Here is a 57671-nt window from a genome sequence, read left to right on the forward strand (position 1 = left end):
AGTGGCCACATCCGGCCACGGCCTCCTCCTCTTTCGCCGGCCGGGGCGGGAGGTGGGCCGGGCCGGACAGGAAGGTGGGCCGGGCCGGGATGGACCGGGAGACGGGACAGGACGGACCGGGAGAGGGAGCAGGGCGAACCGGACCTGGACGGACCGGGCGACGGAAGAGACCGGACCGCACAACGGAACGGGGCCGGCGCCGGCCCCGGGGCGAGGGGAACTTCGCCGCACCGGTCCTGGGGCGTACGGGGCTTTGACACGATCGCGGCATGAACCAGTACCCGGCCCCGGGCCCGGGCGAACCGTGGCACCAGCCCAGCGCAGGGACCCCGGCTGGGGCCTTCCCCCCGAGCCGCACCAGGGCGGTGCGATGAAGCCCTACGGCGCCGCCACCGGCGGCTACCAGCCCGCGGTGCCCCAGCCACCGGCCGACGGTGACGTCCCCTTCGGCACCATCGGTGAGACCGCGTTCTCCCAGCACACCGTGATCACTCCCGTCGGGCGCTTCCCCGTCAGGGGGACGGTGTGGACGGTGAACGACATGAGCCGCACCGACCGGTCCACCCCCACCTGGGCCGCCATCGTGGCGATCCTGGTCTTCTGGTGGACCTGCCTGCTGGGACTGCTCTTCCTGCTCGTCAAGGAGGAGAAGACCACCGGGCACGTGCAGGTCACCGTCCAGGGGCACGACAGGCACTACGCCACGTCGATCATGGTGACCCACCCGGCCATGGTGGGCCAGATCCACCAGCAGGTGAACTACGTGCGCAACCTGGCCTGAGCCGCGCCCCGCCGCGGAGTTCGTGTCCGCGGTCGGCGCCCTGTCCGCGTCCGGGTGGTTCCGGCCACCGAGAGGCGCTACCGGGCCGCCGCCGCGGCCACGGCCAGGGCTCCCAGGTGGACCGCCCGCGCGAGGCGCACGGCACGGCGGATGTCGGACGTTCGCACCCCGGGCCCGCTCCCCATCGTGGGTCGTCGGTCCTCGTGCCCCCGGTAGACGTTGGCGCCGCCCAGGGTCCTGCCGAGCGCGCCCGCGAACGCGGCCTCGCACTGCCCGGCGTTCGGACTGGGGTGCCTGTCGCCGTCGCGCCGCCACACCCTCCACGCCTCGCGGACGTCGCCGCCCACCACCGGCGCGGCCAGCACGGTCAGGAGCGCGGTCAGCCGCGCCGGCCCCCATCCGGCGACGTCGTCCAACCGCGCCGAGGCCGCGCCGAACCGCTCATAGCGCTCGTCGCGGTGGCCGACCATGGCGTCGAGGGTGTTGACCGCGCGGAAACCCGCCATCCCGGACACCCCGCCCAGGGCCCCCCAGACCAGGGGGCCGACCACCGCGTCGGAGGTGTTCTCGGCGACCGACTCGACCACCGCGCGGGCGATCCCTGACTCGTCGAGCCGCGAGGGGTCCCTGCCGCACAGGTTCGGCAGGAGCTCGCGCGCCCGCTCCAGGTCCGCCTCCTCCAGCGCCGCGGCGATCCGCTCGGCCTCACGGCACAGCATGTCGCCGCCGAGCACGGCCCAGGCCGTGACCGCCGTCGCCGCGCCGCTCCGGAACAGGGAGCCGGCGCCCGCCACGGGAAGCACGGCGCCGGCCGCGAACAGGGCTCCGCGCGCCCTGGAGTCCCCGTAGACGAGGCTCTCCCACCACCCCACGGCGCGTCCGTACAGGGCCACGGGGTGCCCCCTACGCGGGTCGGGCACCGCCCTGTCGAGCAGGAAACCCGCCACCAGTCCCAGAGATCGCACGCGCCCACGTTAGCCGCACGGGCGAACTCCCACCTCAACGCATCATGCTTGTTACTGTGCGTATCTATCTTGATGCAAAAAGTAACAGACAGTAACCATCGGGAGGTGCCGAATGCTGTCCGCGGCGGTCGCCCTAATGGTCTTCACAGGTCAGTGGTGGATGTTCTAACCTCCGTGGCCGCCCGAGCCGCCGGGACTTCGCGAAACGCCAGCGGCACAGCACCGCACCAGGAGTTAATCACCGGTAACGTGGTGCGGGAGGACCATAGCGACCGATTTGGTGGAGCGCGCGTGGTAACGAGAAGCAACTACGAATCACCGTAGTTGATGAGGCTTTGCCCTCCTGTGGGCGACATCGGGCCAATACTCTAGAATGTCTGCCCGGGACGCCACATGCGCCACGACACGGGGCTTCCCGACCGCAGGCGCAGCCCCCGGCACCACGCCCCACCCCGGCACGCAGCACCCCCAGGACCAGGGGTAACGGCGCGGTCACGCCTCGCCATGGCGGGCGACAATTGAATCGAGCACCCGTAGCTCAGTGGATAGAGCACCGGACTTCTAATCCGATGGCCGCAGGTTCGAATCCTGCCGGGTGCGCCACAAAACCCCAGTTCAGACGGGGTGCGCGAGTCGAACAGACGAGGCGCCGGGTCTGGATCGGGGCCTGAAATGCTCCATGTGTGCTCCCCAGTGCAAGGTCCAGTACAGGTGGAGAGCCAGCTCGCGGAGCATTTCGCCGTTCCGTGACCCTGGCGACGGCACCCGGGGCGCCCCCATGGCCGCCCATCAGCGCCCCACAGCCGCCCCGACACCCCCGTATGGGGCCCACACCGGGGCCAGGCATGCCCCGTCGCCCCATCGGCCGTATACGACTGATTTAGCCAAAATCCCCTACGTCACAGAGCATGACGCGCCACAATCGGTGACATGATCAAGACAAGGTGGATTTGGACAGGAGAGCGATACCGATTCCCCATCACCTCCGCAAATGCGCCACCTACAGCTCTTCTCCCGCTGCCAGCTCCACCACCTCCTCGAAACCCAGTCCTCGACCCTGCTCCATCAGCTCCTCCGACCGTTCCTGCCCCAGCGCTTCCCGGATTCGCCCGTGTGTCCCCCGATGCAGTGTCACGAGCCCCTCGAACCGGAACAAGCGCGGAGCGGTGGTCCCCCACAGCGCTTCCGCCCCGCTCAGCAGGAGAGCGGCACGCTCGTCCTCGCCCCGCTCCTGCGCATACCAGGCCAGCGTCTCCACCACGGCGGGGATCCCCAGACGGTCACCAATCGACGCCTTGAGTCTGAGCGCCTGCCGCAGGTGTTCGCTGGCCGACAGGTCGCCACGCAGCAGCAGGTTCAGCCCCATGGCCCACAGGTTGTAGGAGTGGTGCCAGACCTCCCCGTGCCGCTCGGCCATCTCGCGCGCTCTGGCCAGCCACGTCATCCCCTCTTCCGACCGCCCCTGCAGGGTGTAGGCCAGTCCCGTGACGGACGCGCAGAGCTGACTCATGAATCCCGATCGGTCGGTCATACTCCACGCGCCCCGGGCCAACTCCAGCGACCGGGACAGGCCACCCCGACCGAGAGTGGTCAGGGCCAGGAGGACGCGGGCGCCGTACTCAGACTCGGTATGACCCACGCTCAGGGCGATCTTCAGAGCTTGCTCGGCGTGGTTACGCGCCACACTGTGATCACCGTGAACGAAGGCGAGGTACCCGCAGGCCCACAGCGCCCGGCACAGCGCGTAGGTGGGCTTCGACGACAGCGACAGTGCGCGCTCCAGTCTGCTCCGCCCTTCGGCCAGACGTCCGGTGACCATCCAGTACTGCCACAGGTCGGCGGTGGTGACCTGGACCTGTTGGGGGTCGGTCCCGTCGTGGCAGGCGTTGTCGAGTGCGAGGCGGATGTTGTTGATGCAGGTGCGCAACCGGGCCAGCCAGAATGCCTGATCGGGTCCGTAGCTGTGCGCGTAGGCGCGGTGTGCCAGCGCCATGAACCAGTCCTGGTGCCGCTCGCGCAGCAGGGGTTCCTCCCCCGCTTCGACCAGCCTGCGCCGCCCGTAGCCGCGCACGGTCTCCAACAGCGTGTATCCGCGCCCTGTGGGGGTGTCGACCGGGACGACGACGGACTGGTCGATCAGAGCGTCCAGGGCGGTCAGCACGGAATCGCCCTCCAGCGGGTCGAACCCGGCGACCTCGCACACGTCCTCGGCAGTGACCGGACCGGAGAACACGGACATGCGCGACCACAGGATCCGCTGCTGAGCGGAGCACAGGTCGTGGCTGTGGTCCAGGACGGTGTCCAGACTCCGGTGACGGACGCGCCCGGCGGGGCCCGAGGCACGCAGGCGGTGTCGATCGACGAAGTGTTCCCGTATCTGGCGGGGGGAGAGGGTGCGCGTCCAGCGGGCGGCCAGCTCGATGGACAGCGGTAGACCCTCCAGATGGCGGCACAACTCGGCGACGTCACCGATATTGGCCCCGGTCAGAGAGAAGCCCGGCCAGGCCGCCGCGGCCCGGTCCGCAAAGAGCCGGACCGCCGGGTTGGTCGCGGCCTGGCCGTTGGTTCCGCCGTCCGGCACGGTCAGCGGAACCACGGGCCACACGTGCTCCCCCGCGGTGCCCAGGGAGCGGCGGCTGGTGGCCAGCACCGTCAGACCGGGAGCGGTGCCCAGCAGCGCGTCGACCAGCCGGGCGCAGGCGGCCAGGACGTGCTCGCAGTTGTCCAGGACCAGCAACATGCGCCGGTCGCGCAGCTGGCGCGCCAGCTGCGCGACCGCATCAGAGGGATCATCCTCCTGGACCCCGAGCGCGGTGGCGACCGTCCAGGCCACCGCCCCGGGGTCGGGCACCGGGGCGAGCTCCACCAGCCAAGCCCCGTCACGATGGGCCGCAGCGCGTTGTGCGGCCACCCGGCGAGCCAGCCGCGACTTGCCCACACCGCCTATACCGGTCAGCGTCACCAGGCGCGCGCGTTCCAGCCGATGAGCGAGCGCCGTGAGCTCACCGTCGCGGCCGACGAAGCTGTCCGTCTCGGCGGGCAGGTTCCCCTTCCGCCACCGTGCCAGCGGTGCCCGCTCCACGCCATCAGCTCGCTTCTCGCCGTCGTTGCCGCTCTCCCCGGTCAGGCGCTCCCAGCGTCGCCGCCAGTCGGCGAGGGCCTCCTCCCCGGTGCCGGGGGTGAACGACAGGCACACCCGGACGAAGGCGGTGACGGTCGCCAGCGTGGGGGGCTTCTCCCCCGAGGCAGCGTTGCGCAGCGAGGTGGCCGACACACGCAACCCCAGGGTTCTCGCCTGTTCGGCCATCCGCTGGAAACTGGGCGAGCCCGCCCCCTCCCTCAACTCACGTAGTCCGAGGGCGAAGACCCCAAGAGGGCTGTCCGGGGCCGGTACCGGGTAGGAGGGGCGTCCGGGGCGAGGGGTGTTGGTCACGCGTCCGTCCATGGCATGCGTCGTTACAGGGGGTGATTAATCATCCCCAACATAGCGAGAACTACACGTCAACCGGCAGATCAGCACCATCCACCTCACTTTACGAAGCCATCGACGGGGAATTAATTAATCAAGCCCCGTCCACCACAGAACTCCGATGGCGACTCGGAAAGATCATCTCTTAAATAGGGCGCTATCATGTAGGAACCACCTCGCTGAACCACCCCTGAGAGGAAAACAGCGAGCCCCGACATGCGGGTAAGGGATGCCGATCAGATAGAGGTTGTAAACACGACACCGATCTACCCCAGCAAGAACCCACCCCAGGGCCCAGCTAGGCGTATCCGCCGCCCGCTACAAGCGCTATTCTCCGCAGGCACCATGCGCACGAAATGCCCGGGCCAGCCGATGATCCCGCCCAACGGCCTGCTGCCAATCCTTAGAATTATCCCCCTCTTCCAGCCAAATTGAACAAACCCCTGCCATACAAGGTTTTCGCGTGCTTGCATAGAAACTCTACCCGCTCAAATACCCCTTGACAGCACCTGCTTCCGACGATGAAAGAGCGCTTCCGTTGATTGATCTCGCTTCATCTGCTGCAGCCGGAGCCACCGCCCTTGCGACCGCCATTGGGACCAGCCTGTGGGAAGGCATCCGCCCCACCCTTCAGCAATGGCTGACCCGCTTCGGTGAGCGACGAGCTCAGATCGCCTTGGAACGCCTAGACAAGACACACACCAAAATCATCCAGTCCCCCGACGCCACCTCAGCCACCGACCAAGAGGAAGTCCGATCCTCCTGGCAAACCCAGTTCGAAGACTGCCTCAAAGAACTCGACGACACCGAACGCGACCACTTCGCCCAACAACTCCTGGATCTGGCCTCCAAAGTCGACACCCAACAAAAGAACAACGGCGCCTCGGCTGGCGACCACGGAATCGCCGCCGAGGGAAACGTCAACATCAAATCCGAACAAGGATCACTCGCCGCAGGCAACATCACCGGCGGGGTAAACTTCAACTCCCTTCCCAGCCAGGACAAGGGAAATAGAACTCAGAGCTAGCCGATCTCGGAGCCGCACCCCAGCAGACTGTGAGCATTGCAGCCGAAGGCAGCCGCTGCTGTCTACGGCGGTCTAACATTGGGCTTCACGAAGTGCGCGGCTATCCGTCGCACCGTCACGTAACATTCCTTCTAATCTTGGATGTTGCTACCGGCGTCATGACATCGGCACACCCCCAGGTAATGCCTCTGCCGATATTGAAAGGTCGGCGCCTTGATTGATCTCGCTTCGTCTGCTGCAGCCGGAGCCACCGCCCTTGCGACCGCCATTGGGACCAGCCTGTGGGAAGGCATCCGCCCCACCCTTCAGCAATGGCTGACCCGCTTCGGTGAGCGACGAGCTCAGATCGCCTTGGAACGCCTAGACAAGACACACACCAAAATCATCCAGTCCCCCGACGCCACCTCAGCCACCGACCAAGAGGAAGTCCGATCCTCCTGGCAAACCCAGTTCGAAGACTGCCTCAAAGAACTCGACGACACCGAACGCGACCACTTCGCCCAACAACTCCTGGATCTGGCCTCCAAAGTCGACACCCAACAAAAGAACAACGGCGCCTCGGCTGGCGACCACGGAATCGCCGCCGAGGGAAACGTCAACATCAAATCCGAACAAGGATCACTCGCCGCAGGCAACATCACCGGCAATGTCGACATAAACAAAAAATATACTTATAACATCCAGAACATATTTCCACCCCTCCTACAGAACATACCAAACCCCCCCAGCGCCCCTGACCACTCCGATCTCTCTCTGCCAAACCAACTCGCCCCCTACCCATACTTCACCGGAAGAGAAAAGGAAATAGAATTCCTGGATAGCCTACTGGACACCCCTTTCCGAACCGTTCTTATACACGGAGAGGCAGGCGTCGGAAAAACCGTATTCGCGCAAACCTGGGGTGACCAAACAGAAGAAAATTTCCCAGACGGACAACTATATATAAACCTCCAAGGTTTCTCCCCAGATCGACACCCACTTCAACCCGGGGAAGCTCTTCGTCAATTTCTGGACGATTTTGAAATTCCAAGCAAGAAAATCCCCCCAGACCTCAGGGCACAGCAAAAACTATATCAAGACACCATACGGAAGGGTAAGGTTCTCGTCGTTCTGGACAACGCTTTCAGTCGAGAGCAGATCGCCCCTCTTCTGCCAGAGGGAAAAGATTGCTTCACCATCGTGACTAGCCGCAAGAGGCTCCCAAGCCTAGTCGCTCGCCATGGAGCCGAGTCTCTGGAACTCCACCGAATGAGCGACGAAGAGGCAATCAATCTCGTCAGAAATTTCATCGAAGGCAGCGATGCCATGGATAGAAAGCTGGCGGCAGAACCAGAGGCAACCAGGGAACTTGTTGACCTCTGCTCAGGGCTTCCCCTAGCACTAAGCTTGATATCAGCCCAGATCGCCGTGCGCGACACGGCGTCCATCTCCCAGTTCGTGGAGGAACTGAAGTCCATCGGGATATTGGGCGCCGCGCAGGACGAGGAAGGCCATGGACCGAGAGCGCTCTTCTCATGGACTAGGGATTCCCTTTCCGATCAAGCCAAGGACGTCTTTGACCACCTCAGCGTCTTGCCTGGACCAGATGCCGGTCTGGATGCAGTTGCTGCTCTGACGGGACTCCCCTCAAACGAAGTGGGAGAATCCCTGGAACAACTGGTAAGCTTCCACTTCACAGAGAAGAATGTGAAGGGTCGATACTTCCTACACGACTTGCTGCGTGAGTACGCGATGGAATGTCTTGCAGACAGGGCAGATGAACATGGAAATATCGGAATCAGACGCCTTCTCGACTTCTACCTCCGCACCTCACTAAACGCCCAGTTCCGAACCAGTCCCCATTGGGGAAAAATTCCACTTCCCGATCCGGTTCCCGATTCGATTCCTTTGGATTTTGACTCGGTCACTGCGGCTAAGGGGTGGTTCCGAGAGGAGCGCCCTAGCCTGATAGCATCAGTGGATTATGCCGTCGAGCATGATCTTCCAGAGTATGCCTGTTACCTTCCTTGGACTATGTCCGATTACCTGTACACGGAGGGGCACTGGAATAACTGGAAAGCAAGTCAAGACATCTCCTTGGAGATGGCTCAGCGGGTGGGGGACCGTCAAGCGGAAGCCAGAGCCCTTCGGATACGCGGACTTTGTCTGCACCGGGTGAAGAGGTACGACGAGGCACGGACCTCACTCCACGCCGCTTTGCCCATCTGGGCCGGGGAAGAAGACGCCCAGGACCGGGGAAGAGTCCTCCTCGCGCTGAGTTGGGTGGAAGAGGACGAGGAACGCTATGAGGCCTCACTCAGCTACGCAGAGGAGTCGCTTCAGAGGTTCCTGGACTGCGGTTCGTCACCTTGGGAAGGGCGAGCACGCAAGCAGGTTGCGCTCTGCAGCACCTATTTGGGGGATAGTGAACAGGCAGAGCAGCAGGTGAGCAAGGCTTTGCAGATCCATGAGCGGAACGGAGACCAAGACGGGATCGCTCACGCCCTCAACACCTGGGGAACAGTACACAAGCACCTCAGGAACTATCCCCTGTCCTCTGGATACCTTGAAGATGCTGCTCAGAAGTTCCATGATCTCAGGGACTACTACTACGAGGCTAGGACCTTGATGCTTCTGGGGGATGTGGAAAAAGCCCAGAATGACCCTTTCGCTGCTCGCGCCGCATGGCGCAAGTGCCTTGAGGTGATCGGTCAGATCTGGGAACTCTCACCAGATCCAGTGCACGAGAGGTTGAGGAGCCTCGATGAGGGTCAAACCAGGTGACATAAACGTGACGAGACGCTGCCCCAGTGGCTACGGAGTGTGAGGTGTTTCGTGTTCAAGAGGACAGGGATCCTTGTTCTCAGCGCTCTACTTGTCCTGGCCGGGGCAGGAGGAACGGAAGACTCCATGCACCCCCCGAGACAACAGGTATCCGTATTAGTAATCACTATGTTCGAACGTGAGGCAGAGCCCTGGTTCGACAGCGAGAGCTTCACCCGGCAGGTGGACATTCCAGGGCTAGGTTCACCTGTGCACTGCGCCGATAATGGCCTTTGCCTGGTCACCGTGGGAACAGGAAAGGTCAACGCGGCCATCAGCATGGCAGCGATTCTGGCTAGCGACCGCTTGGACCTCAGGAACGCCTACTTCCTCTCCGCGGGGATCGGAGGGACACCACCAGGCGGAGGCACACTCGGCTTCGCCGGATGGGCCGACTGGGTCGTTGACTGGGACCTCGGGCACCACTTGTTGCCCGATACCGCCCCAGACGTGCCACACGGCTATCTGCCCGGCATCGAGACTGAGACCACTGCCTTCCACCTCGACGACGACCTGGTGTCCTGGGCCTACGAGTCCACACGGCATCTAGAACTCCAAGACAGCGCAGAGGCGGAGGAGGCGAGGCAGAACTACCCGGAGCAAGAGGGGAAAGTTCCCTACGTCACCCGATGCGACACCATCACAGGCGACAACTACTGGGCAGGAGAAGAGTTGTCCGCACGGGCAAGCTACATCATGGATCTACGTACTGGCAGGCAAGGAAACTACTGCACGACCCAGATGGAGGACACGGCGATCGCTGCGGCGCTGGAGCGCTACGGTCTCCTGCACCGCTATCTCAGTCTGAGGACCGCGAGCAACTTCGACCAGCCCCACAAAGAGCAGAGCGTTGAGGAGCTACTGGGAACCTATCCCGGATTCGTCCCAGCGATCGCCAACGCCTACATCGTAGGCTCAGCTGTCGCACACCGGTTGGCAAGTGGTGAAAGGCCGGAGTAGCGCCACTCTCTTGACTGCCTGGGTGTGACTGTGGCTTCTAGAAACGAGCAGGTGCTGCAAATTTGACATGACGAGCTGTTTGGGAGGGATCCGCCCAGGGGACCTTTGATCCGATCGGCAACCGACCTCGGGCAGGAGGAAGCCCCAGGCCAGCATGGGTGGACCCATAGGCTGACCTGGGGTTGATGGTGTCGTGTGGCTCCTGGTGTGCTCGCCGGTCCGGCTACACCACCACCGCCGCTGTTACTGCCTGGCGGGTTTGAGCATCGCGGCGGTGGCCTCGGCCGCTGCCCGCGCCACCTCGGGGAACACCGTCTGGTAGGTGTCCTGGGTGAAGTGCGTGGTCGCGTGCCCGAGCTCGCCGGAGACCACCTTCACATCCGCTCCCGCAGCCAGGGCCAGGGAGGCCGCGCCGTGGCGCAGCCCGTGCAGGTGGATCGGCGGCAACCCCGCCGCCTTGCTGATTCGGTTGAACCACCGGGTCACCTGCCCCGGGTGCCAGCCCGACCCATCGGACTGGATGAACACCAGCCCCGTGTCGTTCCAGGTCTTTCCTGCTTTGAGGCGGGCCTCGGTCTGGAACTTCTTCCACGAGCGCAGCACCCGTACGGTGTCGGTATCCAGGGTGATGGTGCGCTGCCCGGCCGCGCTCTTCGGTGTCGTCGTGGCCATCTTCCAGCCCAAAGTGATCACCTGGGTACGGATGTCCACCTGCTGATCGGTAAGCCGGGTGTTCGCCCACGGCAACCCGACCGCCTCTCCGCGGCGCAGGCCCTTGACGGCGATGAGGTGGAACAGCGGGAACAGCCAGGTGTACTTCTTGGCGTGGGTCAGGAAGGTGATGGTCTGCTCCGGGGTCCACACCATCACCTCCCCCGGCACCACCCCATCGATTTGCCACTGGCGCACCCGGTCGGCCGTCCACACCAGCGGCTTCGTACGCGGGCACGAGGGCAGGCGGACGTGGGAGGCGATGTTCACCGACACCGGCAAATCGGGGCGGCGCACCGCCTCCGAGAGTGCGCTGCGGAGTGTGGCGCGGATGCGGTGCTTGGTGGCCAGCGACACCACCCGCTGCCCGCGCACCGAGACCCGCACCTTCGCGTTCTCGGACTCGCGGCATTCCAGGATGTGGGTGTTGGTGTCCTCGATGGCCGCGAACATCTCCTCGACCTGCCAGGCCTGGAGCTTGTCCAGGCGCGTTTGGCCCAGGTGTGGGACCAGATACCGGCGGATGTGGCCGGCGTAGGACAGGCGGGTCTTCTCCGCCAGGTCGGGCTTGCCCGCCAACCACTCCTGGAGCCACGCTGCGACGGTGGGCACCTTCTCCCGGATACGCGCCCCCGCGCCGATGCGGCACTTGACCTCCTCCACCTCCGGGAGGCGGTGGCGGCCCCGTAGTGCGGCCTGGATGAGGTCGGCGACTTGAACCTCCATCTCCTCTTCGCCTTCGGCCAGGCTGATGAGGATCTTGAGGTGGTCGATCGCCTTCTGCGCCTCGTCCTGAGAAGCGAGCCCGGTGCGCCGGGCCTGGCGGCGCCTGCCCTCGGTGGTGCGGGGCAGCTCCAGTTGAAAGCCCCACTCCCCGTGCCGGGGATTCCAGCCGCCTTCCTCCCGGCGCAGCTTCGGGCACTTCGCCCCGAGGAGCTTGCCGGTCATCTGGTCGCGGCATCCGCAGCGTTTGAACACCGATCCGTCATGAGAAGCCATCTACTTCTCACCTTTCGTGTGGTCACCGCGCGCACCGCATCCACACCCACCCCGCGGTGGAAAGGCCAGGTGGTCCAGGCCGAGGTGGGCCAGGACTCCGGCGGTGGGCACCACCCACGCCTTGCCCACCTTGTGTGCGGGCACCGGGAAGGCACCTTCACGGAGCAACCGGTAGGCGGTGGTGCGGCCCAGGCCGAGCATCCGCCCGGCCGTCACCGGATCCAGTACCACCGGCAATGACCCCACCTCGTCCAGCCGAAGGGAAGGTTTCACCCCCACCCCAACCACCTCTCCACCATCTGTGACCTGTACGGATGCGGTGCGCGGCCCCGCGTGGTGCGGGGCACCACGCATCCACGCTCGACCTCGCCGAGAAGTGCAAGCGGATTCACCACATCCCCCACCGGATTCACGCTCCCCTCACCAACCGCCCGCCCGTTTCGGGCGGTATGCCGTTTTCCCCGGTCAGGGCCGCAGACGGCCCCGGTCCGCCGCGAACACCCGAGCCGCGCTGGGGCCGGTCCCAGGGGTGTGAGGGCGGTGTGGGGCGCCTGCGGGCCCCACACCGCCCAGTCCCCCGGCCCAGGGCTCGGGTCAGTCCGGGCGCACGTGCCCGGTGTAGGACAGCCAGGCCCGGTAAGCGGCCCACACGTCCTCGGGAATGGCCACCGCCCGGTAACGTCCCGCCCCGTGGGCGTGCTCGACCACGTAGTGCTCGCCCTCCCACGCCGGAATCCGCCCCAGCAGGGCCGCGACGTCGGCGACCTCGTCGAAGGCCTCGTCCTCGGTGTCGGTGTGCGGGAAGTAGACGACTTCCACCCGGGTGTGCGGCCCCAGAGGCAGGTCGGGGTTCAGGTCCAGGAAGTCGGCCAGGGCGCGGATGTCGTCGATGATGCGCCTGCGCAGATCCGCCGAAGCGGTATCGGAGAAGCCCACAGAGATGGGGGTCCTTTCAGTACAGGTGACGGAACGGGGCTCGGGTGGCCTCATGCCGCTGCGACCCCTTCCCCCGCGCCGGGTACGGGGTTGGTGAAGACCAGGGCATCCTCGTGCTGGATCACATGCACCGGCCTGCCCTCCCGACGCATTCGCTTGGTCTCAATGAGCTGGAAGAACGAGGTCCGCGACACCACCTCCCCCTCCCTGACCGCACACAACAAAGCCGCGCACCGGTCGACCTGCACCAACCCCGCACGCCGGCCAGCCTCAGCGACCTGGCCAGGGAAATCGACCAAGCGCCCGTCCTTGCGGTAGGGGCGGGTGGTCACCACGACCACCCCACCCGGGGCCAGAAGCGGCCTGCACGCGGCCATGATCCGCGTGAACGAACAGGCCAACACCTCGGGCTTCTGGTAAGCCAGGTTGGCGCTGCGCCGATCCCGATCACGGGAGTAGGTATGGGCGTGCTTCTCCACCGCCTCGGCGCCGTCACGGCGGGAGCGGACCTGGCCATGGGTCATGGACCCGTACGGGGGCGAGGTCAACACCAGCCGCACTTTGCCCTTGAGGTCATCGTTGTTCAGGGTGGCCAGGGTGCGGGCGGCCTCGCCGGTGCGCACCTGTCCCTGGCCGCGCACGCCCCGAGCCTGGGCGGCATCCAGGTTCAGTCTCGCGATGGCCGCCCACTTGGGCTCCAACTCCACCCCGACCGCGCTGCGGCCCAGGTGGACGGCCTCGATCAGGCTGGTGCCGATCCCGCACATCGGATCCAGCACCACCTCCCCGGGCCGGGTGTAGGTACGGATCACATGGCGGGCGATGGCCGGGAGCATCTTGGCTGGGTGCTCCACCGACAGGCGGGAGTAGCGGGCCCCGCGCTGCTGGCGGGCCTGCTGCTGCCCGGTCAACCACACCGACCACCCCGCACCACCCAGCTGATGGTCCGGCTGGTCGGGGTGCTCGTGCGGTGGAGTCTCGTCGAAGAACTCCACCTGATGGTCGTGTCCGTGGTCGCGGCCGTGAGTGGGCTGGCTCATGCGCCCACCTCCCCGGGAGCGTCCGCGGTGGCGGTGTGGCCCTTCTTCGGACGGCGGAACACCGACACGTTCAGGTGCGCGGGCGAGGTGATGGAGGCCGCCGCGTCAGCCACCGAGGTCGGCAACCCCGCACCCACCTCCTCCTCATCGGGGTCGAAGCCCTCGCCCCGGACAGGGATGGTGGTGCCGAGTCCCGCCTGACAGATTGGCGCGGTGATCGCGATGACGTGCTGTAGGTAGACCAGCCCCGCGCAGGAGGCGGCCCGCACCAGACCCGGAGCCGGGTCGACCACCTCGCCCTGCGTGGTGTGCCCGATGGAGGTGATGACGGCGATGATCCCGCCGGGGCGGGTGATGGTCGCGGCGAACATCACCCGGGCTCGCAGCCGCCGCTCGCGCGCGTGCTGGTCCTCTTCGACCTCGGCGCTGACCGTCAGGGCCGTCAGGTCGGCCCAGGCCACCTCGCTCTCCCCGTGCGCCGGCTGGTGTGGTGAGGTGGGCGGGTCCACCTCGTAGAAGCGACCCGCGGCCGCGGCCTGCTCGGCGACCAGACTGGTACCGGTCAGGTCCGCGACCACCCCGCCGGGGCGGGTGTACTCAACGACGAGGCGGCGGGCCAACCGGCGCGGCACCGGCACCAGACCCCCGCCCGGGGGAGGTGGCTGGTGCACGGTCGGTGCGCACAGCCACACCGCCAACGGCGGACGGCCGGTGCGGGAGGTGTCGTGGTGGGTGTGGGTCATCAGGAGCCCCCTTCGTTCTTCTCGCCCTGATGACCCCCTAAGAAGACACCCGTACAGCGAATGCGACACCGGAGCCGAAAAAAGCGCGGGCACGCTGAAGGCCCGGGACCCGCACCAGCCAGACGCTGGTGCGGGTCCCGGGCCTTCACCCGGTCGAAGCGACGATGTGGGTCAGGTGCGCTTGCCGCTCAGGCGGCAGGGGCAGCCGGCCTGCTGCAGCACCTCACGCAACAGCAGGGGCATGGGCAGGGCAATGACCATCGCGAGGTGGTCCAGCGGGGTGCCGTGGCAGCACCGGCCGGTGGCCCGGTCGTGCACCGCGAGGTGGTGCCCGCACACACCGCACAGGGTTCCCGGGCCCCGCTCGGAGTAGTGGACCACCCCAGGCCAGTCACCGCGCACGTAGTAGGTGTTCAGCAGGCGGCTGGTGCGGTTGACGATCCCGACCAGGGTCGTGGTCACACACAAGGCGGTCAGGGTCAGGGTGTACTCCCACTGCACACAGTCGAGGTCGAAGAGGGACCAGGCAACATCGAACATCAATACTCCCCTAGGGTATATCGAAGATGGGGGTGCGGGCTGTTCAGGTGCCCGCGCCCCCCGGGTGGCGGGTCAGGCCGGGTGCTTGGCGGAGCGGTAGCGGCGCGGCCGGTCGCAGGTCTGCACCGCACGCTCCTCCTTGGCCAAGCGGGCGAGGTTGTTCTGGATGGCACCGATGGACCGGCCCTGCAGCAGGTGGCTGATGGCGGTCGCGGTGAACTCCTCACCCGGCTCGGCGTCGAGGATGGCCTTGACCATCAGCTTCAGCTCGCCCGGCGCGAGCCGGGCGGAGCCGCTGACCGGGTTGACCTCCTGAGCCGTGGTGAGACCGACCCGTGCGGCGGTAGCCGTGGCCGCCCCCGCAGGGGCGAAGGCCGGCCGGGGCGGAGCGGGCGGTGCCGGGGCGCTGGTGACGGGCGGGCTCTGGTCACCGGCCGGGGCCGCCTCGGCCACCGGGGCCTGCTCGGAGACCACCTGCGGGCGGGGGTCCGACGTTGTCGGGGCGGAGGTGGGCGCCGCCACCTCGGGTGCCTCCCCCGGCGCGGTGTCCGAGACGGTGTCGGCCTCGGCCTCGGTGTGGTCGGCCTCCTGGGGTGCAGCGTCCCCCTCGGAGGCCTCCTCCGGGGTGGTGGAGGTGGCCGCCTGCCAGGTGTCGGGCAGGCGGCGGCGACCGTCGCGCCCGCCCGGGGCGCGCACCGCCAACTCGTCCTTCTCCAGGGCCGGGAGGTGTTTGGCCAGGGTGGACTTGCCCACCCCCGCCAGTTCGGCCAGCTCGGTGACGGTGACCGGCTCGGTGGCCTCACCGAGGGCGGCCAGGATGATCTCGCGGGTACGGGTGGCCGAACGGCGCGGAGCCGAAGCAGTGGTGGCCATGGCAGACGAATCCCTTCGTAGAGCAGTGGTGTGGAAGGGGCCGCCCCGTCCCCATGACGGGGCAACCCTGGAACGGTGGTTAGAGGTCGTCGAGGAGCTCGGTGACCAGGGCACGCAGTCCCGCTGCGCCTTCCTCGGCCCCGTAGGTGTCGCACACCGGCCCGTTGGCGAGGGCCAGCGGTGCGCGGCGCCGGTCCAGGACCGTGGCCTCACAGGTGACCTGACCGGTGGTGAAGGCGGGCAGGGCGGTGGTGGCCAGTACGCGGTCGTCGTCGGCGACCGTGTAGGTGTCGATGACCGTGCCGAGGTTGTCCAGCTGCGGGCGGTGGAAGGGAACGAAGCCTTCCCGGTGCATGGCCAGGCGCATACTCAGGACGGTCGGGGTCACACACAGCGCTGCCATCCAGGTGGGCATGTGTGAGCGGACCTGGTGTGTGGCGAGGTCGGCTGCCGTCCTCCAGGCGTGGTGGTCGGCGCGCAGGGTGCGGATCGCCGCTGTGGCCAGGACCCGTTCGGTGTCGTCGTGGGTGTACACGATGAGCTGGGAGCGGTCGGTGGGGTCGAGCGAGGCCGGGGCGAGTGCGCGGTAGCGCTGCTCGGCGACGTCGGCGACGATGACCGCTCCGGGGCCGGTGTCGCGTACCTGCCTGATCAGGGCGGGGGTCAGGGCCTGTGGCTCGAACCATTCCCTGAGGACCTCGGTGGTGATCTTCACGCGGAACATGCGGCTTCCTTTCATGGCACGCCGAACACCGGGCTCGGCGTGAGGTGGTTGCTCGGGTGACGGGGGTCGCCCCGCCCCGGGGCGGGGCGGCCCGGTGCGGTGGAGGTCAGGTGCGGGTGCGGCGCAGGTAGGCTTCGATGGCCTCGCGCACCCGGTGGGCGTTGGGGCCGGTCGTGAACTGGGTGCGCATGCGCGCGGGCCAGCCGGTGACGTGCCGGTCGCCGTCGCTGATCCTGATCAGGGACAGTGCCCCGGTTTTCTCGTCGACCGGGCTCTTGACGGTGACCGTCAGAGCCGGGTGGGCGCGGCAGGCGTAGCGGTCGCGCACCATCCGCGTGGTGGGGCTGGCGCAGTCGCCCGGGCTGGCGTACCGGTCGTAGTAGTACGGGGCACTGGTCAGGTCGAACCCGAGCTCGTGCATGGTCTGGCGCATCCGGGTAAGGACCCACCTCGGGCCGGCGAGGTCCTCGGCCATCTCGTCCAGGCACTCCCAGACGGTGCAGTCGACCGCCGGAACCAGCTCCTCCCAGGCCCGGTTCCCGTACTCCTCGGTGTACTCGGCCATGTCAGCGGCCAGGTCGTGGTAGCCGTACACGATGAAGGAGGTCTGGCTGGCGTGGTTGAGGGTGCGGGAGTGGGTGGCGTAGTAGTCGCGCCGGTACAGGTCGGCGATGATCACTCCGCCGGGGCCGATGTTGTTCAGGGTGCGCAGCATCCGTGAGGTGATCTCGGCGGAGGCGAACCAGTCGGATACCGTCACGTTGGGCACGTTCTCGAACACGTGAAGTTCCTTCCTGTGGGCGCGCCGAACACAGCGCTCGGCGCGAAGGTGGTTGTCGGGTGGCAGGGGCCGCCCCGCCCTGTGACGGGGCGGCCCGGTGCGGGTTAGGGGCGAAGGTCCAGGTACAGCTGGGCCCGCAGGGGCGCCTCGCACACGAAACGGGGCGGTGCGGTGTGGGTCACCCGCTGCGTCCAGGTGGTCACGAAGTGGCCCTGGTCGTACATGTCCAGGGACACCAGGAGGCTGGCCGGGCGGCGCTGCACACAGCAGGAGGTGAAGGTGATGCGCGGGTTACCGCGCAGGGCGAAGGTGTCATCGACCCGCCTCGCGCCGTCCAGCGTGTAGCGGCACACGGGGCGGCGGTTCAGGTCCATCCGGTACAGGGTCATGTCCCGTCGCAGGGCGCGGACCAGGGGGCTCATGCGCATGGCGAACGCTGCCCAGTGGTCGAGCTGGTCCCAGGTGGTGTCGGTGACCGCATCGGCCAGCTCCTCCCAGTCCTGGTCGTAGTAGTCCAGGTCGTGGACCAGGTCGCCGTGACCGTAGACGGGCACCAGGCCTCGGGCCTCGGTGTAGAGGTGGCGGGCATGGGTGACCCGGTAGGAGGGCCGGTGGAGGTCGGCGATGACCAAACCGCCCGGTCCGGTGCGGTGCAGGTCGCGGAGCAGGTCCACCGTGACCTCCTCCTCGTCGAACCGTTCACGCATCGTGGGAATGACAGACATTACGGAGCACCTTTCAAGGCATGCCGAACACAGCGCTCGGCGCGTGGGTGTCGGGTGGTGGGGGCCGCCCCGCCCCGTGACGGGGCGGCCCCAGCCGGCGTTAGCGGTCCTGGTTCAGGGCGCTGGTCACCGTGGAGGCGATCAGGCGGCTGGTCGCGGCGTGGGTGAGCGTGCCGCTGGTGCCCAGGGTCAGGTCGACGATCGGCTGGGTGTCGTCGTCCGGGTCCTCGGCGGTGATCCTGGTCGGTTCGGTGAAACCGAAACCGACCGTCACGCTCGCCAGGCGGCTGCCTCCTGCGAGGCGGTAGTAGTCCGTCATCTGGGGCAGCCCGTGCCTGGGGAGCATGAAGGTGGGGGCCGCGCTCAGGTAGGCACCCGCGTCCGCCAAGGCTCCGCGCAGGTCTTCCACCTGGAGGTTCATCGCGCGGATTCCGGGCCAGTCGATCCGCCAGTCGGCGGCGATGTCGGTCAGGTCCAGGGCGAGGTCGTCGTCGGCCACCTCGTGCCCCTCGGCCGCGTAGTAGTCGGCCATCTCGCACAGCCCCTGGTATCCGGTGATGATCATCCGGCTGGGGTTGAGCGCGGTGTGCGGGCCGACCGCCTCCACCTGGTGGGTGTCCTCGTGCCAGGTCAGGCACGCGCCCGACCCGTGGCCGCGCAGGTCTTCGACGTGGTCGCGGGTGATGATGATCCGCGCCCCGTAGGGCATACTCGTGCTCACAGCACACTCCAATTTCGTTGGTGGTGTTGGGCCCGCGCCCAGCCGTCCTGGCTCCACACCTGTCCGGTGGGCGCGGGTGTTGCGGTGGGGCCGGTCTGGAGGTTGCCGCCTCCAGGCCGGCCGCATCAGGCCGAGGTAAGGGCCCCGAGGGGCACGAACACGACCGGCCTCAAGGTCTGGATCCCGCCCGTGCTCTGGCCGGGGATGTCCCCGTACGTGAGGCACAGCGCCGATCCGTCCTGGTGGCTGTAGTCGGGCCTCTGGTAGCTCGGGCTCCAGTCGGTGGGTGGGATGTTGCGCACCTCCTCCGTGCACTCGGGGCAGATGATGACCGGGGCGCACTGCCCGGGCTTGTTTCGGTCAGCCATGGGTTCCTCCGTTGTCGCTGTAATCGCGGGGTTCGTGCCGTTCAGTTGGCCGGAACCGTGCGGTGGGCGTGGAGCTTGAACAGCAGGGCTCCGAGCTCGGCACGGTGCCGAACCGCGCGGGCGTGGTCGTCCGCGGCCCGCCGGGCTTCGGGGCTCGCCCCCTGGGTGCGGTGCAGGTGCACCGCCCGGCCTCGTGCGGCCAACTCCCGGGCGATCGCCGCCTCGTAGTCGCCGGCCACCTGGCGCGCCCGGTGGGCGCGTGCCCGGTTCGCGATTTCGGCCTGCGTGGGTGGCCTGGGCCGGGTGAATACTCGCCCGGTTATTATCGCCATGGCGCGCATAGTGCGCATTTTCTCACCCCCTTCCATTTGCGGGTTTCCTTCGTTGGCGGTCCGAGGTTCACTTGGTTGACCGGTGTTTGTCAACTCGTGTCGCGAACCTTTTTCCGCGCGCCCCGTAAACGGCATCCGTTTCGGGGCGGAACCCAAGGTGACCTTGGGTGATAAGGGTTTGTCAACCCGTGTCGCGAGAAATTTTCCCGCCCCGCCCCGGAACCGTTCGCCGCCCCGGGGAGCACGCCAATAGGAACTTGGCCGGCGCGGGGTTGTCAACTCGTGTCGCGTACTTTTTTGGGCGCGGCGTTCCCAGGAAGGAACCGCGCACGCGCGCGAGGGGGACGTGGCGTGTTCAGAACTCACCTGGGTGATCATATTTTCCATTCCCGGCGCCGAGTTGGGTGATCACCAAGCCCTCACGGAAGGCCTTCTGTGAATATCAAGGAAAGGAAGGGAGAGCGCCTCACAGGAACTGTGAGGCGGGAGAGGAGGGGCAGGGGGAGGGCAGGAGGACACAGCAGGACGGGGGCGGCCGGTAGGCCGCCCCCGTCGCAGGAGAGGGGGCGCGCCGCCCCCTACGTGAAGATGACTACCCACTGGGTATAAGTCTGGACGCCCATCGGCCCACCCAGATGCCCAGTGACCTGCGGTTATTCCAGCTCAGGGGTGGGCCAGCTAAGATCGGCCCACCTGGCGGCCCGGGCGACGGCCCACCCAGCGGCCCAGGGGGTTCACTTCGGGTTCACTCGGCCGCGGTGCGCGCGGGCGGAGGCGGGCAGGTGCGACTCCCTACCTCGGGGCACCGGGGTTCACCGCGCCGGATGCTTCGGAGACTCGACCATCGCGCGACTCGCCTTGTTGGGTTTTTCCGAGATGATCGAGAGCTTTTCTTTCAGGGACCGGTAGACCTGGTGTGCGATCTCAGGACGGCCCCGCGAAACATGGATGGCCATGATTCGCTGGTACAGCGGCTCGTTGAATTCGTCGAACAGGCAAGCCTGCTCTAGAAGGCGGATCTTCGGCTCTTCCTCCAGAGTTTTCTCAGCGAGTTCCAGAAGAGACTCGACCACAGCACGTATGCACGCCTTCCGTGCCGCCTCTGCCCACACCTCCTCAGAACATTCGAGGAGTTTGGCAGGGTGCATTCGAACGATCTCCACCAGAGCCTGCTGCCGAAACCCTCCTTCAAGGCTCCTGGATTTCTTGTATGTCTTGGAGAATTCCCAAAGGTCCACGGAGAAGAGAGCGGAGTCCAGTGTGTAACGGCCGCTGCGGTTCACGATCACAGGCTGTCCGGGTTCCTGTAGTGCTTTTCGCAGGGATGAGCGGATGCTGCTGATCGCGTTCTTGCGGGCAGAGACCGCTCGGTCCGAGTCCAGCGCGGCGAAGCACTCCTGGGCGATGTCCTCTGCGCTCGCCCCGCGGGGGTGCAGGGCGAGGTAGGCCAGGAGAGCACGGGCCACCGTGCGCAGCCCGGTCACCTCCTTGCCGTCTACCTGGGTGACCAGCGTGGGGGCGAACAAGCGCAACCGCACCCGGCAAGAGGCCGCGTCCTCTTTCCAGTCGGGCGCTGTGGGAACAGGAGGAAGCGTCACGGGGACCGCTGGCTCTGCTTCCTCCTCTACCGGGGGAGAGGAAGCCTCACTCGGCGTGCTGTGCTCCGCAGCGCTGTGGCGGCGCAGGGCGATGCCGTCACGGCAGGCCTCGGTGCGAGCGGACCTCGCTCGAAATCGGTCGGTGGTATCGCAGTCGAGGGCGACGGCGGCACGGTCGGTCTCACCGAGCACGCACACCACCACCGTGGCGCCGGTCGATGTCTCGGGCAGTCTGTGGGCCGCGTCGAGGTCGTCGGCACCGCACACCACCAGGATTCGAGGAGCGCCTGCGGAGTGGTCGCCCTCTGATGCACCGTCGGATTCCTCCATACCGCGCCGTGTGGCGGTGAGGAGTTCGCTCTCCACCGCGTTCCGCGCTCCAGGGAGGTCAGCCACGACCTGCACACCGGTCGGAAGTGCTTTGGCGCCACCGAGTTCCGCGAGGGCGACGCGGGTGGAGATCACCGGCTCGGGCGCGTGGTCTGTGGCGACTGCGGCCAGGACGGAGGCGGCATGGGCTCCGACGAATGCCACCCCGTCCCGGCCGTTGACCCGAACCGTGTCGGAGACGAGCACATAGCCGTCCTCGTCGATGACGCCACGGGTGAGTCCGAGTCGATCCTCGATCAGCAGGTCACCCGTTGTGGGCATGGTGTCCTCAGTGCTCGCCGCAGCCGGAGCAGTTGCCGGGGCCGGGACAGGGGTGGAGGAGCGCGCTCGGAAGTTGGGGACGCGCCGCCGTCCAACTGCGTACCCCACTCCCAATCCGACTGCCCCGGTCACAGCGCCCACCAGAAGCGGGTCCGGATCCGGCGCTTGATCGCTCGCGGTGGTCACGTCCAACCGCACCCTCTCTGGCTCGGAGGCGCCGTTGGAGGTGTTCTCGGCGTTGGGCTGTGTGGACGGTACCGAGTCCTCCTCCTTTTCCGGGAGGGGCTGGAGGGTGTAGGCGATCTCCACTCGGCGGTGCTCTCCGTAAGGCGCCTGTGCATTCGCCGGAGGCTGGGTGGAACCGGCGCCCCGCACCTCGAAGTCGGCGTTCTCCAAGTGCTGGACGAGGTAGTCCGCGACGGCCTGCGCCCTCTGCTCGGACAGGTTCTGGTTGTAGGCGGGATCGCCGACCGGATCGGTGTGCCCGGTGACCACCACTGGTTTCTCGGCCTGGCCGAAGTCGCTGATGAGGTCGATGGTCGGCTGGAGCGACTGTTCCATCTCAGGGGTCAGCTCGGCTGAATCGAACCCGAAGTACGGCAGGTGACGAACCCGGTCGATCGCCTCCTTCGACCGCTCAACCGGCTGTCCCTCCGAACCCTCCGCTCCCTGCCCGGCCGGGCCAGGGTGTGCCGGTACCGCGGCCGCCGTGTTCGTGTGGGACGCAAGCGCTGCGGTCTGGGCGGTGGTCGCGGTGGCGCCCCCGGCCGCCAGTACCCACACCAGCCGCACCAGTCCTACCCGGGGCACCAGGCCGCGCAGCAGAGCGATGACGTCGAGGACGACAACGGCCAGGTGGACCACCCACACCGCCCACAGAGCCACCACCAGTACGGCGATCACTACCTCGTCCGGGATTCGGCCCCCGCGTAGGTACTGCCAGAGCCACGTCCACGTGGTGTGCTCTCCCAGCGGCCATTCCAGTCGAGACGCCAGTAGGGCTGGGCCGATGAGCATCACGACGGCGACCACGGCTTCTGCGGCCATGGACCAGGCACTTCGCGGCATACCTTCGCACTTTCCTTGTCTCGTTGGAGGTGCTGCGTGAAAGAGGACAGCTCGTCATCCCGCAGGCGGCTGAAGAACGGTGGCCGTGGCTTCGGCTTCGATCGGCGTTGCGGTGATCGGCAGCACGGAGGGGGTGTAGGTGGTCCGGGCCAGCACGGCCACCCGCTCCTCCTCGACCAGTACTCGGCCGGTGAGCCCTTGCGAGGCCAGGTGGTCGATAGCGGCCTGCTGGGCCGCAGCGGTGTCCAGCACCGGGATCCCTTGTTCGAGGGTGGCGGCCGTGTCGATCTGGTGCGTGCCCGACCGTGCGGCCGAGTGAGCGATGTCCAACAGCTCGGACTTGGCGGCCAGCATCTGCCCGCCCTCCCACACCAGCGCGAACACGACCGTGATGACCGGGACGAGCATGATGAGGAGCACCGACGCGTGTCCTCCGTCGCCGCTGCCAGCCAGACGATGCCTGTGGTTTCGGGGGTCGCGGATCATGGCAACTGCCCTCGGTAAGGATCCACCGGGGAGGTCGAGGTGGCGGTCAGAGTGCGCTCGCCGCCGAGCCCGCCCAGGTCGACAACGGTGACCGTGCACGCCACCCGTACCTCCACAATTCCGCCGGGCTCGAATCCGGAGGCGTCCACCACGGCGGTGAAGAGGGAACAGACCACACCCCGGTCATCCAGTTCCCGTCCGGCCTCCCGGTAGGCGTGAGTACGGGCGGAAGCCGCGTCCCGCTGCAGGGAGGCGGCCCGCGCCGCCGCAGCGGCGGCGTCCTGGGTGATCAGGGCCGCTGAGACCTGGCGTCCGGCGATCACCATCAGCACCAGAGCCACGACCAGGACCGGGACGAGCAGGGACAGTTCAACCGAGGCGCTCCCGCGGTCATCGCGGCACCGATTCCGGCACAAGGTGCTCATGGTGTGAGACGTTCGACGGGTCCGGACACCTCCGAGGCCACGGGCAGACCGGCCCCGGGCAGCAGGCTCACGGCTCGGGCCCCGACGCGTACGCGTGCGTGAGCCGCACCCCGGTCGATGCGGACATCGACTTGGTGCAGCACTCCACCGCCGAGCTGTTCACGCGCCTGCTCGGCCTGTTCGTAGGCCGCCGCCGCAGAGCCGTCGTAGGCACGTGCCGTAGCAAGGGCCTGGGAGGAGATGACCTGGACACGGTGCTGGGCGTGCGCCCACACCCCCACCTGGATCACCCCCAGCAGCATCACGAACACCAGGGGCAGGATGAACAGCGGCTCGGCACTGCCCTGGTCGTCGTGTCCGGTTCGCCGTCGGCTGTCCCGGTGCGGGGCGAGCTTCACCTGTTCACGCCCAGGTCGATGGACTCGGCCGCCGTGGTGAACTCTCCGATGAGGATTCCTCCGACGACGGTGGCGATGGTGATGGACACCATGATGATCAGGATCCAGTCCGTGGTCGCCGATCCGGTATCGGTGGATGCTCCTGACGGCGGAGCGATCCAGGTACGGGCGCGGTGCTGGACGCGCTGGAGGAGACCCTTCATGACACCTCTCCTTGTCTAGAACCCCGCCGTGATGTGTGCGAGGGCGACGTAGCTGATCAGCAGCAGGAACCCGGTGACCAGCCCCATGGTCGGCAGGGTCATGCGTTCGGTGGCCGCCTGGGCTGAAGCTTCGGTCTCGGCCAGGCGACGGGCACGCAGGGCGCTCGCCTTCGCGGCCAGAGAAATGCGGGTACGCGCCCCCGAAGCACCGCCCAACTGCAGTGAGGCCGCCAACTCGCCCAGCTCCCGCACCCCGGTTTCCCGGGCGAGGGCGTCGAGCCCCTCCCAGGGAGGACGGTGCCGCAGCACCGCGGTCTGCACTGCGGCACGGATCCGCTCAGGAGCAGGTCCCTTGCCGTGGTGCAGGGCGGTGGTCAACGCACCGGTGGTCCCCGCTCCAGCGGCCAAGCCCATCACCACCAGGTCCGCCAGCGCGGAGGCGGACGCCCTCAGCTCGGCTCGGTGTTCGGCGGCGGCTCTGCGGGCCGCCAGGTCCGGGGCCGCGACGCAGCCTCCGGCGACCAGGGTGGCGAACAGCCACGCGGTCGCGGGGCCGGGCAGAACCGCGCTGCCGAAGGTGGCCAGCACGGTGGCCAGCAGGATCCCGATCCCAGTGGAAGCGGCCTTCTCCGCCCGGTAGGCCTCTGGCGATGTGCCCGCCACCGCGAGCGTGCGGGTCATGGCTGGCCCGGGTATACCGGCGCGGGCCAGTAGATGTCCTGCGCGGCGGCCGATCCGGTGCGCCCAACCATCCGTGGCAATGGGGCTCGGTTCCGGCCGTGGGCGGGGTGTGAGGCGCTCGGCCAGTGTGGGGCGGCGCAGGGCGTAGGCGGCAACACACACCCCGGCTCCCAGCAAGCTTCCAGCGGCTCCCAGCACGACGGCGCTCATCGGACACCGCCTACCGCTCCGCCGGCCTCCGCCGGGCGGAGGCTGAAGGGGCGTGGCTGCTTCGGCGGTGACGCGAGGCGGGCCAGCCAGAAGAACGAGGCCGCCCACAGGCCTCCGGTCACACCGAGGATGAGCTGACCGGAGACAGTGTCCAGCGGTTCCAGGAAGGCGGGGTTGAACGCCGCCAGCCCCACCAGCATGAAGGTGGTGGCGGCGGCGATGATGCGTACCGAGGAGCGCACCCTGGCCCGGGACGCCGAGATCCGGGCCACCGCCGTCGCCCTGTCCCGGGCGGCTTCGGCCAGGCGTGAGAGCGCCCCGGCCACATCGCCGCTCTGGCGGGAGGCACCCATGGTCAGGGTGATCGCGATCAGGTCCGCCAGGTCGGAGTCGACCTGTGCGGCGAAGGCCTCCGCCGCCTGGTCCATGGGCTGACCGGTGCGCAGCCGCGCCTCCAGGGCCGCTACCTGGTCGCGGATCACCTCCGGGGCGACGGTCACAGTCGCGGCGACGGCCTGGTGCAGCCCGGCAGCTCCGGTGATCATGTCCCGGAGCTGCTCGGCCCAGGAGGCCAGTGCCTCCGCCAGGTCGGCCTCAGCACGGTTCGCGGTGTCGGGGCCGAGCAGGGCGGGCAGCCACCACCCGGCCGCCGCGGCGAGCACCGCCCCGACCGGCCATCCCGTCACCAGGCCGGCCACCGCTCCCGCACCTGCGGCACCGGCCGCGCGCACCCACACCCGGCGCTGGCGCAGGAGCGCGGTCCAATGCCGTGAGGTGGGCGAAGCACCTGCGGCGCGCCACGGAACGAGGCTCATCGTGCAGGCGGCGCAGGCGATCCCCGAGCCCAGGAGGGCGCCTCCTACGGCCAGTCCGCCCACCGTCCAGTCCCACCAGGGCATCACGCCCACCCCCGCGCCACGTACCCGGCACGGGACAGGCGCTGGCCGCCCACGCCGCTGGGAGCGCACACCATCGCGCCCGTGGCTTCTGCGGCCTCGCGCGTGTACAGCTCGTTGGAAAGCACCTGGTCACCGTCGGAGCCCACGACCTCACGGATGCTCGTGACGGCCCGCTGGCCTTCCGCGGTGGTGTCGATGTGCACCACCAGGTGCAGGGCCGTCCCCGACAGGGACGCGGTCGCCGAGGCGCTCAACCGCTCCGATGACTGGGCGCAGTAGGCGGCCAGTTTGGCGAACACCTGCTGGCTGGACGAGGCGTGGATGGTGGACATCGACCCGTCCGTGCCCATGCTCATGGCGTTGAGCAGTGCGAGCGTCTCCGGCCCCCGGGTCTCCCCCACGACGACCCGGTCCGGGCACATCCTCAGCGCTGCCCGCACCAGTTCGGCCAGGGTGATCTCACCGACGCCCTCGATGTTCTCGGGGCGTCCCTGCAACGCCACGACATCGGCCTCGGGCAGGTGGCGGTGCAGTCCCAGTTCGAGGGAGTCCTCCACCGTGATGATCCGCTCGGCCTCCACCGTGGCCAGCAGAGCTCGGAGCAGCGTGGTCTTGCCCGCGTTGGTGGCACCGCTGACGATGACGTTCAAGCGTGCCCTCACCGCGGCGACCAGCAGGTCGCGGGCGGTCTGGTCGACCATCCCCGACCTGGCCAGGTTCCCCAAGGTCAGGTGCTGGGCGGGATGGCGGCGGATCGTCACGGTCGGTCGGGCCGCGACCCCGGGCATCACCGCCGACAACCGCTCACCTCCCGGCAGCTCCATGGACAGGATCGGGGCACCCATGTCGAAGCGGCGCTCGCCGCCGGTGGCCCGAGCGGCAGCCCTCTGCACCAGGGACACGAGGTCGGTGTCAGCGGCCACCACCGCCGGGCGGCGTTCCCGGCGGCCTCCGCCGAAGTCGACGATGACCGGCTGCGATCCGGTGATGTGGATGTTCTCCACCCCGGGCTCGACCAGCAGCTCCTCCAGCGGCCCCAGCCCCAGGACGTGGTCCAGCACGAGCTGGCGCAGCCGTGCCTCCTCCGGCGCGGCGAGTTCCCCCTCCCCTCGGACCAGGGCTGTGCGGGCCCGGTCCTCCAGCAGGGTGTCCACCAGCCGTCCCACGTACTCGGCGTCCTCCGCCTCACCGGGTACGGTGACGAGCTGCTCGGTGACCTGGCCGGCCAGGGTGACCGCCGTATCCCGCAGTGCGTCGTCCTCGTCGCCGGATGCGAGGAGCGAATGTGTGCGTTCAGAGGTCGTCGTCATGCCGCGCCCGCCTCGATGGCGCGCCGCACCGGGGAGGCCGCGCCGATTCCGGAGAAGTCGTCGCACAGTTCCGCCAGGGCCTTGGCAGCTTTGATCAGCGGCATCCACTCCAGGCCGTCGGGGTCCCGGCGTTGGGACCGCCACGCGGCCAGGCGGTCGCGCAGGCGGGTGGGCGGGCGGTACTCGCCCCGCACCAGCGCGGCTCCCACCGGGTCGTGCGGGATACGTGCCCACACCGGCAGCCCGGAGGCCACCTGGGACACCTCCTCGTCGGAGTGGAGGCAGGGTTCCGCGACGGCCAGCCCCACACACACTCCCTCCTGGCGCAGCGACGCCAGGGCCGGTGCGCACACTCTCAGCCTGGATGCGTGTCCGACATCCCCAGGATCGGTGAGGACCACGACGGCGTCGGCGTGACGCAGCAGGGACGCCCCCGCGGACCCCGGTACCGCCCGCCCCGCGTCGATCACGGTCGCTTTCCCTGTCCCCAGCAGAGCGGGTTTGCTGACGAGCGCGTCCACCGCTCGTCCGGTTTCCATCGGATCGGCGGGAGCCATCACCGCACGGAGGCCGCCGGGCAGCTCCACCGCGTGGTGAAGCAGCGGTTCACTGGCCGAGGGCGCGTCTTGCACGCCTGCCTGTATCCATGCCTCAGCAGACGCCGGTACCGGGACCGGCCTGCGGGAGGCGGCTGCCAAGGACACCAGTCCCGCTTCGCGGCCGGCGTCGATGCCGTACCAGGAGGCCAGGTCGCCACCGCAAGCATCAGCTTCCACCAGTACCGGCACTGTCAGAGGAGTCGAGGGCCAGCACGCCGCGACCGCGGTGGCCAGACTGGTGACCCCCGGAGCCCCGCTGAGTGAGCACACCGCAACGATCATTCCGCCCCCTCCGACTCCGCGACCGCCTGAGCGTCCTCATGCGGATTCACCACCAGGACCTGAATCTCCTCACCGGCCGCCGCCCGCGAGAAGTGCGCTGCCTGGTCCCGGGGCAGAACCACCTCCACCGCCTGCTGTCCATCCCCGAAACCGTCCTCGTCGGACGCGACGACACGGTGGACCAACCCCGTCACCACTCCCGAAGGGCTCTGCGCACTACTGCCCTCGGCGTCCTCCTCCTCGGCTTCGGGCACCTGACCGTGGGCTGCTACAGCGACCAGATCCACGGTCGTCCCCTCCCGTAGATCCGCGGGAACCGTGGTCACGGGTACCGCGACCACCGCTTGCCCCGGCTCCGGCCACAGAGCGCTGTCGGAGACCGAGCCCGCCACCAGCGGGGATCCCGCAGGCACCGGCCGCGTCAGTACCATCCCCTCCGCCACCTCGGGCGTGAGCAGCCGAAGCCCTTCCGCTTCTGCCAAGTCCACCGAGGTCACGTCCGCAGCGGTGATCATGTGCCCGGCGGGCAGGTCAGCGTTGAGCACCGCGACCGTGCGTGTCTCATCCGAGGCCAATCCGGCCCAGGCTCCTGCCGCGCCCCCCGCAACGATCAGCGCACCGGCCAACAGGCCCCATCGCCACCTGCGGCGTGAGGTCGCGGCCAACCTCACCGACTCCCACTCCCCCTCCCCCGCACCCCGCGTACGGCTTTCCCTGCTTTCCTGGTTCTTTTGCTTGGGATTCGCTAGCGCGACCATCCCTCCCCCTCTGCTCCGATGTCTTGTGCTTGCCGACCTCAGCGGATATGGGTGACCACCGAGTGGATCTCACTCACCGGCACCGCGACGGAAGCGGAGGTCGCCAGGTCCTCCAGGTCGCCGCCCTGCCCATCGGTGGCGGACCAGGACACCTCCCACTCCCACACAGCGGTCACGTTCACCGTCGCCCCGGCCCCGCCCGGCGGCAGAGCGGTATAGGTGTGGCCGCAGTCCGGGGATCCCTCCTCGCGGTAGGCGGCTCGGGAGAACACGGTGCCCGGCACCTCGCACACCACCTCGTAGCCGTCCCCGGTGTCCCACACGACCCGCTCCGGGGTCGCGACCACCGTCACCGATCCGGTGCTGACCGAAGCCGTGGCTGATACCGGCTCCCAATCTGCGGCGTCCACCCACATCCAGGAGGGCATGTTCACGAAACGAGGACTGTCCAGTGGCGGGGCGGTCCCGATCCTCGGTTCAGGCAGGCGCATGATCGCGCGTGCCTGTTCGGCGAGCGCAGCGGGGTTGAACTCCGGGACATTCACCGTGTCCCCTGAATCAGCGCACAAGGCTGTGTCCAGAGGCACCTGGAGGGGTCCCTCCTTCCCGGACTGGGCGAAATCCACATCCGGTGTCACACAGGGCACCTCTGCTTCGTCGGCCACGCCATGCCCGCTTCGGGACGGAGTGCTGGAGACGACCGGGTCTCGACCGGGCGTACGGGCAGCGACTTCACAGGAGCCGCCACTGCACGAGGTGTGGCTGTCGAAACCGGAGGTATCTCCCCAGGCAGCGGGTACGCACACTGTCAGGCATATCCCTGCCGTGACTCCGCACAGGAGTCCTCGTGGCATCCTGCGTGTCAGCACGCGCCGGGCTCCCCCAACCACAGCTCCTCGACCTTCCACTGTCCTTCGGCCAGGGTTACCGTGGCGGTGTACAGCCGTGTGTTGCGGTCAGAGGAGTCCCGTGCCGGTTGGCCTTCCAGGACCCAGTCGGTGTTGTCCATGCAGTCCTCGATCACGACGACCGGCGGATCGGCGTCCGTCTCGGCCTCCACCACCTCTGGGTTCAGCACGGGCTCCCCCGTTGCGGTGGCGCCATCCAACATGTCCGTAGTCAATTCGAGCGCCTGGCCACGGGCGTAGACCTCAAGATCTGCATGGTCCTCGGCACCTTCCAAGGACGCGTCGACCAGCGCACGCATCATCCCGAGGTAGGCGTCCACCGCCGCCTCCTCAGCCTTCGGTGACGGACTGGCAGGGACCACCAGTGAGGAGGGAGTGCTCGACCGTTCCTTCGCGGAATCGCCCTCCTCAGCCGCACATCCCGTCAACACCGCCACCACCGCCACGGTCGACCAGCACACCGTAGGCGCGCGCATACCCACCGCCGATTCCTGATCGGGCACGGCCCGACACCGTGCTTTCGGAAAGTGACACTAGCCACACACAGAGTGACAGCACAACCGTTTGCCGAGCACTTACGGTGACGAAAACTGTGAAGAGAACCACTGGGTTTCGATGTCGCACGCTCCACCTGGGAAAACACAAAGGGCATGCAGACAAAACGGAGGGCTGCCTCCGCGAGGAGACAGCCCTGGATCCACCGCCTGGGTCAGGCCACGGGCACCTGTTGGGCCTTCCACTGGCGCACCAGAACCGCCAGTTCCTCCCACTCGCCAGCAGCCTCTCGGCCGCCCGTCACCGAAGCACCCTCCGCATGTTGTTTCCTGCCGGGGACACGCTCGCCCGCCCGCCGCTGCTGGGCACGCTGCCGCTGTTCGTGCGCCACCAGGTACGGGCGCACCCACCGCACCCCGTCACCGTCCACGCACCACCCCAGCTCGGGCAGCCGTACTACGCGGTGCTGTCCCACCGTCTTCCCGCCGCCTGAGAGAAGGTCGCTCGCGAGGGACTCCTGCCTCCGCCTGGCCTCGTCGTGGCGCCTGACCCACTCGGGTTCCTGGCGCGGTGACGAGGCCGTGGTGTTGGGTGCTTTGCGCAGCGGGCGCGGTGCTGCCTGTTCACCGGCGGCAGTTCCCGAAAGAGGCTCCGCTCCGACGATCACGGCGAGGACAGCGCCCACCACCCACCGCGTGCGGCTGGCCCATCCCCATCGACGCCGCCGGTGCCGACCCGTACCATGGCTCATTGGTCTTCCTCCTGCTGTATCCAGGTGGGAGATCACGCCTCGGGTGGTGTGCCAGCACCGCCCGAGGCGCCTTGTTTTCTCCGTTTGTCCTTTTCTCTTCCTGCTGTGCGGTGGCACCGGCGGGCGGGGCTGGTGTCATTGGCCCCTGGGTCGTACGCCCCTCGAAGCTGCGCTTCCTCACCCCGCCCGGCACGGTGCGACCAGCTCTGTTACCCGGGGACGGAGCCCGCCTGGCACAGAGCGGAGCAGGTTCTCTTCAGGATGTACATAGGCATAACAAAGTGCCCCATTTCAGACATGCGAAAGAATCCGAACGAATAGGCATAACCGCGTTCACCCGGGCTGAACGGTATTCGCGATGTTTCCCCATTCTCGCGAGAAGTTTCAACCGGTTCTGTTCGGAAGAGTCACGGGAAGCGAAAAAGGGGCCGCTCGACGGCAGAACCCGAGCGGCCCGTCAGCGACCCCACGTCCCCGCGCCGTCCCCAAGCGCGGCCCCAGCCCGCACCGGACGGCTACCCGCGCCCCACGGGGCGTTTGGTGGCCGGTCAGCCCGGTCGGACGGCTGCCACGAACCGGGCGCTGTAGTAGTCGCCGTCGACCGGCTCGACCCGGATCAGCTGGCCGGTTCTGGGTGCGTTGACCATCTGGCCGCCACCGACGTACATGGTCACGTGTGAGGGCGAGGCACCGGATCCGGTGTCGTAGAAGAGCAGGTCGCCTGGTTGTAGTTCACCGAGTCCGATGCGGGTTCCGGCGTTGACCTGGTCGGTGGTCACCCGTGGAATGCTCACACCGGCCGCCGCCCACGCCTGCATGGTCAGCCCGGAGCAGTCGAACGCGTGCGGCCCGGTTCCTCCCCACAGGTAGGGCTTACCGACCTGCTCCAGCGCCCACTCCGCCGCCGCCCGGCCCTGCGCGCTACTGGCACCCGAGCCCACCACCGGGACCCGGGTGGCGGCCTGGGCGGCGAGTCCGGTGTAGTGCTCGATGTGCCCGCGCACCTCTTTGACGTAGGTGTCCGAGCGGTTGTAGCGCAGCAGAGCCGCGTCGAGGTCTTCCTCGTCGGCGAATTCCACCGTCTCCGCTTCCGGGGCACTGACGCACAGGTACACGGCGCTCGACCAGGCCGCGTCGAAGACGTTGTGCGGGTCTGCGGTGCCGTCCCCGGTCGCGTCCAAGCCGTGGGAGGCCCAGGTGGTGGGGATGAACTGCATCGGCCCCACCGCGCGGTCGAAGCCGGTGTCCCCGTCCCACCGGCCGCCGTCGGAATCGGTGTGGGGTGTGGTGTTGCCCCCGGCCCCGCGGCCGTCCAGACGGGGGCCGATGATCGGCGGGTCCACGTCCCCTGCCGAGGAGACCTCGCTCCCGGCCGCGTGGTCGGACTCGACCTTCCCGATGCCGGCCAGCACCGGCCAGGTCATTCCCGTGCACCCCGGGTACCTCTCCTCCAGACGTGCGGCGGCCTGGGCGTAGGCCAGCAGGACTGTGCCCGGGATGCCGTCCACCCCTTGGGACACCCCGGCAAGCTGGTGGTCCTCGCCCGCCGTGGCGCCGATGAACAGCACCGGTAGTAGGACGAGTGCTCCTGCTCCCGCGACCGCGAGTCGGATCACTCCTCGTCCTGCCCCGGGGCGGTGTGGCGACGGGTGATGTCGACCAGTCGCAACCGGTCCGGGGCGTCGGTGGCCCGCCACACCGCCTCGGCCGGGCCCTGCGCACCGAGCCGGGCATGGGTGGTGATGTACGCGCCCACCTGACGGGAGACGTCATCGGCCAGCTTCGCGGCAAGGTGGTCCTCGCGCTGGTCGGAGTGGACCGCGAACAGCACGATCGACGGCAGGCGGCTCTCCCTGGCCAGGCGTGCGTACCCGCCCATCTTGCGCCGCACCTTCGTCAAGGGCTCACTGCCGGTGTCGTACTCCCAGAACGCGTCCAGTTCGGCCTGGTCCTGGTGCCAGCGCATGTAGGCGTCGGGGCGGATGTGGCGTCCCCAGCGGCGGGCGCACTCGCGCTCGTTGTCCCAGCGCACCAGGTGCGCGGCAGGAAGCGCGCGTGCGGCTTCGGTGGTCAGAGCCAGGCATTCGACCAGGCCGAGTATGTGCCCGAGTCGTCCGGAGTGCGCCCAGGCCAGCACACGGTCCTGCCGGAATCCCAGCTCTCCTGGTTCCATGCCCCGGTGTTCAGCGACCAGGGCCGCGCCAGTCGATGCAAGCACCCAGTGGTCGGGCACACGGATCCGGCCGAAGGGCCGGAACCGGTCGATGAGCCCGTACCGGTGCAGCAGAAGCAGTCTCCTGCGCGCACGGCGGACGCCAGCTCCAGGAAAGTAGAGCCGGTGGATGTGGTGGGTGGTCATGACGTGGTGGTCATGCAACCCGGCCAGGATCTCCCGGTCCCTCGGTGTCACACGAGGTGCCAGCCACACCAGAGCCGACCCGTATTCGGTGCGCTCGACAGCGCTCTTCTCCGTCTGCTTCACGAAGTCCCCCCTGGTTTCCCTCGCACCTCAGGTGTGGGTTGACCTTCTTTGGCCCCGTACGTGCGCGCGGCTTCGCGGACCTGGACGGCCCTCCCCGTGGTTCCGGGAGGCAGCGGCCGGGTGCGTACCGTCGCCGCCCCCTGTTCCTTGGCCCCCACCAACGGCCTGACCACGGCCTGGTAGGCGCCCAGATGGGTCAGGTCGTAGGCCCCCAGCACCGGGAGGGTGTGCTGCTGGAGGCTGACCGCGTCGTCGGGTGAGGCGGTGAAGTACACCTTCGTGCGCGCGTTCGCCGAGACCGCCTTGCGCAGATCCGCGGGCAGCTGGCCCAGCTCCTGGTGGGCCAGGGTCAGGCCGAGCCGGTAGCCGCGGGCCTCGGCCAGCATGTCCTCCAGGCTCCCGGGGAGGTTGAGGAAGTTCTGGCACTCGTCCACGTACGCGCACAGGTCCTTGCGCTGGTGTTCGGGGGTGTGGATGCGTGCGGTCACCGCCTGCCACGTGGCCGCCAGCGCGAACGAGCCGATCAGCGAGCTGGTGTCCTCGCCCAGGCGCCCCTTCGGCAGCCGCAGCAGGACCAGGTGCCCGGTGTCGAACAGGGAGGACAGGTCGACCGTGGACGGCCCCGACGCGACCACCTGGCGCACCCACCTGCGCAGCAGCGCCGTCCGGAGTTTGTTCAGCACCGGACCGGTCACCGAGCTGCGGGCGGAGACGGTGAGCCCGGAGTACCAGCCCCAGAAGTCCTCCAGTGCCTCGTCCTCACCGGTACGGGCAGTGACCTTGTCCATCACCTCGCGGCGTAGGTCGTCGTCGGCCAGCAGACGCGGAACATCCCCCAGGGTCAGCTCCGGGTCCTGAGCCCGTGTCAGGGTCAGGGTGGCCGCCCGCAGGATGTCGTCGGTGCGCGGACCCCAGTACTCGGCGTAGATCCTGCGGAAGATGCCCACCACCGTGTCGCTGGTGAAATCGGGATCGCCCCCTTGCAGGAGGTTCAACCGGGGCGGTAGGGCGTTGTCGTCGGGGTCGAACAGCACCACCCGGCCGACGGCGTGCTCGGGCAGACGGGCAAGGATGTCGGTGACCAGGTCCCCGCGCGGATCGATCACCAACCCGGCCCGACCGGCCTGTGCGTCCTGCAACACCAGATTCGCAAGCAGCGTGCTCTTGCCCGAGCCGGTCTTGCCCAGGATGTGCGTGTGCTGGCGCGACTCCATCACGCCCAGGGCGACCGTGCGCCGTGTGCCCGCGTCGCTGTCACCGACCACCCGGGCGTACTCTCCTCCCCGTGGCACGTCAGGGGATGGGGCAGCCGGTCGTGCGCCAGCGCGGACCAGACCGGGCACGGTGGTGTCGGTGGGCAGGTGCGCGACGCCTGCCAACTCTGCGGTGGAGAGCAGGAACCCGTATCCCAGGAAGCGGTTCACCGTCCACCAACGGGGTTTGAGCATGAACCTGCGGCGCAGATGGTTGGTGCCGGAGGTGAACGCCGCGAACGCCGAGGCGATCCCGTGTGCTCGCCCGCGCAACCGCTCTTCGGCCGCTTCGCCACTGTGGGTGGTGGTGAGGATGTAGGCCGCATCGCACGCCAGCCTGGGGCTGGAGGCCTTGGTCAGGATCGCCCGCACGTCGTCCCTTGTGCCGGGAAGGACCTGTGGGCGCCGGACCGAGGATCTGGCGGTGGGGTCGAGTGTGTCCACCAGGTGTGTGGCCAGATCGGTGTGGCCGTGCAGGCGGGCCGCCGCCTGGCGGGCGCGCGCTGCACGCCATCCCGTGGAGGGACGGGCGGTGATCCGCACCAGGGCGTGCTCGCCCTCGACCAGGTCCTCCACCGCCCCCAGCAGCGGACGGAAGGGGTCGTCGTCGAACCTGGTGCGCAGCGGAAACACCTCGCTACGGCCCAGACGGAGATGGCCGCCGGTGGTGTAAACCCCCGAAGGCAGCGATGACTCGCCGGGGGCGAGGTGGCGTGTGGAGGTGGTCGCCCCGGGCCAGGCGGAGGAGACCGCGCGCTCTACCGTGCCCGGCGGCACCGCACCCGGCACCCACACCTGGAACCGCATACCGGCCGCCGAGGCGATCACCTCCAAGGCCAGGTGGGGCTGGACCAGCCACCGGGACCACCGGGGCTTGAGCAGTCCCATCACGTGCTGCCAGAAGGCCTGGGCGTTCTCCAGGGTGGCCTCGGGCGGGGGAAGGATCTCCACCACTCGCGCTTCCCTCGACAGATAGCGATGGCGGGCCATGCGCACGCCTGCCACAGCCGCACACACCGCTGCCCCGGCCAGTGGGATGGCTCCGAGGACGAGGAGGAACCCGCCGCTCAGCAGGAACCCGGCCATCACGCCACCGCCTCGTCCTCGAACCCGCCCGTCTCAGGGGCGGAATCGTCGTTCTGTGATCCGTCCTCTTCTGGTTCCTCGTCTTCCTCGTCCTGCATGGCGGCCAGCTCGGCGGGGTCAGAGGTGATCAACCGGTGTTCGGCAGGTGAGGCGGCCGGGTGGAAACCGACCCGCTGGTGTCCGGCGACCAGCAGCGCGGAGCCCCGGGGCGCGGTGTTGACCATGTGGGTCTCTCCGGTCGAGAGGTGGAACGCCTCACTGACGGCATCGAGGTTCTGTGGGGCCTGTTTGAGCAGGACCTGGGTGGCGGCGTTGGCGATGACCACCCGCCCCAACTCGGTACCGAGCACGTCGCCCACGTCCTGGGTGATCAGGGTCAGCCCGGCCCAGTGCTTGCGTCCGGCCTTGGCCAGCCGGGCCAGGTAGCGGGCCGCGGCGGGGTCCTGGAGCAGCAGCCACGCCTCGTCGACCACGACCATGCGGGGCCGCTCCGGTGTGCCGGCGGTGATGTGTCGCCAGATCGCGTCCAGCGCGATCAGAACCCCGACCGGACGGACCTCATCCGGTAGCTCCTTGAGCGAGACCACGGTCAGATGCCCGTCGACCCGGCCGGTGGAGGGACCATCGAACAGCGTGGTGTGTGAGCCGTGGACGAAGGGATCCAGCCGGTCAGCCAGTGCCTGTGCGGCGTGGGCCGGTTCGTCTCCCGTATCGGGACCGGCCGCGACGTCCTCCAGCGCGGCGGCCAGGTCAGCGAGCACCGGCGCGGGCTGGTCCCACGTGGTGGGGTCGCGCGTGATCCCGGCCTCGGCGTAGGCAGCGATGATCGCCCGGTCCAGCACCGTCTTCTCGGTCGCGGACAACTGGCCGACCATCGCTGTGACCAGGGTGTGCAGGAACAGCGCCCGCGATGTGAACGCCTGCCCGTCCTTCTCCGCACCAGAGGTGGGAAAGGCGAAGGGATTCAGCCTCCCGTTCTCAGTGCCCAGGCGGAGGATGGTGCCACCGACCGCTTCGGTCAGGCGCAGGTACTCGCCTTCGGGGTCGATGACCGCGACTTCCACTCCCACCAGCAGTGACCGCAGGACTTCGAGTTTGGCCAGGTAGGACTTGCCCGCCCCGGAACGCGCCAGGATCACGCTGTTGTGGTTGTCCAGGCCGCCGCAGAACCGGTCCCATGCCACCAGACCGTTGCTGTGGGTGTTGGTGCCGTAGACAACCGTGGTCTCGCCCAGGTCTGCGACCAGCTCCGGCGAGGTGAACGGCAGTGTCGTGGCGACCGCGTCGGTATCCATCGACCGGCCCGTCCCCAGCGCGTCGGTGCCCAGCGGCAGGGTGGCGATCCACCCCTGTAGTGGTCGAAACGTCGCCGGGATGGCATCCACCAGCAGGGAGGAGCACAGGGCGTGCACCTGCTGGAGTTCGGCTTCCAGCATTTCCAAGCCGGGAGCGTGCACGGTGATGTACACACCCACCTTGAACAACCTGCCCTGGCCGGTGGCGATGCGGTCGGCGATCTCGGCCGCGTCCACGGCCGCCGTCACCTGGTGCGGGTCCTCCACACGCCCCTGAGCGGTACCAGTGCGATGCGCCGACTCCAGGCGGGCCCGACGCTTGCGCAGCCGGGCTGCGGCGACGGGAGCGGGCACCGGCTCCAGGTGGAAGGCGATGTCGAGCTGGCCGGGATAGGTGAGCAGGGGTTCGGCCCATCCGGCAGCGACCTCGCGCGGATAACCGGTGACGACGAGGGTCTGACACACCCCGCCCTCGACTTCCACATGGCGTGGTCCGAGGCGAAGCGCTGGTCCGCCCAACGCGGGCGATCCGAGTCGTGTCCGCAGGCTACGGAGAACCATCAGCGCTCCTTCTTGTTGTCGGTATCCGCAGGGCTGTTGGTCTCCGCTCGGTCGCTGAATCCCACGGATCCGTCCGTGTCCGGATCGGGATCGGTGAGGCTCATGCCGGGAGCGGTCATCGACTCCCGCAGGACCTGCTTGGCTTCGCCTCCGTCCAGGACCTGCGTGCGGATACCGAGAGCAGCCAAGCGGTCTGCGGTGTCCTGAGCCCTGCGCAGCAGAGCGGCCCCCACTCGACGAGCGGCACCGGCCGCAGTCACCACGACCACCACTTGCTGGTGTGAGAGCTCGTGGGTGGCGGTCATCTCGTCCAGGAACCGTGCGTGTGCCATCGCGGCCTCGGCCAGCGCCGGATGCGGCAGGTGGTCGGCGTTGTCTCGGAGCATCGCGGTGAACTCGGTCAGATCCGCGCTGCGCCGTTGGACGAGGATCTGCACCGGTTCGGACAGGGCGTCCAGCACTCCCGCGAAGGCCGCCAGGACCTGGTCCTGCTCACGTCCGGAGGCGAGCTGGAAGGGCAGGGTGGTGCAGGCGATCATCACCGCGCACCGGCCGTCCAGGTCGACCACCCCTTCCGGGGAGACGGCCGACGCCGGTAGCCGCAGTGGAGCCATGCGGGGACTGCTTGCGGGTCGAGGCGCCCACCGGGGCAGCGATGGGATATGCCCGGACGACGCGGAGACCAGGTGCTTGGGGGCACGGATCCACGCCAGGGCGCTGGCGGTGACCTGCTCCAGTCCCCGGCCGTCGTGCTCACCCAATGCGAGGGCGATGACCACGCCCAGCACCGGGGCCAGGATCATCGCGAACGCCCACAAGGGCACGAGGTCACGCAACAGCAGGTAGGTGCCCCAGGCTGCAAGCAGTGCCGGGGCGATAATCAGGCACTGTCGTGCTGTCAGGTTGAACAGGACCGGTTCTGGCCGGTCGATGTCGGCGGGGATACGTCCCCGCCACGTCGACACGTCATCGGAGTTCACCCGGTGTCCTTCCTCGTCGAGAGATCACTTGGTGTCCTGGTCGGGGCGCGGGAAGAGCCCGTACTGCTTCCACACGCGCTTGGGGTTGGGGAACAGCGCCCGCTGGCCCTTGACGTGCGGCGGCTTGTTCCACGTCAGCGACGGCATGCCGGGCAGGTGACGCAGACCCGCTGACGGTCGAGGCACAGGATCGGGCAGGCCCAGGCGTTGCGTGGCGCGCCTGCCGGGTACCCGTACCGGTGGCGGTGTCGGCAGCACGCCCTGGTGCCACCTGCGCTTGGGCGGTGCGGCCGGCGCCGAGGGCTTCGGTGGCGGGGCCGGGCGTGGGAAGAGAACCTGTTGGCCCACTTTGGGCGAACCCGGCATGCCTCCCACCTCCAGCTCGCGTCGCACGGGCGCAGGCGGTGCCACGCGCGGAGGTGATACCGGTGGCAGCGCACGCGGTCCAGGCAGCGGGAGCGGACCGCGGGCACGCCCTCCTGGCCACGACGGGCTACCGGCCGCTCCGGGAGTTCCACCTCCGGGGCCGGTAGCGGGGCCTGGGCCTGGTGGACGCGGACCAGGTTGGTCTCCGCCGGGACCGGGCAGCGCTCGCCGATCTCCTGTGGTGATGGCACTGGCGGGTGCAGGATGATCGTGTAGGGTCCGGTACCACCACGCCTGGGACTGCAAGGGTTGTAGGCCCGTGCCGGGCTTTGGTGTGTAGCGGGGCAGATTGCGTCCGGGTGTGCGCGGCGAGGAGAACTGCCACTTCAGCGATGCTGCCGGGGCCGTGGGCAGCCGCATCCGACCGATCGACCTGAAGGCCAGCATCCACGCGATGTTCTTCAAGATCGCGGCGATGGGCGAGGTGCCGGGGTTGGGCTGCCAGACCAGTTTCATCACCCAGGAGCCGATCCGGATCTGCACGTACAACAGCACCAGGAGCAGCATGATCTGCATCAGCCAGCCCGCGTCCCCCGTCTGCCCGTCGCTGGGCGAGGCGAGCACGCTGCTGGCCAGGGTGACGCTCTGACCGGTTCCGGTGTCCAGGACCATGTCAGGTCCCTGCTCGGGCGCGGCCGTATCTCGCAGCGCTCCGAAGATCGTCATCTGTCCCTCGAAGAACAGGCGGGCCATGGCGATGAACACCACCGACTGGGCGATCGGGATCGCGCACAGGCCCGCCATGGACTTCCACCACAGTTCGGCGAGCCGGTTGGTCTGCGGCAGGGCGTGGAAGATCAACAGGAGCGGGGCGGCGATGGTCAGCACGATGGCCATGCAGATACGCACCGCCTCGCTGACCATCCACACCACCAGCAGCACCACGACCACGACCAGGAGCAGGATGGTGAAGACCAGCGCCTCCTCCAGGATCACTTCCATCCGGTCGCGGAGGTTGACCGCCGCCTCGTGGGCGTCGATGCCCTCCGCGCCGATGGCCGCCGCGATCTGGTTGGAGGCGCGGATCATCTCCGTGGCCGCCCACAGCGAGAAGTTCGAGGCCACGAAGGCGAACACGCACCGGGGCAGGATGTCGGTGGCCGAGTAGCGGTTCTGCACGCTCTGGTAGCCCATGGCCACCACTCCGCCCGCCACGATGAGCAGCACGAAGAGCGTGTTGCTGGTGGTGAGGATGCCGCTGTGCAGGGCCTTCATGCCCTCGGTCGGCACCGGCGTGTGGAACGCCTTTTCCGCCAGCCAGCTCAGGGCCGGGTTCAGCCCGGACACCACGAAGTCGGCGAACCAGTTGGACACGTGGCAGCCCGGGTCGACCAGACCGCAGTCGAACACGTCTCCGTCGGTGTCCAGCTCCACCGAGTCACCGCCAGAACCGTCCTGTTCCCGCAGAGGAGGCTCTCCCCCGCGCGGGTCCTGCGGCTCTGGGAGCGGATCGTCGGTGATCTCCGGATCTGGCTCCGGAGCCGGTTCCGGTTCTGGACCGGGGTCCTCTGGTTCCGGAAGCGGGTCGTCGGTGGGCGGGGGCAGCGGGTCGTCAGACGGAGGCGGTTCCGGCCTGGCCGGGCTCTGCCCCCACAGCGCGGGGCTCACTCGCCGCTCCCGCCCACGCTGACGACCCATTCCACGATGTCCATGAGCACCGTCGCCAAGGCCGCGATGCCGTAGCCGACCGCCGTGCCGGTCAGAGCCCTCTTCGCTCCGTCGATCTGTCCCGGCTCACCGTTGGCGGCCAGCCACCGCACCGCAGCGATCGTCAGGAACAGCGTCCCCAGCGCCGAAGCCAGAGCGATGATCACCATGCGGATCCGGTTCACGACCTGCCGCAGCTCCGAGGTCTTCTCCTTCGCCGACTCCGCCGTGGCCTCCTCCGCCCACACCCACGCAGCGTCATCGCCCACCGCGACCCACCACACGGCCGCTCCGACAGCAGGCAGGAGCACCACCGCCCACCGGCCCGCACTCGATCGCGTTGCTGCTGTCACCCGTCCCCCTCGGTGTCCTCGGCCCCCGGTGGGGCACCGGGCCCGGCGCTGCACGGCCGGGGCCCAGTGCCCGTATCTGCTCCCCTAAGAAGCCCGGGGAAGAGGCCGATGCGACAACGGCTTCCTGCGGGTTTTCGCCCCCGTCACCAGGAGCCGGAGCTCGCGCCGCTGCTCATGAAGGCCCTGTGAGCAGACGAGTGCGTCGGCGATCATCACCTCGCCCGCTCCCACCGCCGAGATCAGACGGGCTTCGGCACGCTCACGGCGCTTCGCCAGGGCCTTGTAGGACACCCCCAGCTCCGCCGCCTCCTCGGCCAGCGAGACGTTCTCCAGCCTGGTCCGGGCGATCAGGTGCGCCTCCGCCTTCGAGAGGACGCCCACCCGCGCCGCGGACACCAGCAGAAGGTCGGGGCTGCCCTGTATTCCCGGGTCAGGGTCCTCCTGACGCCCCGGGTCCCCGGTCGGGATGGGCGCCTCCAGCTCGTGCCTGCGCGCCGAGAGCGCGGCGCGGTGTGCGGGCTGTGTCAGGTACCAGACCAGTCGGGCGTAGTCCATGTTGATAGTGCGGACGCGGTGGATGACCTCGGACAGGATCGCGGACTCCACCGCCTCCACCCCGCCCGCGGTCAGGCCACGGCAGGTGCGTCGCGCGGTGGAGCGAAGCGCGGGCATGCACAGCCCCAACGCACCGACCATCCAGTCCTGGGACAGACGGGCGGCACGGATGGTGTGCCGCCACGCGGCGTCGCGCACGTCGTACGGCGTCCCTTCGTCCATGAGGACGTCGCGGAGTTCGTACAGGGAGTAGGCGCGGTCCTGGAGCCATGGGTGGCAGGTGGTGCCGTGCAGGATTAGATGGGACGGTGCCAGGCGGACGAAATTGGTTTCGACCACTTCCAGCGGCGATGGTGCGAACACGGATGCCTCCCCGAACACGAGCGAGAAATGACATCCGCATGAAACACGTCGGCGTTCTCAGTCAGGGTTCACAACAGGTTCACCACACACTCAGAACCTACTCAGAAAGCACTCAGGCCAGTACCACGAGGGTAAAGAAACAGCCAAGGATGCGCGCTCGGTGGAGCCCCCGAGGCCTCACTCCATCCTCAGTGAACCCGAACTGAACCCCTTCCCACCTGCACGTATGCCGATACAACCAGAGGGTGAGCGTCAGCTCCGGACAGTACTTACCGGCGGCTTGGCGAAAGGACCATAGTTCTTTCAGAACACACGCGGTGCCAGATTTCCAGCAAGGACGGCTCAAACGAGAGGGTTCTTGAGAGCATTTATTTCGTGACCGGGAAATGCTCTCTGAGCTGGTTCAATCGGACAGGCAGAACAGCCTCACCTCAACTTGGCGGGGCTGTTCACTTCCGACCGGCTCACTGGTCCCCTTGGTGCGCGCGTGGCCGAGCACCACCATGACCTGCTCCGGTGGCGAGAACTCATCCGGCTCGACCACAAACTCAACCTGTCCCACCTCGAGGACCCAGGACCCACCCGGCGCCTACCGCCCGCGGCCCACATCCTGGATGATCTGCGGTTATGGTGATCACGGTGCCGGAAGCGGGTTTTCTCCTCGACGCCACTCCGGGGTTCGTCAACGCCGCGTTGACCACGCTCGACGAGCACTTCAGGCGCCCATGGGTGCGGCTCCGGTTCGGCTCCCTCTGCCCCGCCTCCTCCACACGAAGCGACCCAACCGTGTGGCGATCGGCATGAAGTTTCCGCCCGTCCAGATCCGCGAGTTCTCCCCAAACGTTCGGGAGTCCGGTTAGGTTGGGCTGCGGCAGTAGCCGTTGAACACACCACTTCTGAGGAGAGCGATCGTGGCCCAACGCCCGTCCCCCGTGCGGGGTATGCGCGATGTCCTGCCCGATGCCGCAGAGCGGCGTCAATGGCTGGAGGCCACCATCCATCATGAGTTCTCCCAGTTCGGGTACCGGCCCATCGAGACCCCCGCGCTGGAGGACCTGCGATTCCTGGAGTCTGGGCAGGGCGGCGACAACGAGAAGTTGATCTACAAGACCCTGCGCCGGGGCATCTCTCTGGACGAAGCCACCGACGTGGCGTCCCTGGCGGACGCTGGTCTGCGGTTCGACCTAACGGTGCCACTGGCGCGCTTCTACGCCACCAACGCCCCCAACCTGCCCTCTCCGTTCCGCGCGGTGCAGATCGGGCCGGTCTGGCGCGCTGAGCGCCCCCAACGGGGCAGGTACCGTCAGTTCACCCAATGCGACATCGACATCCTCGGTGAGGCCTCACTCCTGGCAGAGATCGAACTGCTCAGCGCGGGCAGCCGAGCTCTGGCCGCGGTGGGGCTGGAGGAGTTCACGATCCGGCTCAACCACCGCCGTCTGCTCACCGGGCTGTTGAGCGCATGTGGGTTCGCGGACGAGACTCACGCGCACGCGCTGATCGTGGTGGACAAGCTCGACAAGATCGGCGTGGAGGGGATCGAGCGCGAACTCGCCGAAGCGGGCCACCCCCAGTCCGCGACCGCTGCCCTGGCGGGGGTGCTCGCCCAGGCCGAGACAGCGACCACACCCGACCAGCTCGCCCAGGTGCTGCCCTCGGGGATGGACGGGAAACCGTTGGAGGAGCTACGTACGATCGCCTCCGCCATGGTCCTGCCCGAGACAGCACCCAAGGCGCGGCTGGTGATGGACCTGTCCCTGGCCCGTGGGATGGGCTACTACACCGGACCGATCTTCGAGGTGGCCGCGCCCGGTCTGGGCTCCTCCATCGCCGGTGGCGGCCGATACGACGAAATGATCGGGCGGATCGGCGGCCAGCCGACCCCCGCCTGCGGGTTCAGTATCGGCTTCGAGCGCCTGGCCGAGGTCCTCACCCCTGCCTCCGAGCAGAGGGAGCGGCGCGTGGCGCTGCTCTGGCGCTCTGACCAGGGCCTGGCACAGATCGCCGAACACGCGGACCGGCTACGGGCCCAGGGGTATGTGGTGGAGACCGTACACGTCGCTGGCAAGGGCAAGGGCGTGTACAAACGGCTGGCCACCGCCGGATTCGATCTGGTGGCCCAGGCCCTGGACGAGGCCGCGCCCCGTCCGCTGTCCCCGTGAGCTCATCACGACCCCGGTGGGGTGACCTTCCCGCAACCGTACGTGAGAAGGTCACCCGAGCCCTTGGGGAGGAGATCGTCAGCGAGCACTCCCAGAGCGGGGGATATACCCCGGCCGTGGCGTCTCTACTGACGACCACCAGCGGCCGTTCCCTGTTCTGCAAGGCGATGCCGGAGGATCACCCTCTGTGCGCGACCCTGGATGCGGAGGCTGCCGTGGCCGCGTCGGCTCCTGCGGACGCGGCCCTTCCCCGCCTCGTCTGGGAGGGGAGGGAGAGCGGGTGGCGGGTGGTGGTGTTCAGCGCCGTGCGCGGTCGCCACGTGGACCTCGCGCCCGGCTCCGGCGACGTGGCGGCGGTGATCTCGGCACTTGACGCTTTGGCGGGTGACCTCACCCCGTGCCCGCTCATCTCGGTGCCTACAGCAGGCGAGGTATTGGCGCCGGTCCTACACGGGTGGTCGTCCATGAAGAAACAGCCTCCCCAGGAACTCACCCCTTGGGCGTTGGACAACCTTGAACGTCTCTCCTCGTTGGAGAAGGGGTGGACCGACCACGCTGACGGGGACACACTCACGCACGGCGACGTCCGCGCGGACCAGTTGCTCATCGACGCCCGAGAACGGGTGTGGTTGGTCGACTGGGCGCACCCGTGCCGTGGTGCGGCGTGGATCGACGCGGTGGAGCTGGTGCCGCACCTGGTCATGGCCGGACACACACCCGAGGTCGCTGAGAAGAAAGCAGCGGGTTCGGCGCGGTTCGCCTCAGCCCCGGGTTCCGCCGTGGACTCCTTCGCCGTCGCGGCGGCCGGGTACTGGACGCGGGCTTGCCGTCAGGCTCCGCCGCCGGGTCCGGGTGGGGTGAGGCTGCGCGCGTTCCAGGCCAGGGCGGCGGATGCCGCCCTGGCCTGGGTGCGTTATCGCTTCAGGGAATGAATCAGGCGAGCACGGGACGCAGTCCGTGGAGTACTCGCTGGTGCGCCAGGTCGGTGACGTAGGCGTGGGCCGCCCCGCCGATCTGGGCCTGGGTCAGGTTGCGGAGCGCCTGCTCCACCAGGTCAGCAGCGGTGCGGGCAACAGCTTGGGCAGCACCGGTCGTGACGAACGCGAGGCGGATCTCCTCGATCTGTTCGTCCGTGGCGTGGTCCCCTTCGATGACCGGGCGCAGCCGGTGGTCGTTGGGGATGCGCCTGTGGAGTTCGACCAGGAGCAGGGTGCGGCGCAGATGACGGATCTCGGCGGCATCGTCCTTGCCCGCGTTCATCAGATCCGGGCACCCGGTGGCCAGGTCGTCCACGATCTGCGAGGCGGCGCCGATGGTCTCCAGGATCTGGGCAACGGTCTCGCGTTGGTTGGAATCCGTGCTGGTGGCGGCGTGGCCGATGCGCCAGGGGAGGCCGTAGCAGTAGTCGCCTGCCTTGTCGCGATACATGCGCACGACCGCGTCCGTGGTGATGGATTCCAGTTCCCGCTGCCACAGCAACTCCTGGAGTTGGCCGTGCTGGGTTCGGCGGACGCATTCCACAACCACGTCCCACAGGACTGCTCGGTGCTGCGGGTCGGCGTCGTCCAACAGGTCCCTGGCCAGGGAGAGGAGCAGGTCTCCCCAGAACAGAGCCGCGCCGTTCCCCGCTGAGCCGATACGGCGCCGAAAGGCCTCGGGCAGGGTGGGGTGGCCGAACTTCTCGGTGTCGCCGTCGATGATGTCGTCGTGGATGGCGAACAGGTCCCTGACCACCTGCGGAACCAGAGCGACAGTACCGAGCCGTTCGGTCAGGTCGTCGGTGAGTTCCGCCTGGTCGTGTCCCGCGCCGACCAGGGCCAGCACGGGACGCGGCAGGAAGGAGTCGACCTGGGCGTAGGCCAGGTAGTCCTGCCCCAGTTCGGACAGATGCGGTGGCAGGTCCTGTGTCCAGCGCGTGAGAGTCCGCGTCCACAGCGAGTTCACGGGCGGGGAGAAGCGATGCAGTGTGGTGGTCAGCACGAGGCGGTCTCCGGGATCTGTCGAGCCTGGGCGTAGCGGTCAATGGCGTCGGTGTCCGTGGCCTCTCCCACCCACAGGTCCACGCGCTGGCCGTTGGTGTTTCCCGTGGTGACGGCGTGAGCGCGCAGGTAGTCGCCGACCGGGTCCCCGGTTGGTTCCGGAATGAGGAGCCGGTCAGCGGTGCTGGGGCCGAAGTGGTGTGCTCGCTGTTGGGTAGGCGCGTTCGCGAAGGTCCCGCAGGCGTCCATGACAGCCAGGAGGCGTTCGATTCCGAAGGCGAAGCCGCTCGCCGGAACCGTCTCGGGACCGTCGGAGGCGAAGTGGCCGATGAGGTGGTCGTAGCGGCCCCCGCCAGCGATCTCCACGAAGCTGGCATCCGGCAGGACGACGTCCACCTCGAAGGCCAGACCGGTGTAGTACTCGTGGCTGCGCACCACGCCCAGGTCCACCACCGCGTTCAGACCCGCCTTCCGCAGGGCATGGGCCATCGACGCGAGTCGCTCCAGATGGCCCGGGGCCACGTCGTCCAGCGTGGCCAGGAGATGGGGGTCAACGTCGCCGGAGTCGTGGTGGGCCATCGCCTGCCAGCGTTCCACCGTCTCGGCGGGGCAGCCCGCGAGCAGTGCGTCCAGGCGGGCGGTGAGGTCGGCGCTCCGGTCGGGGTCCTTGCCCGCCCGACACTCGGCCAGGGCGTCGAGGCATTCCTTCACGGCGATCGTGGTCGTTTCCTCAAAGCCGCTGTGCTCTGTCAGGGCACGGAAGAGGCCGACGTCACTGATCCGGAAGCGGACCGCGTTCTCCGGTGCGCCCAGCGCGTGGAGTGCTCCGTCGATGAAGGTGATGATCTCGGCGTCAGCCGCCGCGGACGCGACTCCAAGAATCTCGGCGCCGAACTGGCGGAACTCGCGGGCCTTGCCCTGGGAAAGGGTGTCGACCGCTTCGTTGCGCCAGCACGGGAGGTCGTAGAAAACCTTCAACGGCAGGGTCTGGGTAGGCAGGACCGAGGCCAGCCAGCGGGCGACGGAGACCGTGCCCTCGGGGATCAGCACGGCCGGGGTGTTCTGGTGGGTGTGGGTGTGTCCGGGCCCGTAGTCGGGGACGTCGAGCTCGAAGACGCCCTTGGGGTTCCACTCGGGCCAGGGCGAGGCGCCGACGACCTGACGACTGAAGGACGCCTTGCGTTCCAGAGCGGGGACTTCGAGGCGGTCGTATCCGCGGGTGTGGGCGTAGTGGGCCAGGACGGACTGGGCGTAGTCGCGCTGGCGCAGTTCGGGGCCGAACCGGTCGTGGGTTCCCACGAAGGGTTGGGTGTTGTGGGGGGCGTGTGGCACGGAGACTCCGTTCGTCGAGGTGTCGTTGTCGTGTGGTCTCGGGTGGTGAGTAGCCGGTGTGGGGGCGCGGCGACACGGGTGGGTCCGGGGGTTGTGCCGCCGCGCCGGTACTTCCGCGCGCGGGTGGGCGGGGAGAGTTCGAGAGGGATCCGCGCACATGGTCAGCGGGCGGGTGTGAGGCGCTGGGTCCACAGGGCGGTGACCTCGCTTTTGAGGTAGCGGCGGTGTCCGCCCGGGGTGCGGAAGCTGGAGATTCGCCCATTCTTGGCCCAGCGCGTGACGGTGTTGCCGTCCACGCGGAACAGGGTGGCGACCTCGGCGGGGGTGAGGACCTCCATGGACGTCAGGGGGTCGTCACCGTTCAGGGGTGGCATCGGGCCGGTTCCTCTCATGCGCGGATGGTGGGTTGGATCGGGGTCAGGTGCGTGCGCCAGTCGTCCACCTGCGGGTTGCGGCGGCGCAGTGCACGGCGTTCTCGTGCCGTCATGCCGCCCCACAGTCCGATGTCGATCCGCAGGTCGAGGGCTTCGGCCAGGCATGCCCTGCGGATGGGGCATGGGGCACAGATGTGTCGGGCCTGGCGTTGTTGGAGGGCGTCGCCGAACATGCGGTCGGGGTCGGGCAGATCACGGCAGGCGGCGCGTGCGTCGGTGAGGGCGCTACTCATCCGGGTGGCCATGGGCAGTGGTGGTCGGTGGGCGTGCTGGATGTCCAGGAGCATGCGGAGCTCGGGCAGGACCAGTAGGCGGGTTCCGTCGTGGCGAGGGATGTCTCGGTGCGCAGGATCTGGCGATGCAACTCCTGGCTGGTGGGCTCGGACAGCGGAACGACGTGGGCGCGGCCCCGGTAGAAGGCGAAGAAGACCCGCGCGCCCGGAGCCCACATCACGAGCCAACGGCCTCGGTGACGCATATGAAGCTGGTAGGCGGCCATGTACTGGTCGTGGTCGTCGCTGACATCCCAGGCCACCGTGATCACCGCTGGGCGTGGTCAACGTGTTCGGCGGGCTGATCCGAGCGCCGTTCGATCCGGTCCACCTCAAACCAGACGCTGGTGCGTCCGTCGTCATGGTGGATGGTGCCCCAGCGGTCGGCGCCCTCCGCGACCAGGCGCAGCCCGCGCCTGCCCTCGGCGTCGGGGTCGAACGGGCGCAGGCAGGGAACGGCGATCTCCCCCTGGCGAGGGCCGACATCGGTGACGCGCACCTGGGTGCGCCCCGCCAGCTTGCACACGCTGATGGTGATCTCACCTCCCGCCTGACCCGATCGGGTGTGGTGAACACAGTTGTTGAACAGCTCCGAGGCGAGCAGTTCGATCGGGCCGACCTCCCATTCGGGGAGGGAGGCCAGTGTCCTCAGGCGGCGGCGCATGACCCTGGCGTAAAAGGGCTCACCGGGGACGGTCATCGCGTGCCCCGTCAACTCGCCCCTGTCCTCCAGCAGGACCGGTGCGCGGTCCACCGATGCGGTGGCGCGTTTAGGTAGAGGGGGAACCGTTCGTGTACCGGTGCTCTTCTCCGTAGTCTCCGCCTGTTTCACCGCAACGGCCCTCATCCCCATCACCGTCCTCTCGCGCCTGGTCACCGTGCCTTGTGCGTCAGTTCCAGGTCGTTGACGAGTTCTCAGTCTTGGGTCGGGGTGCCTTCCGTTCCCATGAACACGGTTGATGATCGCTATTACGGTGGTGATGTTTTTTGGGCGGGGGCTGGCGGCCAGGTCATGAGCCCTGTTCCATGGGCGGTGAACAGTTCTCGAGCCGAGGAACCCATGGTGTCGATATGTGAGAATTGCGGCGGGGAGAGAACTTCTGTCGCTAATGCGAAGAAAAGGTGTCCGTGTATACCCAAGGGCTTCTGGGATAGCCCTGAGGTACAAGAGGCCGCCGGACGCCTCGACGCGGGCGCTCTGGTACGTGCTATGCGTTCGCGCACCAACCTGTCCCAGGAGGCTCTCGGGCGTTTGACCGGGCTGTCCCAGTCGATGGTCTCCCAACTCGAATCGAAGAAGCGCGAGCTGAAAGATGTCGTGAAGCTGCGCCGCTTCCTTGACGGGCTCGCCGCGCCTCAGGTGACAGCCAGCCGCGCCCAAAGGGAGAGCGTCGAGAGCACCAAGCTGTTAGCACACGCCGCCCAGGTCACCATGGGAGCGGTGGAGATCGATCCCCGCAGCTGGCGCGGCCCGAGCCTTCCCGACTCGCCCCTACCCGTCCGACGGGTGACGGGGACCGACGTGGACCACGTCGAAACGGTCACCAAGGCTCTGCGGGCTGCTGACTACCAGCTTGGAGGCGGTGCGTGCCTGGACTCGATCATGGCGCACCTGGCCTACGCCCATCGGCTACTACGCGTGGCCAAACCCGCGAACCAGGCTGGACTCCGGCTCCACCGAGCCGTCTCCGATCTGCACAACCTCGCCGGATGGGCGAGCTTCGACGTCGGCCACTACAAGGTCGCGGCCGAACATCTCTCCCTGGCACTGGAGCAGGCCCAGTACATCGAGGAGCCCTCGTTGGTAGCCAACGTCCTCTACCGAATGGGCCGCCTGCACCTGCACCGCGGCCACACCGTCCAGTCCCTGCGGTTCCTGCAGCTGGGGCAGATCGCCGCTCAGGACTCCGGGTGTGAGCGCACCGTCGCGCTCATGTGCGCCAACACCGCATGGGCCTACGCGGTCCTCGATGACGGGAAACGAGCCATGGATTCCCTCGCACGCGCCCACGACGCCTTCGCCCGCGCCAACTCGGACACCACCCCCTGGGTGCGGTTCTTCCACGAAGCCGACCTGGACGCCCTGTCGGGGGTGGTCAACGCCGCGCTCCCCACACCCTCGCCCCGCGCGTACACGGCCACGACCGAGCACCTGTACCGGGCCGTGGACGCCCGTAGCCCCGCCATGGGCCGTAGCCAGGCCTTCGAACTGACAACCTTGGCCACCGCCCACATCGTCAACGGAGACCCCGATCAGGGGGTGCGCATCGGTCGCCAGGCCGTCGACCTCGCCCGGCAGGTCCGTTCGGTGCGCGTGATCGACCGCCTGGCCCCGTTGCAGCAGGCTGCCCAGGCCTACCGAACCCGGGGTGAGACAGCGGACCTGGCCGCCGAGATTGCTACTCTTCGCACATCATGAGCACCACCCCCGCCTCCACCAGCCCCCGGTTTGCCCTCACCAGAGACCGCGTCCACGACGTCCTCGCCGCTTTGTGCGAGGAAGCCGGGCTGGGCTCCAGGGCGGCCGATGACGCCGAGCTGATCAAGTTCACCAACAACGCCGTCTACCGCCTCCCGCACGCGGGGCTGGTGGTGCGCATCGCCGGTTCGGCGACCGTGGCCGAACGCGTCCCCGTGGTCATCCATGCGGCACGGTGGCTCGCCCAACATGACGCCCCCGCAGTGCGTCTGGCCGAGGATGTCTCCCAACCCGTCCAGGCCGACGGAGCCACGGCGACCTTCTGGCACCTGGTGCCCTCCACCGGCCCTGAACCGACCGGTACCGACATCGGGCGCATCCTCAAACGTCTCCACGCCCTGCCAGCGCCGGATCTCGCCCTGCCGTCGTGGGAGCCGTTCGAGCGGATCCGCAGCCGCATCACGGACGCCGAAGGACTGGCCGACGTCGACCGGAGCTTCCTCACCAGGCGCACCGACCAACTGGAAGCCCAGGTCCAGGGCCTGGAGTTCGAGCTTCCCGCAGGGGTGATCCACGGCGACCCGTTCCTGGGCAACCTCATCCCCGGCCTTGGCGGCCCGGTGATCTGCGACTTCGACAGTCTCAGTCACGGTCCCCGGGAATGGGACTTGGTGCCTGCGGCGGTGGGCAAGGTCCGCATGGACTACGCCCGGGACCCCCACACCCCGCTCGCCGAGGAGTACGGCTACGACGTGCTGGACTGGCCGGGGTTCCCCGTTCTACGCCAGGTCCGCGAACTCAAGCTCGTCACCAGCGTCCTACCGGTCCTGAACACCAACCCCGGCCTGCGCGCCCAATGGCGGCACCGCCTCGACACCCTGCAACACGGCGACACCACCACTCGCTGGAGTACCTACAGGTAGCCGTCACCTGTTGCGCTCTTCACAGTTACTCGGAAGGGGTGATGGCGATCCAGCAGACGAGGTGAATGTCCTCCTTCTCCGCCGGCGGCAGCGGCTGCACCCTCGGCGGGGGCGTCAGCCCGTTGGATTCGGCGAACTCGTGCAGGGCCCGGACCTTCTCCTTGTCTGTCTTGTGCTGGTCGGCCAGGGTCCACCGGATCTCCCGCTGGATGCGTGGCGCATAGGGCGCGTTGAGGCGTCGGGCCAGCTCTTCCTGCTTCTCCAGGAAGGAGCCGTGGTCTCTGACGAGCGCCGATGCGTCACGCATGGCCTTGGGCACCTTCGGGGACAAGTTCAGCGGATCGGTCTGCCGCATCCACTGAGCGAGGATGTCCTCCTGCGCTACCTCCCAAGCGTCGAAGGCCGCCTGGTACATCCACTCGTCCAGCACCGGCTCGGCGGTCGCGCTCGGCGGTGTGGCCTGGGCCAGGCAGGACAGAATGTCATCAACGACCACAGCCGCTTCCTCACCGGGGTTCACCTGGACAGTGAGGTTTCTGTTCATCGGGACGTAGCGCAGCCATGGCTTGGGATGATCGCCGATACGGGCACAGAACACGAACCCCGGATCCGCACCGGGGCGGCGGAACCCCGAACCCGAACCCCAGGGCAGGCCCAGGGCCGTGTCCTTGACGTGGGGGGTCTGGAGCTCGTTGGCGAGCTGGCGCCGGTACTCCTCACCCGACAGGGAGGAATTCCCCTCGTCGGAGAACAGGACCGATTCCTCACGGCGCAGGCGATCGATTTGCTCCCGGGTGTCGGTGATGACGCGTTCCACGGCTGCCACGTCAGGCAGGACCGTGTCCTGTCCGATGGACGCGGCAGCCTGCTTCAGCTTGCGCTGGAGGCGCTCCTCCAAGCGCAGGACAGCGTCGAGGCCCTCATCGGGGAAGAAACACCGCATGAACACCTCAGTGTGGGGCGATCCGATGCGGTCGATGCGCCCGTGACGCTGAACCAGGCGCATCGGGTTCCACGGCAGGTCGTAGTTGATGATGTGGCGGGCCTGCTGGAGGTTGACGCCCTCGGCGAGGGTGTCGGTCGCCACGATGATGTCGTAGTGGTCCTCCTCCGTGCCCGTGCCAGCGGTCATGGGAGCGAACCCGGTGATGGCGTCGCCGCGCCCGGCCTTATCGCCGCCCTTCACCAGGACAACCCGGTCCCGGTACGCAGACAGGCGATCATCGACGGTGATCGCGTGCTTGACGGCCCGGTCGAGGTAGTCGGCGGTATCGGAAAAGTAGGTGAAGATGAGGACCTTGCGCTTGTTTCGGATGTCATCCGCGCCGATGCCCTCCTCCTCGGCCTCTCGGGCGATGGTGGCAAGTTGTTCGAGAAGCCCAGCGACCTTCGGGTCGTTGTGGATGTCGACCGTCTGAACCTTCGTGCGGAACTGCTGGAGCAGTGCCAGGTCGGCCTCGACCGCTTCCCTCAGACGCCCGATGTCGTAGCCGTCGGTACTGGAGACGTTTTCCGGGGAGTCAGCGGAGTCCAGGAACTCCTCGATGTCCTCACTGGCGAAGTCCCCCCACTCACCAAGAGCCTTGCCAGTCAGTACCATCCCGGACTCCAGCGCCTCCAAGAACAGGGCATGGGACTCGACCATCTTGCCCACGGTTTTCTCGAAAGCCTGCGCCGAGGACTCGAAGCGCTTGAGAAGGTTCGACCTCAACAGCCCAGCGTTCTGGGCCTCGTACTGCTCCGCCGCTCCCCTCCTCTTGAACCGTGAGGGAACGTAGCGGGCCATGGTGAGAACCGCCCCCAGACGTTCGAGGATGACCCCTGTGGCCGTGCCGTCGACGGTGTCGGCGCCCAGCGCCGTGGCTAGTTCCTCGAAGATCCCGGGGAGCAACTCGTCCAGGTTGTAGTCAATGCGCTGCACACGGCAGGTGGGGAAGCTGATTTCTCGCTTCTTACCGTTGATGAATACCTCGTCGCCCACGTAATGGTTCTTGACGAACCGCCGGGTGCGGCGAACGGCCACCTCATCCAGGACATCGAAGAGGTGCTCGGGGGACAGGTCGTCTGGGTGTAGCGCCGAGGCCCGGTTGAAGTAAGCACGCAGGCTGGGGATGCCCACGTCCGCGAACTCGGCGTCGTTGGTGGCAAAGTAACTGATGAGGTTGTGCAGGTCGTCGAGGCTGTTGTTGACAGGGGTGGCGGTCAGCTCCACCAGGTCCTTGGCCACCGAGCCAGCCAGCAGCCGCCGCACGGCCGCCGCCCGCTTGGTGCTGTCGTTGCGCAGGGCGTGCGCCTCGTCGACCACGACCATCGCGTACTGGTCGGGGTCCTGGAGCGCGGAGTTATGGGAACCGGCGTCCTCGATGTGGGCGACGAGCTCCTCGAAGGACACGCACTCAACCGCAGCGAGGTTGTGCTCCCGTAGGAACGGCCGCCAGGTTGCGTCCCGCAGGGTGGCCGGCGCGATGATCAGCACCTTCTGACGGCGCTCGAAAACCGCCTCGTGGATCAGCTCCCCGGCAAGGAAAGTCTTGCCCAGACCGACCTCGTCGGCGATGAGAACGCCGCGGCGCCTCTGCAGAATCCTCCTCGCCCGCCACACGCCGTCGGCCTGGAAACGGGTCAGGCCCAGGCGCGAGTCGCCGTGTGTGTCCTCTTCCAGGTCAGCGCCGTAGAGTTCGTGCAGCATGCGCAGGAACACATGCCAGGGCTGGTGCGGTTGCCAGCGCGCTTCGTACAGGGCCGCGAGATCGTAGGGGGCAGCCGCTGCCCACTGCTGGTCGAACCAGTCCAAGACCTGTTCGACCACGTGCGGCTGGTAGTGGCCCAGGTTCAGCTCGTTGTTGCGGGCCAGACCGGCGTAGGTGAAGTTACTGGACCCGGCGATCACCCCGGTCGTGTCGGTCTCCACAAGGAAGGCCTTGCCGTGCAGGAACCCCTGCTCGTAGCGCCGTACCTCCACCCCCGGGTGTTCGCGTAGCCAGGCGACCAAGCGCCGTTCCCTGGCATCGGCCTCGCGGGTGAAACCCACCAGGTCTCGATCCTGGTGCAGGGATCTCTGATGGCCTTCCAGAGCCCGACGAATCTCTGGGGCGGGGGCGGAGCGGTTCCGTCCCCGGCGCTTCTTCGCGTTGCGGTTGAGAGGTCGGATCTGGGGCTGGTCCTGTACGGGTTCCGCACCCAGGAGCAGGCGCACACGGCCGACCTGCTCCAGCTCATCGGCGAGGAGGGAGAATCCGCCCGGGTTGAAGTAGGCCGTGGCGATGGCCAGGTCCGGCGGCTGTACCAGCCGGGTACGCAGACCTCCTAGGAGGGTGTTGATCGCCGTGGCGACCATCGCGCCCTTCTCCGGGGCGTTGGTGGCGAATTCGGGCCTGTAGTTGTGGGGGGTCACTGCGAGGATCCCTTGCCGAGATTCAGGGCGGTGCGGAGCTCGGGCGGCAGCCCGGTGTTGCTGAAGTCCTGCGCGATGACCTCAAGATCGTGGTGCTGGAGGCCGAAGCCACGCAGAGTGAGGCGTTCGAGTTCGGCCAGCAGGTCCACACTGTCGGTGCCCTTGTGCCGGTCCGTGACGTCGATGCTCCCGGCCAGGCGGGTACTGCCGCCACGGCTGAGCAGGGAACCGGTGATCGAAGCCGCAGTGTCGATGTCGTCGCTCTCCCAGTTCGGGAGCCGGAGCTGGTTGATGATGGGCGAGGTAACGTGCCGGTCCACGAAGCGTCGCGCCCACCAATCCATCGTCAGCGTGTTCACCAATCCCACCAGCGCGAGCCGAGCGGTGGGGGAAGAGGTGGGGCCGTGCATGATGGCGTGCACGGACCCTTTGTTGTGCAGGTATCCCGTTTCGGGCAGTGCGGTGGCGATGAGGGTACGGCTGTCATCGCTGCGGCTGGGGCGTCGGAAGATCAGCAGCGGGTGACCCGCGCCCAGAGTGAAGGCCCCGTCGGTGAGGGCCACACCGCGCTTGAGTTCAGAGAGCGGGCGCAGGTCGGTGACGAACTGCTTGTGCGGTTCGTCGTCGAAGGCGAACGCGTCCACGTGCCGGGTCATCAGGACCTTCCAGGCGCCCGGGGAGTCCTGGGCCGTGACGAGCCGTTTGTCGGGGCCGCTGCCGGTAAAGTCCCAGCGTGCGTCGTGCGAGGCGCGGATCCACCCTTGCCCGGAGGAGATCCGGGGGAAGACCCGCATGATGTCGAAGACCCTGCGGTCCTCCGGCTCGTTGAACCAGGGTACGACGTTCGCGTCCGACAGGGCGCCCAGCTCGTCGGAGGTGAAGGAGATGCTGCGGCCCGCGGTGACGGCGGCCACCTCCTCAGGGCTGCGAGCGACACCGACATCGATGGTGTGCTGTCTGCGGGGCCCCACGGACAACAGCACCACCGCATATCGAGGCTCGACTTCCTCGAAGATCCACTCGCCGTGGTTGCGCCCCTGGACGATGCGCAGGTCGTGGGCGCCCACCAGGTGGCCGCGTAGCTTCTTCCACCCCGCCAATACCATGCTCTGGCGTGGCAGCACCAGCCCCAGATGTCCTGCGCGGGACAGAGATCGCAGGGCCCGCTCCAGCATGAGCTGCGCCAGCTCCAGATGGGTGCCACCGCGCAGCGTGTAAGCCTTCTTGAACAGGTCCTGGAGGGTTTCCCGCTCCTCTCGCTCTTGCTGTTCCCGCCCGGCTTCCATGGGGCGTTCGGCCCGCAGCTCCTCGATCTTCTTCTCGCGTGCCTTGTCAGTCAGCGCCATCAGGCCGGGAGAGACGCCCACCCAGTACGGGGCGGCCTCCCACCGGACCTTCTCCCACGGCGGGTTGCCCAGGATCACGTTGAAGCCCCCCTCTGGGCGAAGAAAGACCTCGGGGAACTGATACAGCAAATGCGTGGCGCGGACCGCGGCGACGGCCTCGCGCGCCTTCTCGCTCTTACCCCGCTCGATGGCTTGTTCCGGGTCCATCGGCAGAGGGATGGCCCCCATCTGGACCGCCACGGCCGCATCGAGCAGCGCCTTGACGTCCTTGGCTTCCTGCAGGGCCTGCGCGTGCGCCTCGCGGGCCGCGTGCACCTCCTGCTTGGTCGCCTCAGCAGTCCGGCCGACCCGCAGCAGCAGGGTCCGCGCCTTCTCCAAGGTGGTCTCGATCTGTTCGGCGAAGAGGCTGACCTGCCCTGGGGTTCGGTTCGCGTCCAGCACGTCCAGGACCTGGTCGATGGTGGCCATCCCGGTGAGGCTGTTACCGGCCACCAGGCCGTGGTCCAGCGCCGACATGGGCAGGCCGGGCACGAAGGTGTGGATCCAGATGCCCAGGCGGGCCAGTTCCACCGCCATCGTGTTCAGGTCCAGCCCGTAGATGCAGCGCCGGGCGATCTGCCTACGCAGCAGCATGGACGCCTCGATCTCGACCTGGTCGGCCTGGTCGCCCAGGGCCTCGCGGGCGACCAGGGCGAGCCGTTCCAGTTCCTCGGTCACCGCGGGCAGCCGGTGCTCGGTGAGGAAGGCGGCCAACCGGCGTTCGATCCGGTCGATGGCGGCGACGAGGAAGTGGCCCGAGCCCATCGCCAGGTCCGCCACGCGGAAGTCGAAGAACGCTTCGGCAGCTCTCGCCTCCTCGCCCTTGTCGATCAGCGCGCGGAGCCGGTCCAGGTGTTGGGTGAGCGCAGGTTCCAGCGAGGTATCCAACAGGTGCTCGACGGCGAAGGACTTGGTGAAGTAGGAACCGGTGGCCTTGCGCTTGCCGGAGGCGTTGTGGAAGTACACCCGTCCAGCTGGGACCTCGACGCTTTGGCCGGCCTTGGCTGGGACATAGGACTTGTCCTTGGCCAGGGTCAGATCGGTGGGGGTGATGCTCAGCGAGGACTCCAGCAGGCCCTCGTAGATCGTGCCGAACTCGCGTACCGACAGGCTGCGGAAGTCGACCGGGCCGAACACCCCGTCGTCGGAGG

At 68.0% G+C, this 57671-nt stretch carries 51 protein-coding genes, 1 tRNA gene and 1 pseudogene (1 of these 53 only partly in view); 10 read left to right on the top strand and 43 right to left on the bottom strand.

All coding sequences use genetic code 11. The features are described from left to right. Positions 1–269: 269 nt before the first annotated feature. Positions 270–781, top strand: a pseudogene (locus A6A08_RS06845) (hypothetical protein). A gap of 77 nt (positions 782–858) precedes the next feature. On the opposite strand, the gene A6A08_RS06850 reads toward A6A08_RS06845, so the two are convergent. Continuing rightward, entirely contained in the window at positions 859–1746 is an 888-nt protein-coding gene (locus A6A08_RS06850) for a cobalamin biosynthesis protein (protein ID WP_073701695.1), read from the bottom strand. Between the two features lie 527 nt (positions 1747–2273). Between A6A08_RS06850 and A6A08_RS06855 the strand changes: the two genes are divergently transcribed. After that, positions 2274–2349: transfer RNA gene (locus tag A6A08_RS06855), tRNA-Arg, on the top strand. A gap of 397 nt (positions 2350–2746) precedes the next feature. Here the strand turns inward: A6A08_RS06855 and A6A08_RS06860 are convergent. Further along, positions 2747–5179 carry an AAA family ATPase gene (locus A6A08_RS06860; protein WP_158069265.1) on the bottom strand — a complete coding sequence of 811 codons (2433 nt, stop codon included), beginning with the start codon at positions 5177–5179 and terminating at the stop codon, positions 2747–2749. Positions 5180–5753: 574 nt separating this feature from the next. Between A6A08_RS06860 and A6A08_RS27425 the strand changes: the two genes are divergently transcribed. The 3 genes from A6A08_RS27425 (at position 5754) to A6A08_RS06875 (ending at position 10004) form a co-directional block, all read left to right on the top strand. Next, complete coding sequence (locus A6A08_RS27425; RefSeq protein ID WP_143181686.1) at positions 5754–6242, top strand: hypothetical protein; 489 nt, start codon at positions 5754–5756, stop codon at positions 6240–6242. Between the two features lie 213 nt (positions 6243–6455). Next, positions 6456–9005 carry a tetratricopeptide repeat protein gene (locus A6A08_RS06870; protein WP_073701698.1) on the top strand — a complete coding sequence of 850 codons (2550 nt, stop codon included), beginning with the start codon at positions 6456–6458 and terminating at the stop codon, positions 9003–9005. Between the two features lie 51 nt (positions 9006–9056). Then, positions 9057–10004, top strand: a complete 948-nt coding sequence (locus A6A08_RS06875; protein WP_199866860.1) for a purine nucleoside permease — start codon at positions 9057–9059, stop codon at positions 10002–10004. A gap of 243 nt (positions 10005–10247) precedes the next feature. On the opposite strand, the gene A6A08_RS06880 is transcribed toward A6A08_RS06875, so the two are convergent. The 25 genes from A6A08_RS06880 to A6A08_RS07000 all read right to left on the bottom strand — a co-directional run bounded on the left by A6A08_RS06880 (position 10248) and on the right by A6A08_RS07000 (position 30476). Then, positions 10248–11714: a site-specific integrase gene (locus A6A08_RS06880; protein WP_073701700.1), complete on the bottom strand. Its 1467-nt coding sequence runs from the start codon at positions 11712–11714 to the stop codon at positions 10248–10250. Then, entirely contained in the window at positions 11715–11987 is a 273-nt protein-coding gene (locus tag A6A08_RS06885; RefSeq protein ID WP_242422150.1) for a helix-turn-helix domain-containing protein, read from the bottom strand. Positions 11988–12308: 321 nt separating this feature from the next. After that, a complete protein-coding gene (locus A6A08_RS06890; RefSeq protein ID WP_073701702.1) occupies positions 12309–12650 on the bottom strand; it encodes a hypothetical protein in 342 nt (113 codons plus the stop codon). A gap of 50 nt (positions 12651–12700) precedes the next feature. Then, complete coding sequence (locus tag A6A08_RS06895) at positions 12701–13690, bottom strand: TRM11 family methyltransferase (protein ID WP_083608915.1); 990 nt, start codon at positions 13688–13690, stop codon at positions 12701–12703. Beyond that, on the bottom strand, positions 13687–14433 hold the full coding sequence (locus tag A6A08_RS06900; RefSeq protein ID WP_083608917.1) for a hypothetical protein: 747 nt from the start codon (positions 14431–14433) through the stop codon (positions 13687–13689). The genes A6A08_RS06895 and A6A08_RS06900 overlap by 4 nt, the downstream gene beginning before the upstream one ends. Positions 14434–14604: 171 nt before the next feature. After that, on the bottom strand, positions 14605–14973 hold the full coding sequence (locus A6A08_RS06905; protein WP_073701703.1) for a hypothetical protein: 369 nt from the start codon (positions 14971–14973) through the stop codon (positions 14605–14607). A 72-nt stretch (positions 14974–15045) separates the two neighbouring features. Then, on the bottom strand, positions 15046–15846 hold the full coding sequence (locus tag A6A08_RS06910) for a winged helix-turn-helix domain-containing protein (RefSeq protein ID WP_073701704.1): 801 nt from the start codon (positions 15844–15846) through the stop codon (positions 15046–15048). 79 nt (positions 15847–15925) lie between these two features. After that, entirely contained in the window at positions 15926–16570 is a 645-nt protein-coding gene (locus A6A08_RS06915; protein ID WP_073701705.1) for a hypothetical protein, read from the bottom strand. Between the two features lie 106 nt (positions 16571–16676). Further along, complete coding sequence (locus tag A6A08_RS06920) at positions 16677–17351, bottom strand: hypothetical protein (protein ID WP_073701706.1); 675 nt, start codon at positions 17349–17351, stop codon at positions 16677–16679. Positions 17352–17455: 104 nt separating this feature from the next. After that, positions 17456–18076: a hypothetical protein gene (locus A6A08_RS06925; protein ID WP_073701707.1), complete on the bottom strand. Its 621-nt coding sequence runs from the start codon at positions 18074–18076 to the stop codon at positions 17456–17458. 100 nt (positions 18077–18176) lie between these two features. Next, positions 18177–18797: a hypothetical protein gene (locus A6A08_RS06930; protein ID WP_242422151.1), complete on the bottom strand. Its 621-nt coding sequence runs from the start codon at positions 18795–18797 to the stop codon at positions 18177–18179. Positions 18798–18922: 125 nt separating this feature from the next. Further along, positions 18923–19165 carry a hypothetical protein gene (locus A6A08_RS06935; RefSeq protein ID WP_073701709.1) on the bottom strand — a complete coding sequence of 81 codons (243 nt, stop codon included), beginning with the start codon at positions 19163–19165 and terminating at the stop codon, positions 18923–18925. A gap of 41 nt (positions 19166–19206) precedes the next feature. Further along, positions 19207–19515, bottom strand: coding sequence for a hypothetical protein (locus tag A6A08_RS06940; protein WP_143181688.1), 309 nt, complete (start codon positions 19513–19515; stop codon positions 19207–19209). A gap of 794 nt (positions 19516–20309) precedes the next feature. Further along, positions 20310–22793: an OmpA family protein gene (locus A6A08_RS06945; RefSeq protein WP_143181689.1), complete on the bottom strand. Its 2484-nt coding sequence runs from the start codon at positions 22791–22793 to the stop codon at positions 20310–20312. 75 nt (positions 22794–22868) lie between these two features. After that, positions 22869–23234 (bottom strand): pilus assembly protein TadG-related protein, encoded by a 366-nt coding sequence (locus A6A08_RS06950; protein WP_083608919.1) that lies wholly within the window; start codon positions 23232–23234, stop codon positions 22869–22871. A gap of 62 nt (positions 23235–23296) precedes the next feature. After that, entirely contained in the window at positions 23297–23725 is a 429-nt protein-coding gene (locus A6A08_RS06955) for a TadE/TadG family type IV pilus assembly protein (protein ID WP_073701712.1), read from the bottom strand. Further along, positions 23722–24123: a TadE family protein gene (locus A6A08_RS06960; protein ID WP_242422152.1), complete on the bottom strand. Its 402-nt coding sequence runs from the start codon at positions 24121–24123 to the stop codon at positions 23722–23724. The genes A6A08_RS06955 and A6A08_RS06960 overlap by 4 nt, the downstream gene beginning before the upstream one ends. Beyond that, on the bottom strand, positions 24120–24326 hold the full coding sequence (locus A6A08_RS06965) for a hypothetical protein (protein WP_073701713.1): 207 nt from the start codon (positions 24324–24326) through the stop codon (positions 24120–24122). Before A6A08_RS06965 ends, A6A08_RS06960 begins: the two co-directional genes overlap by 4 nt. A gap of 15 nt (positions 24327–24341) precedes the next feature. Then, positions 24342–25007, bottom strand: a complete 666-nt coding sequence (locus A6A08_RS06970) for a type II secretion system F family protein (protein ID WP_083608921.1) — start codon at positions 25005–25007, stop codon at positions 24342–24344. Positions 25008–25213: 206 nt separating this feature from the next. Beyond that, entirely contained in the window at positions 25214–26116 is a 903-nt protein-coding gene (locus tag A6A08_RS06975) for a type II secretion system F family protein (protein ID WP_073701762.1), read from the bottom strand. Then, a complete protein-coding gene (locus tag A6A08_RS06980; RefSeq protein ID WP_073701715.1) occupies positions 26116–27426 on the bottom strand; it encodes a CpaF family protein in 1311 nt (436 codons plus the stop codon). The genes A6A08_RS06975 and A6A08_RS06980 overlap by 1 nt, the downstream gene beginning before the upstream one ends. Then, a complete protein-coding gene (locus tag A6A08_RS27430; protein WP_143181690.1) occupies positions 27423–28058 on the bottom strand; it encodes a hypothetical protein in 636 nt (211 codons plus the stop codon). Before A6A08_RS27430 ends, A6A08_RS06980 begins: the two co-directional genes overlap by 4 nt. A gap of 245 nt (positions 28059–28303) precedes the next feature. Further along, on the bottom strand, positions 28304–28933 hold the full coding sequence (locus tag A6A08_RS06990; protein ID WP_242422153.1) for an SAF domain-containing protein: 630 nt from the start codon (positions 28931–28933) through the stop codon (positions 28304–28306). A gap of 170 nt (positions 28934–29103) precedes the next feature. Then, a complete protein-coding gene (locus A6A08_RS06995) occupies positions 29104–29610 on the bottom strand; it encodes a hypothetical protein (protein WP_242422154.1) in 507 nt (168 codons plus the stop codon). A 317-nt stretch (positions 29611–29927) separates the two neighbouring features. Further along, the gene (locus A6A08_RS07000) at positions 29928–30476 is read right to left on the bottom strand and encodes a hypothetical protein (protein ID WP_143181691.1); all 549 of its coding nucleotides are present in this window, start codon (positions 30474–30476) and stop codon (positions 29928–29930) included. 311 nt (positions 30477–30787) lie between these two features. Between A6A08_RS07000 and A6A08_RS27925 the strand changes: the two genes are divergently transcribed. Further along, the gene (locus tag A6A08_RS27925) at positions 30788–30961 is read left to right on the top strand and encodes a hypothetical protein (RefSeq protein WP_158069266.1); all 174 of its coding nucleotides are present in this window, start codon (positions 30788–30790) and stop codon (positions 30959–30961) included. Positions 30962–31767: 806 nt separating this feature from the next. Here A6A08_RS27925 and A6A08_RS07005 read toward each other — a convergent pair. The 8 genes from A6A08_RS07005 to A6A08_RS07045 form a co-directional block, all read right to left on the bottom strand. Next, entirely contained in the window at positions 31768–32835 is a 1068-nt protein-coding gene (locus A6A08_RS07005; RefSeq protein ID WP_073701719.1) for an NlpC/P60 family protein, read from the bottom strand. Continuing rightward, a complete protein-coding gene (locus tag A6A08_RS07010; RefSeq protein ID WP_242422155.1) occupies positions 32832–33701 on the bottom strand; it encodes a replication-relaxation family protein in 870 nt (289 codons plus the stop codon). The genes A6A08_RS07005 and A6A08_RS07010 overlap by 4 nt, the downstream gene beginning before the upstream one ends. Beyond that, on the bottom strand, positions 33698–35908 hold the full coding sequence (locus A6A08_RS07015) for a type IV secretory system conjugative DNA transfer family protein (RefSeq protein ID WP_242422156.1): 2211 nt from the start codon (positions 35906–35908) through the stop codon (positions 33698–33700). The genes A6A08_RS07010 and A6A08_RS07015 overlap by 4 nt, the downstream gene beginning before the upstream one ends. A 131-nt stretch (positions 35909–36039) precedes the next feature. Then, a complete protein-coding gene (locus A6A08_RS07020; protein ID WP_073701720.1) occupies positions 36040–37800 on the bottom strand; it encodes a VirB4 family type IV secretion system protein in 1761 nt (586 codons plus the stop codon). Between the two features lie 95 nt (positions 37801–37895). Beyond that, a complete protein-coding gene (locus A6A08_RS07025; RefSeq protein WP_073701721.1) occupies positions 37896–38876 on the bottom strand; it encodes a PrgI family protein in 981 nt (326 codons plus the stop codon). Positions 38877–38900: 24 nt separating this feature from the next. Further along, complete coding sequence (locus A6A08_RS07030) at positions 38901–40676, bottom strand: hypothetical protein (protein WP_073701722.1); 1776 nt, start codon at positions 40674–40676, stop codon at positions 38901–38903. A gap of 230 nt (positions 40677–40906) precedes the next feature. Beyond that, the gene (locus tag A6A08_RS07040) at positions 40907–41218 is read right to left on the bottom strand and encodes a pilin (protein ID WP_242422157.1); all 312 of its coding nucleotides are present in this window, start codon (positions 41216–41218) and stop codon (positions 40907–40909) included. A gap of 168 nt (positions 41219–41386) precedes the next feature. Then, complete coding sequence (locus tag A6A08_RS07045) at positions 41387–42196, bottom strand: sigma-70 family RNA polymerase sigma factor (RefSeq protein WP_242422158.1); 810 nt, start codon at positions 42194–42196, stop codon at positions 41387–41389. Positions 42197–43131: 935 nt separating this feature from the next. Between A6A08_RS07045 and hisS the strand changes: the two genes are divergently transcribed. Both hisS and A6A08_RS27440 read left to right on the top strand, forming a co-directional pair. Continuing rightward, entirely contained in the window at positions 43132–44382 is a 1251-nt protein-coding gene (gene hisS, locus A6A08_RS07050; protein ID WP_083608931.1) for a histidine--tRNA ligase, read from the top strand. Positions 44383–44846: 464 nt separating this feature from the next. After that, positions 44847–45314: a phosphotransferase family protein gene (locus tag A6A08_RS27440; protein WP_143181692.1), complete on the top strand. Its 468-nt coding sequence runs from the start codon at positions 44847–44849 to the stop codon at positions 45312–45314. Between the two features lies 1 nt (position 45315). On the opposite strand, the gene A6A08_RS07060 is transcribed toward A6A08_RS27440, so the two are convergent. The 6 genes from A6A08_RS07060 to A6A08_RS07085 form a co-directional block, all read right to left on the bottom strand. Then, positions 45316–46362 (bottom strand): class 1 isoprenoid biosynthesis enzyme, encoded by a 1047-nt coding sequence (locus A6A08_RS07060; protein ID WP_073701725.1) that lies wholly within the window; start codon positions 46360–46362, stop codon positions 45316–45318. Then, the gene (locus tag A6A08_RS07065; protein WP_158069267.1) at positions 46356–47660 is read right to left on the bottom strand and encodes an ATP phosphoribosyltransferase regulatory subunit; all 1305 of its coding nucleotides are present in this window, start codon (positions 47658–47660) and stop codon (positions 46356–46358) included. The genes A6A08_RS07060 and A6A08_RS07065 overlap by 7 nt, the downstream gene beginning before the upstream one ends. Positions 47661–47854: 194 nt before the next feature. Then, a complete protein-coding gene (locus tag A6A08_RS07070) occupies positions 47855–48067 on the bottom strand; it encodes a BldC family transcriptional regulator (RefSeq protein WP_073701727.1) in 213 nt (70 codons plus the stop codon). A gap of 14 nt (positions 48068–48081) precedes the next feature. Continuing rightward, positions 48082–48360 (bottom strand): WhiB family transcriptional regulator, encoded by a 279-nt coding sequence (locus A6A08_RS07075; protein ID WP_073701768.1) that lies wholly within the window; start codon positions 48358–48360, stop codon positions 48082–48084. Beyond that, positions 48357–48662: a hypothetical protein gene (locus tag A6A08_RS07080; RefSeq protein WP_073701769.1), complete on the bottom strand. Its 306-nt coding sequence runs from the start codon at positions 48660–48662 to the stop codon at positions 48357–48359. Before A6A08_RS07080 ends, A6A08_RS07075 begins: the two co-directional genes overlap by 4 nt. 5 nt (positions 48663–48667) lie before the next feature. Continuing rightward, positions 48668–49153: an ATP-binding protein gene (locus A6A08_RS07085; protein ID WP_242422159.1), complete on the bottom strand. Its 486-nt coding sequence runs from the start codon at positions 49151–49153 to the stop codon at positions 48668–48670. 306 nt (positions 49154–49459) lie between these two features. Between A6A08_RS07085 and A6A08_RS29085 the strand changes: the two genes are divergently transcribed. Further along, positions 49460–50818: a helix-turn-helix transcriptional regulator gene (locus A6A08_RS29085; RefSeq protein WP_274534012.1), complete on the top strand. Its 1359-nt coding sequence runs from the start codon at positions 49460–49462 to the stop codon at positions 50816–50818. Beyond that, positions 50815–51741, top strand: coding sequence for an aminoglycoside phosphotransferase family protein (locus tag A6A08_RS07095; protein WP_073701729.1), 927 nt, complete (start codon positions 50815–50817; stop codon positions 51739–51741). Before A6A08_RS29085 ends, A6A08_RS07095 begins: the two co-directional genes overlap by 4 nt. Before the next feature lie 25 nt (positions 51742–51766). Here the strand turns inward: A6A08_RS07095 and A6A08_RS07100 are convergent, their stop codons facing one another. Next, the gene (locus A6A08_RS07100) at positions 51767–55135 is read right to left on the bottom strand and encodes a helicase-related protein (protein WP_199866861.1); all 3369 of its coding nucleotides are present in this window, start codon (positions 55133–55135) and stop codon (positions 51767–51769) included. Continuing rightward, a protein-coding gene (locus A6A08_RS07105) for an Eco57I restriction-modification methylase domain-containing protein (RefSeq protein WP_143181694.1) crosses the window boundary here: on the bottom strand, positions 55132–57671 show its 3' portion. 1411 nt of this gene lie beyond the right edge of the window; 2540 of the gene's 3951 nt are visible here — the last part of the coding sequence; its start codon lies beyond the right edge, outside the window; its stop codon occupies positions 55132–55134. The genes A6A08_RS07100 and A6A08_RS07105 overlap by 4 nt, the downstream gene beginning before the upstream one ends.

This window comes from Nocardiopsis sp. TSRI0078, from assembly GCF_001905145.1.
Taxonomy (GTDB): domain Bacteria; phylum Actinomycetota; class Actinomycetes; order Streptosporangiales; family Streptosporangiaceae; genus Nocardiopsis.

What these genes read in the sequence shown, in the direction of transcription:
- A6A08_RS06880 (WP_073701700.1), bottom strand. Translation starts at nt 11,714, where the DNA reads ATGGCTTCTCATGACGGATCGGTGTTCAAACGCTGCGGATGCCGCGAC.
- A6A08_RS06895 (WP_083608915.1), bottom strand. Translation starts at nt 13,690, where the DNA reads ATGAGCCAGCCCACTCACGGCCGCGACCACGGACACGACCATCAGGTG.
- A6A08_RS06900 (WP_083608917.1), bottom strand. Translation starts at nt 14,433, where the DNA reads ATGACCCACACCCACCACGACACCTCCCGCACCGGCCGTCCGCCGTTG.
- A6A08_RS06905 (WP_073701703.1), bottom strand. Translation starts at nt 14,973, where the DNA reads ATGTTCGATGTTGCCTGGTCCCTCTTCGACCTCGACTGTGTGCAGTGG.
- A6A08_RS06910 (WP_073701704.1), bottom strand. Translation starts at nt 15,846, where the DNA reads ATGGCCACCACTGCTTCGGCTCCGCGCCGTTCGGCCACCCGTACCCGC.
- A6A08_RS06915 (WP_073701705.1), bottom strand. Translation starts at nt 16,570, where the DNA reads ATGTTCCGCGTGAAGATCACCACCGAGGTCCTCAGGGAATGGTTCGAG.
- A6A08_RS06925 (WP_073701707.1), bottom strand. Translation starts at nt 18,076, where the DNA reads ATGTCTGTCATTCCCACGATGCGTGAACGGTTCGACGAGGAGGAGGTC.
- A6A08_RS06935 (WP_073701709.1), bottom strand. Translation starts at nt 19,165, where the DNA reads ATGGCTGACCGAAACAAGCCCGGGCAGTGCGCCCCGGTCATCATCTGC.
- A6A08_RS06940 (WP_143181688.1), bottom strand. Translation starts at nt 19,515, where the DNA reads ATGCGCACTATGCGCGCCATGGCGATAATAACCGGGCGAGTATTCACC.
- A6A08_RS06945 (WP_143181689.1), bottom strand. Translation starts at nt 22,793, where the DNA reads ATGGCCGCAGAAGCCGTGGTCGCCGTCGTGATGCTCATCGGCCCAGCC.
- A6A08_RS06955 (WP_073701712.1), bottom strand. Translation starts at nt 23,725, where the DNA reads ATGAGCACCTTGTGCCGGAATCGGTGCCGCGATGACCGCGGGAGCGCC.
- A6A08_RS06965 (WP_073701713.1), bottom strand. Translation starts at nt 24,326, where the DNA reads ATGAAGGGTCTCCTCCAGCGCGTCCAGCACCGCGCCCGTACCTGGATC.
- A6A08_RS06970 (WP_083608921.1), bottom strand. Translation starts at nt 25,007, where the DNA reads ATGACCCGCACGCTCGCGGTGGCGGGCACATCGCCAGAGGCCTACCGG.
- A6A08_RS06975 (WP_073701762.1), bottom strand. Translation starts at nt 26,116, where the DNA reads ATGCCCTGGTGGGACTGGACGGTGGGCGGACTGGCCGTAGGAGGCGCC.
- A6A08_RS06980 (WP_073701715.1), bottom strand. Translation starts at nt 27,426, where the DNA reads ATGACGACGACCTCTGAACGCACACATTCGCTCCTCGCATCCGGCGAC.
- A6A08_RS27925 (WP_158069266.1), top strand. Translation starts at nt 30,788, where the DNA reads ATGTTGTTTCCTGCCGGGGACACGCTCGCCCGCCCGCCGCTGCTGGGC.
- A6A08_RS27440 (WP_143181692.1), top strand. Translation starts at nt 44,847, where the DNA reads ATGAAGAAACAGCCTCCCCAGGAACTCACCCCTTGGGCGTTGGACAAC.
- A6A08_RS07070 (WP_073701727.1), bottom strand. Translation starts at nt 48,067, where the DNA reads ATGCCACCCCTGAACGGTGACGACCCCCTGACGTCCATGGAGGTCCTC.
- A6A08_RS07075 (WP_073701768.1), bottom strand. Translation starts at nt 48,360, where the DNA reads ATGAGTAGCGCCCTCACCGACGCACGCGCCGCCTGCCGTGATCTGCCC.
- A6A08_RS29085 (WP_274534012.1), top strand. Translation starts at nt 49,460, where the DNA reads ATGGTGTCGATATGTGAGAATTGCGGCGGGGAGAGAACTTCTGTCGCT.
- A6A08_RS07095 (WP_073701729.1), top strand. Translation starts at nt 50,815, where the DNA reads ATGAGCACCACCCCCGCCTCCACCAGCCCCCGGTTTGCCCTCACCAGA.